Annotated in this window: 52 protein-coding genes and 1 riboswitch (2 of these 53 running past the window's edge); of the genes, 40 read left to right on the top strand and 12 right to left on the bottom strand. The window is 72.7% G+C overall.

All coding sequences use genetic code 11. The features are described 5' to 3' along the window. From ACFZP7_RS06930 to ACFZP7_RS06880, 11 genes are all read left to right on the top strand, one after another. On the top strand, positions 1-532 hold the 3' portion of the coding sequence (locus tag ACFZP7_RS06930; RefSeq protein ID WP_031016507.1) for a hypothetical protein. 44 nt of this gene lie to the left of the window's left edge; only the last 532 of its 576 coding nucleotides appear in the window; the start codon falls outside the window, past its left edge; the stop codon is at positions 530-532. After that, on the top strand, positions 529-1,671 hold the full coding sequence (gene carA, locus ACFZP7_RS06925) for a glutamine-hydrolyzing carbamoyl-phosphate synthase small subunit (RefSeq protein ID WP_030973170.1): 1,143 nt from the start codon (positions 529-531) through the stop codon (positions 1,669-1,671). The genes ACFZP7_RS06930 and carA overlap by 4 nt, the downstream gene beginning before the upstream one ends. Beyond that, the gene (carB, locus tag ACFZP7_RS06920) at positions 1,664-4,972 is read left to right on the top strand and encodes a carbamoyl-phosphate synthase large subunit (protein WP_062138340.1); all 3,309 of its coding nucleotides are present in this window, start codon (positions 1,664-1,666) and stop codon (positions 4,970-4,972) included. The genes carA and carB overlap by 8 nt, the downstream gene beginning before the upstream one ends. Before the next feature lie 62 nt (positions 4,973-5,034). After that, a complete protein-coding gene (locus ACFZP7_RS06915) occupies positions 5,035-6,141 on the top strand; it encodes a quinone-dependent dihydroorotate dehydrogenase (protein WP_031016503.1) in 1,107 nt (368 codons plus the stop codon). Continuing rightward, entirely contained in the window at positions 6,138-6,986 is an 849-nt protein-coding gene (gene pyrF / locus ACFZP7_RS06910) for an orotidine-5'-phosphate decarboxylase (protein WP_385634082.1), read from the top strand. Before ACFZP7_RS06915 ends, pyrF begins: the two co-directional genes overlap by 4 nt. Positions 6,987-7,217: 231 nt before the next feature. Next, positions 7,218-7,541, top strand: a complete 324-nt coding sequence (locus ACFZP7_RS06905) for an integration host factor (protein WP_003977346.1) — start codon at positions 7,218-7,220, stop codon at positions 7,539-7,541. Between the two features lie 49 nt (positions 7,542-7,590). Continuing rightward, the gene (gene gmk / locus ACFZP7_RS06900) at positions 7,591-8,184 is read left to right on the top strand and encodes a guanylate kinase (protein WP_030973164.1); all 594 of its coding nucleotides are present in this window, start codon (positions 7,591-7,593) and stop codon (positions 8,182-8,184) included. 92 nt (positions 8,185-8,276) lie between these two features. After that, entirely contained in the window at positions 8,277-8,549 is a 273-nt protein-coding gene (gene rpoZ, locus ACFZP7_RS06895; RefSeq protein ID WP_003977348.1) for a DNA-directed RNA polymerase subunit omega, read from the top strand. 136 nt (positions 8,550-8,685) lie between these two features. Continuing rightward, on the top strand, positions 8,686-9,888 hold the full coding sequence (gene coaBC / locus ACFZP7_RS06890; RefSeq protein WP_385634081.1) for a bifunctional phosphopantothenoylcysteine decarboxylase/phosphopantothenate--cysteine ligase CoaBC: 1,203 nt from the start codon (positions 8,686-8,688) through the stop codon (positions 9,886-9,888). A gap of 240 nt (positions 9,889-10,128) precedes the next feature. Further along, on the top strand, positions 10,129-11,337 hold the full coding sequence (gene metK, locus ACFZP7_RS06885; RefSeq protein ID WP_019325062.1) for a methionine adenosyltransferase: 1,209 nt from the start codon (positions 10,129-10,131) through the stop codon (positions 11,335-11,337). A 216-nt stretch (positions 11,338-11,553) separates the two neighbouring features. After that, positions 11,554-13,704 carry a primosomal protein N' gene (locus ACFZP7_RS06880; protein ID WP_270890471.1) on the top strand — a complete coding sequence of 717 codons (2,151 nt, stop codon included), beginning with the start codon at positions 11,554-11,556 and terminating at the stop codon, positions 13,702-13,704. Between the two features lie 170 nt (positions 13,705-13,874). On the opposite strand, the gene ACFZP7_RS06875 is transcribed toward ACFZP7_RS06880, so the two are convergent. Then, the gene (locus tag ACFZP7_RS06875) at positions 13,875-14,426 is read right to left on the bottom strand and encodes a hypothetical protein (RefSeq protein ID WP_031016495.1); all 552 of its coding nucleotides are present in this window, start codon (positions 14,424-14,426) and stop codon (positions 13,875-13,877) included. A 330-nt stretch (positions 14,427-14,756) separates the two neighbouring features. Between ACFZP7_RS06875 and fmt the strand changes: the two genes are divergently transcribed. The 9 genes from fmt to ACFZP7_RS06830 all read left to right on the top strand — a co-directional run bounded on the left by fmt (position 14,757) and on the right by ACFZP7_RS06830 (position 24,879). After that, positions 14,757-15,689: a methionyl-tRNA formyltransferase gene (fmt, locus tag ACFZP7_RS06870; RefSeq protein ID WP_019325059.1), complete on the top strand. Its 933-nt coding sequence runs from the start codon at positions 14,757-14,759 to the stop codon at positions 15,687-15,689. 80 nt (positions 15,690-15,769) lie between these two features. Continuing rightward, a complete protein-coding gene (locus ACFZP7_RS06865; protein ID WP_019325058.1) occupies positions 15,770-17,188 on the top strand; it encodes an RsmB/NOP family class I SAM-dependent RNA methyltransferase in 1,419 nt (472 codons plus the stop codon). 194 nt (positions 17,189-17,382) lie between these two features. Further along, positions 17,383-18,069: a ribulose-phosphate 3-epimerase gene (gene rpe / locus ACFZP7_RS06860; RefSeq protein ID WP_019325057.1), complete on the top strand. Its 687-nt coding sequence runs from the start codon at positions 17,383-17,385 to the stop codon at positions 18,067-18,069. A gap of 77 nt (positions 18,070-18,146) precedes the next feature. Continuing rightward, positions 18,147-19,190, top strand: coding sequence for a sugar-binding transcriptional regulator (locus ACFZP7_RS06855; protein WP_029393156.1), 1,044 nt, complete (start codon positions 18,147-18,149; stop codon positions 19,188-19,190). Between the two features lie 48 nt (positions 19,191-19,238). Next, a complete protein-coding gene (locus tag ACFZP7_RS06850) occupies positions 19,239-19,559 on the top strand; it encodes a barstar family protein (RefSeq protein ID WP_031016490.1) in 321 nt (106 codons plus the stop codon). A gap of 141 nt (positions 19,560-19,700) precedes the next feature. Beyond that, positions 19,701-21,143, top strand: a complete 1,443-nt coding sequence (locus ACFZP7_RS06845; RefSeq protein ID WP_029393154.1) for a GuaB1 family IMP dehydrogenase-related protein — start codon at positions 19,701-19,703, stop codon at positions 21,141-21,143. Between the two features lie 437 nt (positions 21,144-21,580). Next, the gene (locus ACFZP7_RS06840; protein ID WP_137960757.1) at positions 21,581-23,065 is read left to right on the top strand and encodes an amino acid permease; all 1,485 of its coding nucleotides are present in this window, start codon (positions 21,581-21,583) and stop codon (positions 23,063-23,065) included. A 10-nt stretch (positions 23,066-23,075) separates the two neighbouring features. Continuing rightward, positions 23,076-23,528, top strand: a complete 453-nt coding sequence (locus ACFZP7_RS06835) for an Lrp/AsnC family transcriptional regulator (protein WP_019325052.1) — start codon at positions 23,076-23,078, stop codon at positions 23,526-23,528. A 139-nt stretch (positions 23,529-23,667) separates the two neighbouring features. After that, the gene (locus ACFZP7_RS06830; RefSeq protein WP_210954125.1) at positions 23,668-24,879 is read left to right on the top strand and encodes an MFS transporter; all 1,212 of its coding nucleotides are present in this window, start codon (positions 23,668-23,670) and stop codon (positions 24,877-24,879) included. Here the strand turns inward: ACFZP7_RS06830 and ACFZP7_RS06825 are convergent. Further along, positions 24,848-25,393, bottom strand: coding sequence for a hypothetical protein (locus ACFZP7_RS06825; RefSeq protein WP_019325050.1), 546 nt, complete (start codon positions 25,391-25,393; stop codon positions 24,848-24,850). The two genes, ACFZP7_RS06830 and ACFZP7_RS06825, sit on opposite strands and share 32 nt — an antisense overlap. Before the next feature lie 294 nt (positions 25,394-25,687). Between ACFZP7_RS06825 and ACFZP7_RS06820 the strand changes: the two genes are divergently transcribed. Together ACFZP7_RS06820 and ACFZP7_RS06815 are read left to right on the top strand one after the other, a co-directional pair. Continuing rightward, complete coding sequence (locus ACFZP7_RS06820; RefSeq protein WP_030973144.1) at positions 25,688-26,476, top strand: carbon-nitrogen hydrolase family protein; 789 nt, start codon at positions 25,688-25,690, stop codon at positions 26,474-26,476. 50 nt (positions 26,477-26,526) lie between these two features. Further along, entirely contained in the window at positions 26,527-28,224 is a 1,698-nt protein-coding gene (locus ACFZP7_RS06815; protein ID WP_031016486.1) for an NAD(P)/FAD-dependent oxidoreductase, read from the top strand. Between the two features lie 89 nt (positions 28,225-28,313). Here the strand turns inward: ACFZP7_RS06815 and ACFZP7_RS06810 are convergent, their stop codons facing one another. Beyond that, positions 28,314-29,243, bottom strand: a complete 930-nt coding sequence (locus ACFZP7_RS06810; protein ID WP_210902713.1) for an LLM class F420-dependent oxidoreductase — start codon at positions 29,241-29,243, stop codon at positions 28,314-28,316. Positions 29,244-29,343: 100 nt separating this feature from the next. Next, positions 29,344-30,039 carry a DUF5995 family protein gene (locus ACFZP7_RS06805; RefSeq protein WP_220671058.1) on the bottom strand — a complete coding sequence of 232 codons (696 nt, stop codon included), beginning with the start codon at positions 30,037-30,039 and terminating at the stop codon, positions 29,344-29,346. Positions 30,040-30,213: 174 nt separating this feature from the next. Between ACFZP7_RS06805 and ACFZP7_RS06800 the strand changes: the two genes are divergently transcribed. Beyond that, positions 30,214-31,347 carry a glycoside hydrolase family 6 protein gene (locus tag ACFZP7_RS06800; protein WP_385638366.1) on the top strand — a complete coding sequence of 378 codons (1,134 nt, stop codon included), beginning with the start codon at positions 30,214-30,216 and terminating at the stop codon, positions 31,345-31,347. Here ACFZP7_RS06800 and ACFZP7_RS06795 read toward each other — a convergent pair. Then, positions 31,329-32,762 (bottom strand): uracil-xanthine permease family protein, encoded by a 1,434-nt coding sequence (locus ACFZP7_RS06795; protein WP_030973139.1) that lies wholly within the window; start codon positions 32,760-32,762, stop codon positions 31,329-31,331. The two genes, ACFZP7_RS06800 and ACFZP7_RS06795, sit on opposite strands and share 19 nt — an antisense overlap. Before the next feature lie 188 nt (positions 32,763-32,950). Here ACFZP7_RS06795 and ACFZP7_RS06790 point away from each other — a divergent pair, with 188 nt between their 5' ends. Next, positions 32,951-33,409, top strand: coding sequence for an acyl-CoA thioesterase (locus tag ACFZP7_RS06790; protein WP_385634080.1), 459 nt, complete (start codon positions 32,951-32,953; stop codon positions 33,407-33,409). On the opposite strand, the gene ACFZP7_RS06785 is transcribed toward ACFZP7_RS06790, so the two are convergent. Continuing rightward, on the bottom strand, positions 33,369-34,580 hold the full coding sequence (locus tag ACFZP7_RS06785; protein WP_062138346.1) for an MFS transporter: 1,212 nt from the start codon (positions 34,578-34,580) through the stop codon (positions 33,369-33,371). The genes ACFZP7_RS06790 and ACFZP7_RS06785 overlap by 41 nt on opposite strands. 147 nt (positions 34,581-34,727) lie before the next feature. On the opposite strand from ACFZP7_RS06785, the gene ACFZP7_RS06780 reads away from it, so the two are divergent. Then, a complete protein-coding gene (locus ACFZP7_RS06780; RefSeq protein ID WP_385634079.1) occupies positions 34,728-35,921 on the top strand; it encodes an ROK family transcriptional regulator in 1,194 nt (397 codons plus the stop codon). A 197-nt stretch (positions 35,922-36,118) separates the two neighbouring features. Here the strand turns inward: ACFZP7_RS06780 and ACFZP7_RS06775 are convergent, their stop codons facing one another. Beyond that, on the bottom strand, positions 36,119-38,485 hold the full coding sequence (locus tag ACFZP7_RS06775) for a chitinase C-terminal domain-containing protein (protein ID WP_062138318.1): 2,367 nt from the start codon (positions 38,483-38,485) through the stop codon (positions 36,119-36,121). Between the two features lie 225 nt (positions 38,486-38,710). Then, a riboswitch (FMN riboswitch) is annotated at positions 38,711-38,841 on the top strand. Between the two features lie 155 nt (positions 38,842-38,996). Between ACFZP7_RS06775 and ACFZP7_RS06770 the strand changes: the two genes are divergently transcribed. From ACFZP7_RS06770 to ACFZP7_RS06730, 9 genes are all read left to right on the top strand, one after another. Next, a complete protein-coding gene (locus ACFZP7_RS06770) occupies positions 38,997-39,599 on the top strand; it encodes a riboflavin synthase (protein WP_019325038.1) in 603 nt (200 codons plus the stop codon). After that, the gene (locus ACFZP7_RS06765; RefSeq protein ID WP_030973123.1) at positions 39,596-40,240 is read left to right on the top strand and encodes a nicotinamide mononucleotide transporter family protein; all 645 of its coding nucleotides are present in this window, start codon (positions 39,596-39,598) and stop codon (positions 40,238-40,240) included. Before ACFZP7_RS06770 ends, ACFZP7_RS06765 begins: the two co-directional genes overlap by 4 nt. Further along, positions 40,237-41,526 (top strand): bifunctional 3,4-dihydroxy-2-butanone-4-phosphate synthase/GTP cyclohydrolase II, encoded by a 1,290-nt coding sequence (locus ACFZP7_RS06760; protein WP_019325036.1) that lies wholly within the window; start codon positions 40,237-40,239, stop codon positions 41,524-41,526. The genes ACFZP7_RS06765 and ACFZP7_RS06760 overlap by 4 nt, the downstream gene beginning before the upstream one ends. Before the next feature lie 21 nt (positions 41,527-41,547). Further along, the gene (gene ribH, locus ACFZP7_RS06755; RefSeq protein WP_046248690.1) at positions 41,548-42,033 is read left to right on the top strand and encodes a 6,7-dimethyl-8-ribityllumazine synthase; all 486 of its coding nucleotides are present in this window, start codon (positions 41,548-41,550) and stop codon (positions 42,031-42,033) included. 34 nt (positions 42,034-42,067) lie between these two features. After that, positions 42,068-42,340 (top strand): phosphoribosyl-ATP diphosphatase, encoded by a 273-nt coding sequence (locus ACFZP7_RS06750; RefSeq protein ID WP_011027788.1) that lies wholly within the window; start codon positions 42,068-42,070, stop codon positions 42,338-42,340. Between the two features lie 48 nt (positions 42,341-42,388). Continuing rightward, positions 42,389-43,237 carry an ATP phosphoribosyltransferase gene (gene hisG, locus ACFZP7_RS06745; protein WP_019325034.1) on the top strand — a complete coding sequence of 283 codons (849 nt, stop codon included), beginning with the start codon at positions 42,389-42,391 and terminating at the stop codon, positions 43,235-43,237. 20 nt (positions 43,238-43,257) lie between these two features. Next, on the top strand, positions 43,258-43,725 hold the full coding sequence (locus ACFZP7_RS06740) for a PH domain-containing protein (RefSeq protein WP_019325033.1): 468 nt from the start codon (positions 43,258-43,260) through the stop codon (positions 43,723-43,725). 204 nt (positions 43,726-43,929) lie between these two features. Continuing rightward, positions 43,930-45,261, top strand: coding sequence for a hemolysin family protein (locus tag ACFZP7_RS06735; RefSeq protein WP_031016470.1), 1,332 nt, complete (start codon positions 43,930-43,932; stop codon positions 45,259-45,261). Then, positions 45,258-46,295: a hemolysin family protein gene (locus ACFZP7_RS06730; protein ID WP_270890461.1), complete on the top strand. Its 1,038-nt coding sequence runs from the start codon at positions 45,258-45,260 to the stop codon at positions 46,293-46,295. The genes ACFZP7_RS06735 and ACFZP7_RS06730 overlap by 4 nt, the downstream gene beginning before the upstream one ends. Positions 46,296-46,336: 41 nt before the next feature. Here the strand turns inward: ACFZP7_RS06730 and ACFZP7_RS06725 are convergent, their stop codons facing one another. Both ACFZP7_RS06725 and ACFZP7_RS06720 read right to left on the bottom strand, forming a co-directional pair. Then, the gene (locus tag ACFZP7_RS06725; RefSeq protein WP_019325030.1) at positions 46,337-48,202 is read right to left on the bottom strand and encodes an AAA family ATPase; all 1,866 of its coding nucleotides are present in this window, start codon (positions 48,200-48,202) and stop codon (positions 46,337-46,339) included. A 430-nt stretch (positions 48,203-48,632) separates the two neighbouring features. Beyond that, the gene (locus ACFZP7_RS06720) at positions 48,633-49,253 is read right to left on the bottom strand and encodes a uridine kinase (protein WP_030973105.1); all 621 of its coding nucleotides are present in this window, start codon (positions 49,251-49,253) and stop codon (positions 48,633-48,635) included. A gap of 237 nt (positions 49,254-49,490) precedes the next feature. Here ACFZP7_RS06720 and ACFZP7_RS06715 point away from each other — a divergent pair, with 237 nt between their 5' ends. The 3 genes from ACFZP7_RS06715 to ACFZP7_RS06705 all read left to right on the top strand — a co-directional run bounded on the left by ACFZP7_RS06715 (position 49,491) and on the right by ACFZP7_RS06705 (position 51,889). Further along, positions 49,491-50,870 carry a peptidase C39 family protein gene (locus tag ACFZP7_RS06715; RefSeq protein ID WP_371848645.1) on the top strand — a complete coding sequence of 460 codons (1,380 nt, stop codon included), beginning with the start codon at positions 49,491-49,493 and terminating at the stop codon, positions 50,868-50,870. Between the two features lie 139 nt (positions 50,871-51,009). Continuing rightward, positions 51,010-51,150: an SCO1431 family membrane protein gene (locus ACFZP7_RS06710; RefSeq protein WP_019325027.1), complete on the top strand. Its 141-nt coding sequence runs from the start codon at positions 51,010-51,012 to the stop codon at positions 51,148-51,150. An 82-nt stretch (positions 51,151-51,232) separates the two neighbouring features. Beyond that, a complete protein-coding gene (locus ACFZP7_RS06705) occupies positions 51,233-51,889 on the top strand; it encodes a TetR/AcrR family transcriptional regulator (protein ID WP_385634078.1) in 657 nt (218 codons plus the stop codon). Positions 51,890-52,022: 133 nt separating this feature from the next. Here ACFZP7_RS06705 and ACFZP7_RS06700 read toward each other — a convergent pair whose 3' ends face one another. Further along, positions 52,023-53,282, bottom strand: coding sequence for a glycoside hydrolase family 18 protein (locus ACFZP7_RS06700; RefSeq protein WP_385634077.1), 1,260 nt, complete (start codon positions 53,280-53,282; stop codon positions 52,023-52,025). 357 nt (positions 53,283-53,639) lie between these two features. Between ACFZP7_RS06700 and ACFZP7_RS06695 the strand changes: the two genes are divergently transcribed. Beyond that, positions 53,640-54,812, top strand: coding sequence for an acyl-CoA dehydrogenase family protein (locus ACFZP7_RS06695; protein WP_046248697.1), 1,173 nt, complete (start codon positions 53,640-53,642; stop codon positions 54,810-54,812). Here ACFZP7_RS06695 and ACFZP7_RS06690 read toward each other — a convergent pair. Then, positions 54,775-54,978, bottom strand: a complete 204-nt coding sequence (locus tag ACFZP7_RS06690; protein WP_223779788.1) for a hypothetical protein — start codon at positions 54,976-54,978, stop codon at positions 54,775-54,777. The two genes, ACFZP7_RS06695 and ACFZP7_RS06690, sit on opposite strands and share 38 nt — an antisense overlap. 341 nt (positions 54,979-55,319) lie before the next feature. Continuing rightward, positions 55,320-55,757, bottom strand: coding sequence for a hypothetical protein (locus ACFZP7_RS06685; protein ID WP_019325022.1), 438 nt, complete (start codon positions 55,755-55,757; stop codon positions 55,320-55,322). Between the two features lie 262 nt (positions 55,758-56,019). On the opposite strand from ACFZP7_RS06685, the gene ACFZP7_RS06680 reads away from it, so the two are divergent. Both ACFZP7_RS06680 and ACFZP7_RS06675 read left to right on the top strand, forming a co-directional pair. Then, positions 56,020-56,460: an Lrp/AsnC family transcriptional regulator gene (locus tag ACFZP7_RS06680; RefSeq protein WP_385634076.1), complete on the top strand. Its 441-nt coding sequence runs from the start codon at positions 56,020-56,022 to the stop codon at positions 56,458-56,460. 100 nt (positions 56,461-56,560) lie between these two features. Next, positions 56,561-56,674, top strand: partial view of an amidohydrolase gene (locus ACFZP7_RS06675; protein WP_019325020.1) — the 5' portion only. Its footprint extends 1,500 nt past the window's final position; 114 of the gene's 1,614 nt are visible here — the first part of the coding sequence; its start codon is at positions 56,561-56,563; its stop codon lies beyond the right edge, outside the window.

Here is a 56,674-nt window from a genome sequence, read left to right as displayed (position 1 = left end):
ATCGGCGGAAGTGACCGACTGGGCCGCCCGCATCGGCTGGGTCGTCGGCCTCGGCCTGTTCGTCGCGCTCGTCTACTGGCTGATGCGCGAGGGCTGGAAGTGGCGCGGCACCCTCCAGGGCGACCTGCCCGAGCTGCCCGGCGCGCCGGACGCCCCCGGCCCGGCGAGACTGAGCATGAGCGGCCGCTACCACGGCTCGACCACCGCCGGGCAGTGGCTGGACCGCATCGTGGCGCACGGCCTGGGCACCCGCAGCCGGGTCGAGCTCACCCTGACGGACGCGGGACTGGACGTCGTACGCCCCGGCGCGAACGACTTCTTCGTCCCCGTCGCCGCGCTGCGCGAGGCCCGGCTCGACAAGGGCATCGCCGGCAAGGTGCTCACCGAGGGCGGCCTGCTGGTCGTCACCTGGGAGCACGGCGACAAGCTGATCGACTCCGGCTTCCGCTCCGACCACGCGGCCGAGCACAACGAGTGGGTCGAAACCCTGAACGACATGATCAACAAGACGGAAACGGAAGGCGCACGATGACGACCTCCACCCGGGGAGCCGGCAAGGCTCCCGCCGTACTCGTCCTGGAGGACGGCCGGATCTTCCGCGGCCGCGCCTACGGGGCCGTGGGGGCCACGTTCGGCGAAGCCGTGTTCTCCACCGGCATGACCGGCTACCAGGAGACCCTCACCGACCCGTCGTACCACCGCCAGGTGGTCGTGATGACCGCCCCGCACATCGGGAACACCGGCATCAACGACGAGGACATGGAGTCCAAGAAGATCTGGGTCTCCGGATACGTCGTGCGCGACCCCGCGCGCGTGCCCTCCAGCTGGCGCTCCCGCCGCACGCTGGACGACGAGCTGGACGCCCAGGGCGTCGTCGGCATCTCCGGCATCGACACCCGCGCCCTCACCCGCCACCTGCGCGAGCGCGGCGCCATGCGCGTCGGCATCTTCAGCGGCGACGCCGTCCAGGACGACGCCGCGCTGCTGGCCCGCGTCCAGGAGGCCCCCGAGATGAAGGGCGCCGACCTCTCCGCCGAGGTCGCCACCACCGAGCCGTACGTGGTCCCGGCGATCGGCGAGAAGAAGTTCACCGTCGCCGCCGTCGACCTCGGCATCAAGGGCATGACCCCGCACCGCATGGCCGAGCGCGGCATCGAGGTGCACGTCCTGCCCGCCACCGCGACCGTCGAGGACGTCTACGCGGTCGACCCGGACGGCGTCTTCTTCTCCAACGGCCCGGGCGACCCGGCCACCGCCGACCACCCGGTCTCCGTCATGCGCGGCGTCCTGGAGCGCGGCACCCCGCTCTTCGGCATCTGCTTCGGCAACCAGATCCTGGGCCGCGCCCTCGGCTTCGGCACCTTCAAGCTGAAGTACGGCCACCGCGGCATCAACCAGCCCGTGCAGGACCGTACGACCGGCAAGGTCGAGGTCACCGCGCACAACCACGGATTCGCCGTCGACGCCCCGCTCGACAAGGTCTCCGACACCCCCTACGGCCGCGCCGAGGTCTCCCACGTCTGCCTCAACGACAACGTGGTGGAGGGCCTCCGGCTCCTCGACAAGCCGGCCTTCAGCGTCCAGTACCACCCCGAAGCGGCAGCCGGCCCGCACGACGCCGCCTACCTGTTCGACCGCTTCGTTTCCCTGATGGAGGGCCAGCGTGCCTAAGCGCACCGATATCCAGTCCGTCCTGGTCATCGGCTCCGGCCCGATCGTCATCGGCCAGGCCGCCGAGTTCGACTACTCCGGCACCCAGGCGTGCCGGGTCCTGAAGTCCGAGGGCCTCAGGGTCGTCCTCGTGAACTCCAACCCGGCGACGATCATGACCGACCCGGAGATCGCCGACGCCACCTACGTCGAGCCGATCACCCCCGAGTTCGTCGAGAAGATCATCGCCAAGGAGCAGCCCGACGCCCTGCTGCCCACCCTGGGCGGCCAGACGGCGCTCAACACCGCCATCTCGCTGCACGAGAACGGCGTCCTGGAGAAGTACGGCGTCGAGCTGATCGGCGCCAACGTCCAGGCGATCCACAAGGGCGAGGACCGCGACCTGTTCAAGGAGGTCGTCGAGGAGGTCCGCAAGAAGATCGGCCACGGCGAGTCCGCCCGGTCCTACATCTGCCACTCCATGGACGACGTCCTCAAGGGCGTCGAGGAGCTGGGCGGCTACCCGGTCGTCGTCCGCCCGTCCTTCACCATGGGCGGCGCCGGCTCCGGCTTCGCGCACGACGAGGAGGAGCTGCGCCGCATCGCCGGCCAGGGCCTCACCCTCTCGCCGACCACCGAGGTCCTCCTGGAGGAGTCCATCCTCGGCTGGAAGGAGTACGAGCTGGAGCTGATGCGCGACAAGAACGACAACGTCGTGGTCGTCTGCTCCATCGAGAACTTCGACCCCATGGGCGTGCACACCGGCGACTCGATCACCGTCGCGCCCGCGATGACGCTCACCGACCGCGAGTACCAGGTGCTGCGCGACGTCGGCATCGCGATCATCCGCGAGGTCGGCGTCGACACCGGCGGCTGCAACATCCAGTTCGCGGTGAACCCGGTCGACGGCCGCGTCATCGTCATCGAGATGAACCCGCGCGTGTCGCGTTCCTCGGCGCTCGCCTCCAAGGCGACCGGCTTCCCGATCGCCAAGATCGCCGCGAAGCTCGCCGTCGGCTACACGCTGGACGAGATCCCGAACGACATCACGCAGGAGACCCCGGCCTCCTTCGAGCCCACGCTCGACTACGTGGTCGTCAAGGCCCCGCGCTTCGCCTTCGAGAAGTTCCCGAGCGCCGACTCCACCCTCACGACCACCATGAAGTCGGTCGGCGAGGCCATGGCCATCGGCCGCAACTTCACCGAGGCGTTCCAGAAGGCGCTGCGCTCGCTGGAGAAGAAGGGCAGCCAGTTCACCTTCGTCGGCGAGCCGGGCGACAAGAAGGCGCTGCTGGAGGAGGCCGTCCGGCCCACCGACGGCCGCATCAACGCCGTCATGCAGGCCATCCGCGCGGGCGCCACGCCCGAGGAGGTCTTCGCGTACACGAAGATCGACCCCTGGTTCGTCGACCAGCTCTTCCTGATCAAGGAGACCGCCGACGAGCTGGCCGCCGCGCCCGAGCTGACCGCCGACCTGCTCGCCGAGGCCAAGCGGCACGGCTTCTCCGACCAGCAGATCGGCGAGATCCGCGGCCTGCGCGAGGACGTCGTCCGCGAGGTGCGGCACGCGCTCGGCATCCGGCCGGTCTACAAGACGGTCGACACCTGCGCCGCCGAGTTCGCCGCGAAGACGCCGTACTTCTACTCCTCCTACGACGAGGAGACCGAGGTCGCGCCCCGCGAGAAGCCGGCCGTCATCATCCTGGGCTCCGGCCCCAACCGCATCGGCCAGGGCATCGAGTTCGACTACTCCTGCGTCCACGCCTCCTTCGCGCTGAGCGACGCCGGGTACGAGACCGTGATGGTCAACTGCAACCCGGAGACCGTCTCCACCGACTACGACACCTCCGACCGGCTGTACTTCGAGCCGCTCACGCTGGAGGACGTCCTGGAGATCGTCCACGCCGAGCAGCAGGCCGGACCGGTCGCGGGCGTCGTCGTCCAGCTCGGCGGCCAGACCCCGCTGGGCCTGTCCCAGGCGCTCAAGGACAACGGCGTGCCGATCGTCGGCACCTCGCCCGAGGCCATCCACGCCGCCGAGGACCGCGGCGCCTTCGGCCAGGTCCTCAAGGAGGCGGGCCTGCCCGCCCCCAAGCACGGCACCGCCACCACCTTCGCCGAAGCCAAGGCCATCGCCGACGAGATCGGCTACCCGGTCCTCGTCCGCCCCTCCTACGTCCTGGGCGGACGCGGCATGGAGATCGTCTACGACGAGACCCGGCTGGAGGCGTACATCGCCGAGTCGACCGAGATCAGCCCGTCCCGGCCGGTCCTGGTCGACCGCTTCCTGGACGACGCCATCGAGATCGACGTCGACGCCCTGTACGACGGCGAGGAGCTGTACCTCGGCGGCGTCATGGAGCACATCGAGGAGGCCGGCATCCACTCCGGCGACTCGGCGTGCGCCCTGCCCCCGATCACGCTCGGCGGCTTCGACATCAAGCGGCTGCGCGCCTCCACCGAGGGCATCGCGGCCGGCGTCGGCGTGCGCGGCCTGATCAACATCCAGTTCGCGCTGGCCGGGGACATCCTCTACGTCCTGGAGGCCAACCCTCGCGCCTCGCGCACCGTGCCCTTCACCTCGAAGGCGACCGCGGTGCCGCTCGCGAAGGCCGCCGCCCGCATCTCGCTGGGCGCGACCATCGCCGAGCTGCGTGCGGAGGGCCTGCTCCCGGCCAACGGCGACGGCGGCACGCTCCCGATGGACGCGCCGATCTCCGTCAAGGAGGCCGTGATGCCGTGGTCCCGCTTCCGGGACATCCACGGCCGCGGCGTCGACACGGTCCTCGGCCCGGAGATGCGCTCCACCGGCGAGGTCATGGGCATCGACTCCGTCTTCGGCACGGCGTACGCCAAGTCGCAGGCGGGTGCGTACGGCCCGCTGCCGACCAAGGGACGGGCGTTCATCTCGGTCGCCAACCGCGACAAGCGTTCGATGATCTTCCCGGCCCGCGAGCTGGTCGCCCACGGCTTCGAGCTGCTCGCCACCTCTGGCACCGCCGAGGTCCTCAAGCGCAACGGCATCAACGCCACGGTCGTGCGCAAGCAGTCCGAGGGCACCGGCCCGAACGGCGAGAAGACCATCGTCCAGCTCATCCACGACGGCGAGGTCGACCTCATCGTCAACACCCCGTACGGCACCGGCGGCCGCCTCGACGGCTACGACATCCGTACGGCGGCCGTGGCCCGCTCCGTGCCGTGTCTGACGACCGTCCAGGCGCTGGCGGCGGCGGTCCAGGGCATCGACGCCCTCAACCACGGCGACGTGGGAGTGCGCTCGCTCCAGGAACACGCGGAATTCCTGACCGCGGCCCGCGACTAGCAGCCCCGAGGGGGACACCGGAAACGGTGTCCCCCTCTTCATGAGGCTTCATGAGGACACCCATGTACAGAACCTTCTTCTCGCTCGTCTTCAAGCGGATGGACCCGGAGCGGGCGCACCACCTCGCCTTCCGCTGGATCCGCCTCGCCGTGCGCGTGCCCGTCCTGCGCACCTTCGTCGCGGCCGTGCTCGCCCCCCGCCACAAGGAGCTGCGCACCGAGGCGTTCGGCCTGCGCATGCACGGCCCCTTCGGACTGGCCGCCGGCTTCGACAAGAACGCCGTCGCCATCGACGGCATGGCCATGCTCGGCTTCGACCACGTCGAGATCGGGACCGTGACGGGGGAGCCGCAGCCCGGCAACCCCAAGAAGCGGCTGTTCCGGCTGGTGAGCGACCGCGCGCTGATCAACCGCATGGGCTTCAACAACGACGGCTCCCTGGCCGTCGCCGCCCGCCTGGCCTCCCGCACGCCCGTGTTCAAGACGGTCGTCGGCGTCAACATCGGCAAGACCAAGGTCGTCCCGGAGGAGGAGGCCGTCGGCGACTACGTGAAGTCCGCCGAGCGCCTCGCCCCGCACGCCGACTACCTCGTGGTCAACGTCTCCTCCCCGAACACGCCCGGCCTGCGCAACCTCCAGGCGACCGAGGCGCTGCGCCCGCTGCTGACCGCCGTGCGCGAGGCCGCCGACCGCGCGGTCACCGCGCGGCGCGTCCCGCTCCTGGTCAAGATCGCCCCGGACCTCGCCGACGAGGACGTCGACGCGGTCGCCGACCTGGCCGTGGAGCTGGGCCTGGACGGCATCATCGCCACCAACACCACCATCGCCCGCGAAGGACTCGGCCTGACGTCCTCGCCGGCCCTGGTCCAGGAGACCGGCGGTCTGTCCGGCGCCCCCCTCAAGGAGCGCTCCCTGGAGGTGCTGCGCCGCCTCTACGCCCGCGTGGGCGACCGGATCACCCTGGTGGGCGTCGGCGGCGTCGAGACCGCCGAGGACGCCTGGCAGCGCATCCTGGCCGGGGCCACGCTGGTCCAGGGCTACAGCGCGTTCATCTACGAGGGGCCCTTCTGGGGACGGGCCGTCCACAAGGGGCTCGCCGCGCGTCTGCGGCAGAGCCCGTACGCCACCCTCGCCGACGCGGTCGGCGCCGACGTGAGGAAGCCCCGATGACCGGTACGACCGAGCCGTTCGGCGCGCGACTGCGCCGTGCCATGGACGAACGCGGGCCGCTGTGCGTGGGCATCGACCCGCACGCCTCCCTGCTCGCCGAGTGGGGTCTGGACGACGACGTGGCGGGCCTGGAGCGCTTCAGCCGCACCGTCGTGGAGGCCGTGGCCGACCGGGTGGCCGTCCTCAAGCCGCAGAGCGCCTTCTTCGAGCGCTTCGGCTCGCGCGGTGTCGCGGTCCTGGAGAAGTCGGTCGAGGAGGCGCGGGCGGCGGGCGCGCTGGTCGTCATGGACGCCAAGCGCGGTGACATCGGCTCCACCATGGCCGCGTACGCCGAGTCCTTCCTGCGCGCGGACGCGCCGCTGTTCTCGGACGCGCTGACCGTCTCCCCGTACCTCGGCTACGGCTCGCTGAAGCCGGCCGTCGACCTGGCGCGCGAGAGCGGCGCCGGCCTGTTCGTGCTGGCGCTCACCTCCAACCCGGAGGGCGGCGAGGTCCAGCACGCGGTGCGGACGGACGGACGGAGCGTCGGGGCGACGATGCTGGCCCACCTGGCCGCGGAGAACGCGGGGGAGACCCCCCTGGGCTCCTTCGGCGCGGTCGTCGGCGCCACCCTCGGCGACCTCTCGTCGTACGACCTCGACGTCAACGGGCCGCTCCTGGCGCCCGGCATCGGCGCCCAGGGCGCGACGCCGGCGGACCTGCCGGCGGTCTTCGGAGCGGCGGTGCGCAACGTCGTGCCGAACGTCAGCCGAGGTGTTCTTCGTCACGGTCCGGACGTGACCGCCCTGCGGAACGCGGCGGACCGCTTCGCCGACGAGGTCAGGACCGCGGTGGCGGCTGCCTAGGCTTCCAGAGCCTGGATACATCCTCAAATCGGAGGCAATATGTCCGTAATGCCCGCCATGACGGAGGCTGACCAGGACTTTTCCGCTGTTCTCGCTGACTCTGGCGGCCTTGACCGCTAGTCTCCGTCGAGAGTCGCAGGCAAGCGTGTTGCTCGTGGCTCCCCAGGTGTGGGGCGACTAGGTTCCTCACCGGTCCGTATCCGACAGTTCGACATCCGAGGTGACGTAGGCGTGGCTCTTCCGCCCCTTACCCCTGAACAGCGCGCAGCCGCGCTCGAAAAGGCCGCCGCGGCTCGCCGGGAGCGGGCCGAGGTCAAGAATCGACTCAAGCACTCCGGCGCCTCCCTCCACGAGGTCATCAAGCAGGGCCAGGAGAACGACGTCATCGGCAAGATGAAGGTCTCCGCCCTGCTCGAGTCCCTGCCGGGCGTGGGCAAGGTCCGCGCCAAGCAGATCATGGAGCGGCTCGGCATCTCCGAGAGCCGCCGCGTGCGCGGCCTCGGGTCCAACCAGATCGCCTCCCTGGAGCGCGAGTTCGGCAGCACCGGCAGCTGAGTCAGAAGCTGAGTCCGGACCACTGCGGAACAACTGGAATAATCGCCGCATGGCTGCAACATCCCGGGGGACGACCCCCGTACCCCCGGAATCACGTCCGCGGCTGACCGTGCTCTCCGGCCCCTCGGGGGTCGGCAAGAGCACGGTCGTCGCCCATATGCGCAAGGAACACCCCGAGGTCTGGCTCTCGGTGTCGGCGACGACCCGCAAGCCCCGTCCCGGTGAGCAGCACGGCGTCCACTACTTCTTCGTCACCGACGAGGAGATGGACAAGCTGATCGCCAACGGCGAGCTGCTGGAGTGGGCCGAGTTCGCCGGCAACCGCTACGGCACGCCGCGAGCCGCCGTGCTGGAGCGCCTGGAGGCGGGCGAGCCGGTCCTGCTGGAGATCGATCTCCAGGGCGCGCGCCAGGTGCGCGGGTCCATGCCGGAGGCCCAGCTGGTGTTCCTGGCTCCGCCCTCCTGGGACGAGCTGGTGCGCAGGCTCACCGGCCGGGGCACCGAGCCTCCGGAGGTCATCGAGCGCCGGCTCGCCGCCGCCCGGGTCGAGCTGGCCGCCGAGCCGGAGTTCGACCGGACCCTGGTGAACACCTCGGTCGAGGACGTGGCGCGTGAGCTGCTAGCCTTGACGAACGTCGTGTGATCGCTACTGGTCACCCTGCGATCATCGTGACCGCGATCATCGTGAGTGCGATCATCGTGACTGAATCTTTCCCATCCATCGGAAGGTAGAGCGTGTCCTCTTCCATCTCCGCGCCCGAGGGCATCATCAACCCGCCGATCGACGAGCTCCTCGAGGCCACGGACTCGAAGTACAGCCTCGTGATCTACGCGGCCAAGCGGGCCCGCCAGATCAACGCGTACTACTCGCAGCTCGGCGAGGGCCTCCTCGAGTACGTCGGTCCGCTCGTCGACACCCACGTCCACGAGAAGCCGCTCTCGATCGCCCTGCGCGAGATCAACGCGGGTCTGCTGACCTCCGAGGCCATCGAGGGCCCGGCCCAGTGACACCGGCGGTAGTATTTTCAGCCTGAAGCTGACTTTTCCACAGGCCCGGCAGCGCGACTGCCGGGCCTGTGGTGTGTGATGGGTCGTACGCGGCAGCGATTGCCGAGTCGAGTCGGGGAGAGGTCGGGGAGAGACGGTGGACAAGCCCAAGGTCGTCCTGGGGGTCAGCGGCGGCATCGCCGCCTACAAGGCCTGTGAGCTGCTGCGCAGGTTCACGGAGTCGGGACACGAGGTCCGGGTCGTCCCCACCGCCTCCGCCCTGCACTTCGTCGGCGCCGCCACCTGGTCCGCCCTCTCCGGCAACCCGGTCTCGACCGAGGTGTGGGACGACGTCCACCAGGTCCCGCACGTGCGCATCGGCCAGCACGCCGACCTGGTCGTCGTCGCCCCGGCCACGGCGGACATGCTCGCCAAGGCCGCCCACGGCCTCGCCGACGACCTCCTCACCAACACCCTGCTCACCGCCCGCTGTCCCGTCGTCTTCGCCCCCGCCATGCACACCGAGATGTGGGAGCACCCGGCCACCCAGGAGAACGTGGCGACGCTCCGCCGCCGCGGCGCCGTCGTCGTCGAACCGGCCGTCGGCCGCCTCACCGGCGTCGACACCGGCAAGGGCCGGCTGCCCGACCCGGGCGAGATCTTCGAGGTCTGCCGCCGGGTCCTCGCCCGCGGGGTGCGCGAGCCGGACCTCGCCGGACGGCACGTCGTGGTCAGCGCCGGCGGCACCCGCGAGCCCCTCGACCCGGTCCGCTTCCTCGGCAACCGCTCCTCCGGCAAGCAGGGCTACGCCCTGGCCCGCAGCGCCGCCGCGCGGGGCGCCAGGGTCACCCTCGTCTCGGCGAACGCGTCGCTGCCCGACCCGGCCGGTGTGGACGTCGTCCCGGTGGGCACGGCCGTGGAGCTGCGCGAAGCCGTCCTGCGCGCCGCGGCGGACGCCGACGCCGTCGTCATGGCCGCGGCGGTCGCCGACTTCCGCCCGGCCGTGTACGCCGCCGGGAAGATCAAGAAGAAGGACGACCAGGAGCCCGCCCCCATCACCCTGGTGCGCAATCCGGACGTCCTCGCCGAGATCGCGGGCGACCGGGCGCGCCCCGGCCAGGTGATCGTCGGCTTCGCCGCCGAGACCGACGACGTCCTGGCCAACGGCCGGGCCAAGCTGAAGCGCAAGGGCTGCGACCTGCTCGTGGTGAACGAGGTGGGGGAGCACAAGACCTTCGGCGCCGAGGAGAACGAGGCCGTCGTGCTGGGCGCCGACGGCAGCGAGACCCCGGTGCCGCACGGTCCCAAGGAAGCACTGGCCGAAACCGTGTGGGACCTCGTGGCGGAACGGCTCGGCTGAATGACTCATTCACTCCACGGCCCTCGCGAACCCCGCGCATTCGAGCGTGGCGACCCTGGCCAAGGGCGCTCCGTTCTGGGCAGAATGCCCGTGCCGCAGGTCACAGCCCTTCCGCCAACCGAGACGGGTGGGCCCGTGGCGGAGCGCGACCGATAAACTGTTCTCGGACGTCGCCGGGTGCAGCTCCCCGTGCCGTCCACCAATGATCAGCCAGCAGCCGCTGCAACCCCAGGGAGCGTTGTGTCCCGTCGCCTGTTCACCTCGGAGTCCGTGACCGAAGGTCACCCCGACAAGATCGCTGACCAGATCAGCGACACCATTCTCGACGCGCTCCTGCGCGAGGACCCGACCTCCCGGGTCGCCGTCGAAACCCTGATCACCACCGGTCTGGTGCACGTGGCCGGCGAGGTCACCACCAAGGCCTACGCGGACATCGCCACCCTGGTCCGCGGCAAGATCCTGGAGATCGGCTACGACTCCTCGAAGAAGGGCTTCGACGGCGCCTCCTGCGGTGTCTCCGTCTCGATCGGCGCGCAGTCCCCGGACATCGCGCAGGGCGTCGACACCGCCTACGAGAACCGGGTCGAGGGCGACGAGGACGAGCTGGACCGGCAGGGGGCCGGCGACCAGGGCCTGATGTTCGGCTACGCGTCCGACGAGACGCCCACGCTGATGCCGCTCCCGGTCTTCCTGGCGCACCGCCTGTCCAAGCGCCTGTCCGAGGTCCGCAAGAACGGGACCATCCCCTACCTGCGCCCGGACGGCAAGACCCAGGTCACCATCGAGTACGACGGCGACAAGGCCGTCCGCCTCGACACGGTCGTCGTCTCCTCCCAGCACGCCAGCGACATCGACCTGGAGTCGCTGCTCGCGCCCGACATCAAGGAATTCGTCGTGGAGCCCGAGCTGAAGGCCCTGCTGGACGACGGCATCAAGCTCGACACGGAGAACTACCGCCTCCTGGTCAACCCGACCGGCCGCTTCGAGATCGGCGGCCCGATGGGCGACGCCGGTCTGACCGGCCGGAAGATCATCATCGACACCTACGGCGGCATGGCCCGCCACGGTGGCGGCGCCTTCTCCGGCAAGGACCCGTCCAAGGTCGACCGCTCCGCCGCGTACGCGATGCGCTGGGTCGCCAAGAACGTCGTCGCCGCGGGTCTGGCCGCCCGCTGCGAGGTTCAGGTCGCGTACGCGATCGGCAAGGCCGAGCCGGTCGGTCTCTTCGTGGAGACCTTCGGCACGGCCAAGATCGACGCCGAGAAGATCGAGAAGGCGATCGACGAGGTCTTCGACCTGCGTCCGGCCGCCATCATCCGCGACCTCGACCTGCTCCGCCCGATCTACGCCCAGACCGCGGCCTACGGCCACTTCGGCCGTGAGCTGCCCGACTTCACCTGGGAGCGCACGGACCGCGTGGAGGCGCTGCGGCAGGCGGCGGGGCTCTGACCGCCCCCGGGACACCGCCGCCGTCCCCGCCGGACGGCATGTGACGAGGCCCGGCGCTCCCCGGTGGGGACGCCGGGCCTCGGCGCGCCCGGCGTCGCGCGTGATCCGTGTCCGGTGCCGCGCGTGATCCGCGTCCGGTGCGCCGCTGCGCCGCGGTGAGCAGCGGTGTGACTCGGGCGCCGTCGGTTGTCAGTGGTCTTTGGTAAGAATGCAGGCGTGAGCAGCGAGAACGAGGCGACGGGCGGCGGCGCGGGGGACGCGCCGCCCGAGCAGCTCGCGCTCATCCGGGAGAGCGTGCGCCGGGCGAAGACGCCCCGGGCCAAGCCGCGCACCTGGCGCGGAGCGGCCCTCGCCAGGGAGCTGCCCGTCGCCCGGGTCCTCGTCGACAAGGGCGTGCTCCATCTGGACCGCTACTTCGACTACGCCGTCCCCGAGGAGCTGGACGCCGACGCCCAGCCCGGGGTCCGGGTGCGGGTCCGCTTCGGGGCCGGACGGCACCGGGTGCGGGACGGGCGGCGCGAGGGCGGGGGACTGGTCGACGGGTTCCTGATCGAGCGCCGCGCCGACTCCGACTACGCCGGCCCCCTCGCCGCGCTGGCCCAGGTCGTCTCGCCCGAGCGGGTCCTCGACGAGGAGCTGCTGGGACTCGCACGGTCGGTCGCGGACCGCTACGCCGGCAGCCTCGCCGACGTACTGCAGCTCGCCGTACCACCACGCAGCGCCCGGGCCGAGAAACGGACGTCCGCGGACCCGCTGCCGCCGCCGCCCGCGCCCGAGCCGGGATCCTGGAGCCGGTACGAGCAGGGGGCGGCCTTCGTTGCGGCCCTCGCCTCGGGAGGCGCGCCGCGCGCGGTGTGGAACGCGCTGCCCGGCCCCGAGTGGGCCGAGGAGCTGGCGCGGGCCGTGACGGCGACGCTGTCCTGCGGACGGGGCGCGCTGGTCGTGCTTCCCGACGGACGGGCGGTCGCCCGCGTGGACGCCGCGCTGACCGCCCTGCTGGGCGAGGGGCGGCACGCCGTGCTCACGGCCGACGCCGGCCCCGAGAAGCGGTACGCGCAGTGGCTCGCGGTGCGCCGGGGGTCGGTGCGGGCCGTGATCGGGACCCGGGCCGCCATGTTCGCGCCGGTGCGGGACCTGGGGCTGGTCGCCCTCTGGGACGACGGCGACGACAGCCACAGCGAGCCGCACGCCCCGCAGCCGCACGCCCGCGAGGTGCTGCTGCTGCGCGCGGCCCAGGACCGGTGCGCCTTCCTGCTGGGCGGCTGGGCCTGCACCGTGGAGGCCGCACAGCTCGTGGAGACCGGCTGGGCGCGGCCGCTGGTCGCCGCGCGGGAGCAGGTGCGGGCCGCCGCGCCGCTGGTGCGGACCGTGGGGGACCAGGATCTGGCCCGGGACGAGGCCGCGCGCGCCGCGCGTCTGCCGACCCTGGCCTGGCAGGCCGTCCGGGACGGGCTGCGCCGGGGACCGGTGCTCGTGCAGGTGCCCCGGCGGGGCTATGTGCCGCGGATGGCGTGCGCCTCGTGCCGGACGCCGGCGCGGTGCCGGCAGTGCGCGGGGCCGTTGGAGGGCCAGGAGGGCGGGTCCGCTCTGCGGTGCGGCTGGTGCGGGCGCGAGGAGGGCGCCTGGCACTGCCCGGAGTGCGGTGCCTTCCGTCTGCGCGCGCAGGTCGTGGGGGCACGGCGCACCGCCGAGGAACTGGGCCGTGCCTTTCCGGCCGTGCCGGTGCGCACCTCGGGACGCGAGCACGTGCTGGACACCGTTCCGGCGGCGCCCGCACTGGTCGTGAGCACCCCGGGCGCCGAACCGGTCGCCGAGGGCGGTTACGCGGCGGCCCTGCTGCTCGACGGCTGGGCGATGCTCGGCCGGCCCGACCTGCGCGCCGGGGAGGACGCGCTGCGGCGCTGGCTGGCCGCCGCCGCGCTGGTGCGTCCGCAGAGCGCGGGGGGCACCGTGGTCGCGGTCGCCGAGCCGACCCTCAGGCCGGTGCAGGCGCTGGTGCGCTGGGACCCCGTCGGCCACGCGCTGCGGGAGCTGTCCGAGCGGGCCGAGCTGGGCTTTCCGCCGGTGTCGCGGATGGCGGCGGTCGCCGGACCGGCGGAGGCGGTGGCCGCTTTCCTGCGCGCCGTGGAACTGCCGGGCGAGGCCGAGGTGCTCGGTCCCGTGCCGCTGCCGGTCACGGCCGCGGGGCGTCCGCGCCGGCTGGGCGCACCGCCGCCGGGCGAGCACTGGGAGCGGGCGCTGATCAGGGTGCCGCCGGGGCGGGGGGCCGCGCTGGCCGGTGCGTTGAAGGCCGCGCAGGCGGCCCGGACGGCACGGGGGAGCGACGCGCCGGTGTGGGTGCGGATCGACCCGCCCGACATCGGTTGAGGTCCGTACCCGGTCCGGCCCTCCGCCTGCCCGGGAAGGCGGGAGACGGAGGGCCGGTGAGCGGTCGCCGTGGCGGCCGGTGCGGACTCGGCCGCCGCGACCGGTGCGGGGTGACGGGATGCGGCCCGGGCGGCGCGTGCGGGGCGGCCCGTGCGGACCGGGGCGGGGACTCAGCCGTTGCGCGGGCCGGGGAAGGCCGTCGGACGGACGTCCTCGCGCAGGGCGGGACTGCCCGCCGTCGGCTGGGTCGGCATCGAACGCGCCGCCGGGACGGTGGGCACGGCGGGCAGGCCGGAGCCCACGTTGACCGGACGGGGGCCCGTCGGCTCCGGGGCGTGCTCGGCGGTCTCGGCGGGGGGTGCCGTCTGGGCGGCGGCACGGCGCGAGCCGTAGCGGCGGTGCACGGCCTGCTTGGTGACGCCGAGCGCGGAGCCCACCGCGTCCCACGAGAAGCCGAGCGAGCGGTCGAAGTCCACGGCTGCCGTGACCAGGGTCTCGACACTGTCCCGCAGCTCCTGGGCGAGACGGACCGTCGGGGCGGGGGCCCGTCCGTAGACGACGAAGCCCGTGGAGGGACCGGAGCGGCGCGGGCGGTAGACATTGCCCAGCTGGGCGGTGAGGGTGCGCAGTGCGTCCACCTGCCGGCGGACCCGCTCGATGTCCCGCACCAGCAAGTGCAGGCTGGCCCGAGCCTGGGCGTCGTGGGTTGCGTGGTCGGCCATGAACAAGCCTCTCGAACCGGCGTTGAAAGGAATCGGGCCGCGCGGGCGGCCCGGTGGTCAACTCTTTCTTGACCAACGCGTGGGCGCTCCGCTGGTCACGGGCTGGGGGCGTGGCGGCATATGCGTGCGCCTGGTCCCGGGGGGGTGTGCGCCTCGGCCTTCGGCCTTCGGCGGGTACTCTCCTGCCCGCGCACCACCCGTTTCCGGCCGGTCGAGAGGCCGGGGCCCGCCGCGGGGGTGCCTCGCCGTCGGCGGCTGCCCGTGTTCTCCGGGCTCGTAGACTGGTGCGTCGCCCGCCGTCCGCCCCTGCCCGAGAGGCCCGTCCCACCCATGAAGCTCGTCTTCGCCGGTACCCCCGAGGTCGCCGTCCCCGCCCTGGACGCCCTGATCGCCTCCGAGCGCCACGAGGTGGCCGCCGTCGTCACGCGGCCCGACGCTCCGGCCGGGCGCGGGCGCCGGCTGGTCGCCTCCCCCGTGGCCGAGCGGGCCGAGGAGGCCGGGATCGAGGTGCTCAAGCCCGCCAAGCCGCGCGACCCGGAGTTCCTGGAGCGGCTGCGCGAGATCGCGCCCGACTGCTGTCCGGTCGTGGCCTACGGGGCGCTGCTGCCCCGCGTCGCCCTCGACGTGCCCGCCCGCGGCTGGGTCAACCTGCACTTCTCGCTGCTGCCCGCCTGGCGCGGTGCCGCCCCCGTGCAGCACGCGCTGATGGCCGGCGACGAGATCACCGGAGCCTCCACCTTCCTGATCGAGGAGGGCCTGGACTCCGGCCCCGTCTACGGGACGGTCACCGAGACCGTCCGCCCCACCGACACCAGCGGCGACCTGCTCACCCGGCTCGCCTTCGCCGGCGCCGGCCTCCTCGCGGCCACCATGGACGGCATCGAGGACGGCAGCCTGAAGGCCGTGCCGCAGCCGGAGGAGGGCGTCACCCTCGCCCCGAAGATCACCGTCGAGGACGCCCGGGTCGACTGGGCCGCCCCGGCGCTGCGCGTGGACCGGGTGGTGCGCGGCTGCACCCCGGCGCCCGGCGCCTGGACCACCTTCCGGGGCGAGCGGCTCAAGCTCGTCCAGGCCGTGCCGGTGCCCGACCGCACGGACCTCGCCCCCGGACAGCTCGCCGCCGGGAAGAACAACGTGTACGTCGGCACCGGTTCCTACGCCGTCGAGCTGCTCTGGGTGCAGCCGCAGGGCAAGAAGCCGATGCGGGCCGCGGACTGGGCGCGCGGCGTGCGGATCGCCGAGGGCGAGCTGCTCGGCGGCTGACCGGCGCCCGGGCAACAACGCCCACCGGCGCGGCGTACGCTGGTGAGCGCCCTTCACCCCACACCCGGAGCACCTTTTTCGTGAGCGAGCAGTCCCGCCGTCCCCGCAAGCCCGGCAAGCCGTACCGCAGGCCCCAGAAGGATCCCGTCCGCATCCTCGCCTTCGAGGCGCTCCGGGCCGTGGACGAGCGGGACGCGTACGCCAACCTGGTGCTGCCGCCGCTGCTGCGCAAGGCCCGGGAGAAGGGCGACTTCGACGCGCGGGACGCGGCGCTCGCGACGGAGCTGGTGTACGGGACGCTGCGCCGGCAGGGGACGTACGACGCGATCATCGCCGAGTGCGTCGACCGGCCGCTGCGGGAGGTGGACCCGCCGGTGCTGGACGTGCTCAGCCTGGGCGCCCACCAGCTGCTGGGGACGCGCATCCCGAGCCACGCCGCCGTGTCCGCCTCGGTGGAGCTGGCGCGGGTCGTGCTCGGCGACGGACGGGCCAAGTTCGTCAACGCGGTGCTGCGCAAGATCGCCGTGGACGACCTCGACGGGTGGCTGGCGCGGGTCGCGCCGCCGTACGACGAGGACCCCGAGGACCACCTCGCCGTCGTGCACGCGCACCCCCGCTGGGTCGTCTCGGCGCTGTGGGACTCGCTCGGCGGCGGCCGGGCCGGCATGGAGGAGCTGCTGGCCGCGGACAACGAGCGCCCCGAGGTCACCCTGGTCGCCCGCCCCGGCCGGGCCACCCGCGACGAGCTGCTCGCCGAGGAGGCCGCCGTGCCGGGCCGCTGGTCCCCGTACGCGGTACGCCTGAGCGAGGGCGGCGAGCCGGGAGCCGTGGACGCCGTACGGGAGAACCGGGCCGGCGTCCAGGACGAGGGCAGCCAGCTCGTCGCCCTGGCCCTGGCCAACGCGCCCCTCGAAGGCCCGGACCGGCGCTGGCTGGACGGCTGCGCGGGCCCCGGCGGGAAGGCGGCGCTGCTCGGCGCCCTGGCCGCCGAACGCGGTGCCTTCCTCCTCGCCTCCGAGAAGCAGCCGCACCGCGCCGGTCTGGTGGCCAAGGCCCTGGACGGCAACCCCGGGCCGTACCAGGTGATCACCGCCGACGGCACCCGTCCGGCCTGGCGTCCGGGCAGCTTCGACCGTGTCCTGGTCGACGTGCCCTGCACCGGCCTCGGCGCCCTGCGCCGCCGTCCCGAGGCGCGCTGGCGGCGCCGCCCCGAGGACCTGGACGGCTTCGCCCCGCTCCAGCGCGGGCTGCTGCGCAGTGCCCTGGAGGCCGTGCGGGTCGGCGGCGTCGTCGGCTACGCGACCTGCTCGCCCCACCTCGCCGAGACCCGCGCGGTCGTCGCCGACGTACTCAAGCAGTTCCCCGGCACCGAGGCCATCGACGCCCGCCCCCTCCTCCCCGGCGTCCCCGACCTGGGCGAGGGCCCCGACATCCAGCTCTGGCCCCACCTCCACGGCACCGACGCGATGTACCTGTCCCTGATCCGCCGCACCGCGTAGTCGCGGGCCCGCGCGGGGGCCGGTAGGGCGCGGGGACCGCGCGCCCCCAGCCCTCACCCGCCCGCACCCGCGGGACCGGGCCCCCGCCCGCCCCCCGGGGACCGATGCCGCTCACCCCCCCCCGGGGCCGATGCCGTTCCCCCCCCCCGGGACCGATGCCGCCCACCCCCGGAGGGCATGGCAGGCTTGGGGACATGGCCGCGCAGATCAACCCCAGCATCCTGTCCGCCGACTTCGCCCGCCTCGCGGACGAGGCCAAGGCGGTGGAGGGAGCCGACTGGCTCCACGTCGACGTCATGGACAACCACTTCGTCCCCAACCTGACCCTCGGTGTCCCGATCGTGGAGTCGCTGGCCCGGGCGACGGACACCCCGCTGGACTGCCACCTCATGATCGAGGCCCCCGACCGCTGGGCCCCCCAGTACGTGGAGGCCGGCGCCGGCTCCGTCACCTTCCACGTGGAGGCGGCCACCGCCCCCGTGCGGCTCGCCCGCGAGATCCGGGCCAAGGGCGCCCGCGCCTCCATGGCCCTGCGCCCCGCGACGCCGATCGAGCCGTACGAGGACCTGCTCCCCGAGCTGGACATGCTGCTGATCATGACGGTTGAACCGGGCTTCGGAGGGCAGGCGTTCCTGGACATCATGCTGCCGAAGATCCGCCGTACCCGTGAGCTGATCAAGAAGCACGGTCTGGAGCTGTGGCTCCAGGTCGACGGCGGAGTGTCGGCATCGACGATCGAGCAGTGCGCCGACGCCGGCGCGGACGTCTTCGTCGCGGGTTCCGCCGTGTACGGGGCGTCCGACCCGGCCGAGGCGGTACGTGCACTGCGCACGCAGGCCGACTCGGCGACCGCCAAGGCGTCCTGGGCGTGCGACCACTGAGGAACAGAACGTGAACGGCTCCCATCAGGGCTGATCAAGCGCGCCGAATCTGCAAGGATGAACGGCGAATCCAGAGTGTGAACAGCAGTGAGGAGAACGCCGTGTCGGGTATGTCGGCGGGCCGTTCAGCCATGCGGATGGGACCCGCTGAGCTGGTCCAGGCGGCGGCCATGGCCCGCCGCTTCTACCTCGAGGGCAAGTCCAAGATCCAGATCGCGGAGGAGTTCGGCGTCAGCCGCTTCAAGGTGGCCAGGGTTCTCGAGACCGCCCTCGAGAGAGACCTAGTACGAATTGAGATCCGGGTGCCGGCCGAGCTGGACGCCGAACGCTCGGACGCCCTGCGGGCCCGCTACGGGCTCAGGCACGCCGTGGTCGTGGAGTCCCCGGCCGACGCCGAGGAGACCCCCGACCCGGAGAACCTGGGCGAGGTGGCCGCCGACCTGCTCGGCGAGCTGGTCAACGAGGGCGATGTGCTGGGCCTGGCCTGGGGCCGGTCCACGATCCACATGGCGGCGGCGCTCGACCGGCTGCCGCCGTGCACCGTGGTGCAGCTGACGGGCGTGTACGACGCCGGGACCGCCGAGCGCGGCTCGGTCGAGGCCGTGCGCCGCGCCGCCCAGGTGTCGGGCGGCGACGCCCACCCCATCTACGCGCCGATGCTGCTCCCGGACGCGGCCACCGCCGAGGCGCTGCGCCACCAGACCGGGATCGCCCGGGCCTTCGAGTACTTCGACAAGGTCACGGTCGCCTGCGTCTCCATCGGCTCCTGGGAGCCGGGCATCTCGACGGTGCACGACATGCTCAGCGACGAGGAGCGCGCGCACTACGCCTCGCTCGGTGTCGCCGCCGAGATGTCCGCGCACCTCTTCGACGCCGAGGGGCGCCGGGTCGGGCGGGACCTGGGGGAGCGGTGCATCACGGTCAAGGCCGACCAGCTCCGCCGTATCCCGGAGGTCGTGGCCATCGCGGGCGGCCAGCGCAAGGCGGCGGCGATCGACGCGGTGCTGCGTTCCGGGCTGGTCACCAGCCTGGTGACGGACACGTCGGCCGCGGACTACCTGATGACGGCGGGATCGACGCCGAAGTCGACGCTCAACCGGGCGGACCCGGACGGTGCCTGACAGGCGGTCGGGAAAGCGGGAGACGGCAGGCGAGAGAGGGGCAGGACGATGACCGAGGACCCCGCCGGGCGGCTGGTGGTCACCCTGGACCTCGACGGGGTCACGGACAAGGCGGGCCTGATGGACCGCTGCGCCCGTGACCTCGCCCTGCCCGACTGGTTCGGCCGGAACTGGGACGCGCTCGCCGACTCCCTCTCCGACCCCTCCCTCTGGCCCGAGGGCGCACGGGACCGGGGGGTGGTCCTGGTCGTACGGGGCTGGCGGGCGTACGCCGAGGAACGGCCGGACGAGTGGACGGTCGCCGAGGAGGTCTTCGCCGAAGCCACGGACCGGGGGCCGGGGCTCTTCGTGACCCTGGGCCCTGGATGAACCTCCAAGGGGGCCGCTGACCAGCCTGGATGATCTGCCCGGGGATTATCGGCCACCCGTCATGGGAGAATGAAGTACGTGCTCTTTCCCCCTGGCTGACCTGTCCGGGGGCCACCTCTGATCGACTGGGATGTGCAGCACGTGCGTTTCCTCAATGACATCCAGCCCTCGTACGACCTGACGTACGACGACGTCTTCATGGTGCCGAGCCGCAGCGCCGTCGGCTCCCGGCAGGGCGTGGACCTCGGTTCCCCGGACGGCACGGGCACCACCATCCCGCTGGTCGTCGCCAACATGACCGCCATCGCCGGGCGCCGCATGGCCGAGACGGTGGCCCGGCGCGGCGGGCTCGTCGTCATCCCGCAGGACATCCCGATCGAGGTCGTCACCGACGTCGTCTCCTGGGTGAAGAGCCGCCACCTCGTCCTGGACACCCCCATCGTGCTGGCCCCGCACCAGACCGTCGCCGACGCGCTGTCCCTGCTGCCCAAGCGGGCCCACAACGCCGGTGTCGTCGTCGACGACGACCACAAGCCGGTCGGCGTGGTCACCGACACCGACCTGACCGGTGTGGACCGCTTCACCCAGCTCGAAGAGGTCATGTCCAAGGACCTGCTCCTCATCGACGCGGACATGGACCCGCGCGAGGCCTTCAACACCCTCGACGCCGCCAACCGCCGCTACGCGCCCGCCGTGGACGCGGACGGCCGCCTCGCCGGCATCCTCACCCGCAAGGGCGCCCTGCGCGCCACCCTCTACACCCCGGCCGTCGACGCCGAGGGCAAGCTGCGCATCGCCGCCGCCGTCGGCATCAACGGCGACGTCGCGGGCAAGGCGAAGCAGCTGCTGGACGCGGGTGTGGACACCCTCGTCATCGACACCGCACACGGTCACCAGGAGTCGATGATCAACGCGGTCAAGCTGGTGCGCGACCTCGACCCGCGGGTCCCGATCGTCGCGGGCAACATCGTCTCCGCCGAGGGCGTGCGCGACCTGATCGAGGCCGGCGCCGACATCATCAAGGTCGGTGTCGGACCGGGCGCGATGTGCACGACCCGGATGATGACCGGCGTGGGCCGGCCGCAGTTCTCCGCCGTCCTGGAGTGCGCCGCCGAGGCGAAGAAGTACGGCAAGCACGTGTGGGCCGACGGCGGCATCCGCCACCCGCGCGACGTGGCCATGGCCCTCGCGGCCGGCGCCTCCAACGTGATGGTCGGCTCCTGGTTCGCCGGGACCTACGAGTCCCCGGGCGACCTCCAGCACGACGCCAACGGCCGTGCCTACAAGGAGTCCTTCGGCATGGCCTCCGCCCGCGCCGTGCGCAACCGCACCTCCGAGGAGTCGGCCTACGACCGGGCCCGCAAGGCCCTGTTCGAGGAGGGCATCTCCACCTCGCGGATGTTCCTGGACCCGGCCCGCCCCGGCGTCGAGGACCTGATCGACTCGATCATCGCGGGCGTCCGCTCCTCCTGCACCTACGCCGGTGCCGCCTCCCTGGAGGAGTTCGCCGAGAAGGCCATCGTCGGCATCCAGAGCGCCGCCGGCTACGCCGAGGGCAAGCCGCTGCACGCCAGCTGGAGCTGACCGGCACACCGCGCCGCACGGCCCCCGCTCCTCCCGCCGCCGGGAAGGAACGGGGGCCGCTCCCTTTCCGGTGACTGGACCGGCCGGGCGGACCGGCCCGACCGGCCCGGCGGACCGGCCCGGCGGACCGGCTGTGACCAGGCCCGATCCGTCGACGGCCGGGCCCGTGCGCAACGCCGTGCACCCTCCGCGCAACGAACGCACGCCCCGCGCCGGGCAACGCAACGATCGTGCTCCGATGCGCAAGGTTGCTGCATTACCGGCGCGGCGCCCCCCTCGTAGTGTTCTGCGCTGTACGTGGCGTGGCGGGGACCCCGCTCGGTGGGTCTCCGTGCTTCTTCACGGGTGCCCGCCGCGTCCCCGCCGCTCCAGAGCCCGCCGCGAGCCCGTCCGCTCACACCGACGGGCCCGAACGGCAGCGACAAAGGAGTCAACGCGTGCTCGACCAAGGCGCACCCCCGCACCACGACACACCGGCCGGCCCCGCGTCCCCGGGCCTGGCCGCGCGCCTCATGCGCCGCAAGCCCGTGGAAACGCTGGTCGCCGAGGGCGGCCGGGGCGAGGGCGGCACCCTGCGCCGCTCCCTCGGCCTGTGGCAGCTCACGATGATCAGCATCGGCGCCACCCTCGGCACCGGCATCTTCGTCGTCCTCGGCGAGGCCGTCCCCAAGGCCGGCCCGGCCGTCACGCTCTCCTTCGTCATCGCCGGACTCACCGCGCTCTTCTCGGCCCTGTCCTACGCCGAACTGGCCGGCACCATCCCGGTCTCCGGCTCCTCCTACTCGTACGCCTACGCCACGATGGGCGAGCTGGTCGCCTGGATCTGCGGCTGGTGCCTGGTCCTGGAGTACGGCGTCTCCGTCGCCGCCGTCGCCGTCGGCTGGGGCGAGTACCTCAACGAACTCCTCGACGGCACGATCGGCGTCACCATCCCGGCCGCCCTGTCCGCCCCGCCCGGCGACGGCGGCGTCTTCAACCTGCCCGCGCTGATCGTCGTGCTGCTCGCCATGACCTTCCTGCTGGGCGGCGCCCGCGAGTCCGCCCGCGCCAACACGATCATGGTGGTCGTCAAGATCGCCGCGCTGGTGCTGTTCTGCGCGATCGGCGTGCAGGGCTTCCGCTCCGGCAACTACGAGAACTTCATGCCGCTCGGCATGGCCGGCGTCAGCGCGGCCGGCGCGACGCTCTTCTTCTCGTACATCGGCTTCGACGCCGCCTCCACCGCCGGCGAGGAGGCCAAGAACGCGCAGCGCGACCTGCCCCGCGCGATCATGCTGTCCCTGGTCATCGTCACGGTGCTGTACGTCCTGGTCGCGGCCGTCGCCGTCGGTGCCCGCCCCTGGCGCACCTTCACCGACTCCGAGGCCTCCCTCGCCCAGATCATGACCGACGTCACCGGCCAGGACTTCTGGGGGACCCTGCTGGCCTTCTGCGCGGTCGTCGCCATCGCCAGCGTCGTCCTGACCGTCCTCTACGGCCAGACCCGCGTGCTGTTCGCCATGTCCCGCGACGGGCTGGTGCCCAAGGTCTTCTCCCGGGTCCACCCGAAGACCGGCGCGCCCCGCGCCAACACGCTGATCGTCTCCCTGTTCTGCGGCGTCCTGGCCGCAGCCATTCCGCTCGGGCAGCTGGCCGACGCCACCAGCATCGGCACCCTCTTCGCCTTCGCCCTGGTCAACGTGGCCGTCGTGGTGCTGCGCCGGACCCGCCCCGACATGCGCCGCACCTTCCGGGTGCCGCTGTCGCCGGTGCTGCCGGCGCTGGGCTTCGCCTTCTGCGTCTGGATGATGGGCAGCCTGTCCACCGTGACCTGGGTCGTGTTCGGTGTCTGGATGGCGGTCGGGCTCGTGTTCTACTTCCTGTACGGCCACCGCCGCTCCCGGCTGGCCGCACCGGACACCGTGACACCAGAAGCGAAGTGAACCACCCGCAGTGCTGAACGATCTCGACGAACGCATCGTGCACGCCCTCGCCGAGGACGCCCGCCGCTCCTACGCGGACATCGGGCAGTCGGTCGGCCTGTCCGCGCCCGCCGTGAAACGGCGCGTGGACCGGCTGCGCGCCACCGGAGCCATCACCGGCTTCACCGTACGGGTGGACCCCGCCGCGCTCGGCTGGGAGACCGAGGGGTTCGTCGAGATCTTCTGCCGCCGCAACACCTCGCCGGAGACGATCCAGCGGGGCCTGGAGCGCTACCAGGAGGTCGTGGCCGCGTCCACCGTCACCGGGGACGCGGACGCGGTCGCCCAGGTCTTCGCCTCCGACATGCGGCACTTCGAACGGGTCCTGGAGCGGATCGCCGGGGAGCCGTTCGTCGAGCGGACCAAGTCGGTACTGGTCCTGTCGCCGCTGCTGCGGCGCTACTCGTCGGGTTCGCCCGCCTGATTCCGGGACTCCCGCCGGGTCGGCCGACTACCATCGGTGTCATGACCTGGCGACATTGATCCACCAGCCGTGCCCGCCCCCGAGGGCCGCCTCGGACGCCGTACCTCCGGTGTCCGATCCGCCCCCTCGGGAAGGCCTCATGACTCTCACACCCGAGCGTGCCCCCAAGACCGCCGGTGTCCGGCGGCTGACGCGCACGCTGTACGCTTCCGCGTTCTGCGACGAGTTCGTCCTGCTCTACCCGGTGTACGCGCTGCTGTTCAGCGACACCGGTCTGTCCGTCTGGCAGATGTCGTCCCTGTTCGCCCTGTGGTCGCTGACCGGCGTGCTGCTGGAGGTGCCCTCCGGCGCCTGGGCCGACGCCGTCTCCCGGCGGCTGCTGCTGGTGCTCGGCCCGCTGCTCACCGCCGCCGGCTTCGCCCTGTGGGTCCTCGTGCCGTCCTACGGCGCCTTCGCGCTCGGCTTCGTGCTGTGGGGCGCGGGCGGGGCGCTCGGCTCGGGGGCGCTGGAGGCACTGGTCTACGACGAGCTGGACCGGGCCGGCGCCGCCGACCGGTACGCCCGGGTCATGGGCCGGGCGCGGGCGATCGGCATCGCCGCCACGATGGCCGCGATGGGACTGGCCGGCCCCGTCTTCGCCTGGGGCGGCTACGACGCGGTGGGCGCGGCGAGCGTGCTGGTCTGCCTGGCCGGGGCGGCCGTCGCCACCCGGTTCCCCGAGCACCGCACACCGTCCGCCGGGGGCGAGCGCTGGACCGCGACCCTGCGGGCCGGGCTCGCCGAGGCCCGCGGCGACCGCTCCGTGCGCGGCGCGCTCCTGCTGGTCCCGGCCGTGACCGCGGTGTGGGGCGCGCTCGACGAGTACACCCCGCTGCTGGCCGAGGACACCGGCGTGGCCCAGGAGACCGTCCCCTGGCTGCTGCTGGTGATCTGGGCCGGCGCCACGGCCGGCAGCCTGCTGGCCGGCCCGGCCGAACGCCTCACCACGACCGGGTTCGCCGTCCTGATCGCCGGTTCCGCGCTCGCCCTCGCGGTGGGCGCCGCGGCGGGCACCCCGGCCGCGCTCCTCCTCGTCGCCCTGGCCTTCGGCGGCTTCCAGCTGGCGACCGTGCTGGCCGACGCCCGCCTCCAGCGGCGCATCGACGACACCGGACGGGCCACGCTGACCTCGGTCGCGGGCCTGGGCACCGAGCTGGGCACCCTCGCCACCTACGGCGCCTACGCGGCCACCGCCTCGGTGACGGGGCACGGCACCGCGTTCGCCTGGGCGACGGTGCCGTACCTGCTCACCGCGCTGCTGCTGGCCGGTGCCGCCCGGACTACAGCCGCGGCTGCCAGGGCACGACCCTGAAGTCGCCGGTCCCCCGCGCGACCTTCTCGAACGGCGCCGAGGACACGCACCGGGGCAGCTCCCCGCCCTGAGCGGGGCTGCCCGTAGCCGCCCAGCTGTAGCCGAGGCGGTCGTGGCGCCCGAGGTCGTGCACCGTGACGCCGACCCGCCTGCCCTCGGCGCCGGGCAGGTCGGAGTCGGTGACGACACCGGTGACGACGGCCACGTCGCCGCCGGTGATCAGGCAGTCGACCTCGGCCTTCGCCCGGGCGCCCTCCCCGTTCAGGTAGTGGCTGAACTCGAAGGTCCCGGTGGCCTCAAGGGGATCGTCGCGGTGCTCGGCGGCCAGGTGGGCGTCGAAGGCGAAGGTGATGTCGTCCCCGGCCGACCGGTACAGCCCGGCCGTGCCGGTCAGCGCGGCGGCCTCCCGCGGGGGTTGTCCCTCGTGGGGGCCGGTGGCGACGGCCGCGCCCGTGGTGACGGCGGTCAGCAGCAGTGCGGCGCAGAGCGCGGCGGTCGTCGTACGGCGTTTCATGGCGGTCTCTCCCCAGGATCGAAGCCGGTGAACCGAACGGTCACCACTGTCCCGGCGACGCGCCCGCGCCACATCGGGCCGAGGGCGGGAGGGGCCTCCGCCGCGCGGCGGGGGAGGACGGATCCGGTCCGGTACCCGAGGACGACGCGAGGCGCGCAACGAATCACCGCGGGTCGCCCCACGCACGCAACGATCCGCTCACCGGCGCGCAACGGCTCCTTCTTGTCCGGCCGAGTCCGCCGCCCGTACCGTTCTTCTGGCCCCCCGACCCCCTGCCTCCGGTGAGGAACACGCATGCGCACAGCCCTGCTCCAGAGCTCCGGCCGGCCCGGCTCGCCCGCCGAGAACCTCAAGGTCCTCGACGAGGCCGCGGGCCGTGCCGCCGCCCGGGGAGCCGGGCTGCTGGTCACCTCGGAGCTGTTCCTGACCGGGTACGCGATCGGCGACGACATCGCCGTCCTCGCCGAGGCCGCCGACGGGGACTCGGCCGACGCCGTCGCCGAGATCGCCGGGCGCCACGGCCTGGCCGTCGGGTACGGCTACCCCGAGCGGGACGGTGAGCGCGTCTTCAACGCCGTCCAGCTGATCGCCGCCGACGGCACCCGCCTGGCGAACTACCGCAAGACCCATCTCTTCGGCTGCTTCGAGCGCGACCACTTCACCCCCGGCGAGCAGCCCGTCGTCCAGGCCGAGCTGAACGGTCTCACCGTCGGCCTGATGATCTGCTACGACGTGGAGTTCCCGGAGAACGTCCGCGCCCACGCCCTGGCCGGCACCGACCTGCTGCTGGTCCCGACCGCGCAGATGCACCCGTTCCAGTTCGTCGCCGAGTCCGTCGTGCCGGTGCGGGCCTTCGAGAACCAGATGTACGTCGCGTACGTCAACCGGGTCGGACCGGAGGGCGAGTTCGAGTTCGTCGGGCTCTCCGTGCTCGCCGGCCCCGACGGGACGTCCCGTGCCCGCGCCGGACGCGGTGAGGAACTGGTCCTCGCCGACGCCGACCCGGCCTTCCTCGCCGCCTCCCGCGAGGCCAACCCGTACCTGAGGGACCGCCTCCCCGGCCTCTACGGGTCCCTCGTCTGAGTCCCGGCCCCGCGCCCCGCCCCGTACCACCTGCAAGGAGTCCGTACCCCATGACGTCCACCGTGCCCAACGCGATCGAGCACGCAGACGAGCAGCAGCCGCCGATCACCATGTTCGGGCCGGACTTCCCGTACGCGTACGACGACTTCCTCGCCCACCCCGCCGGCCTCGGCCAGATACCCGCCACCGAGCACGGCACCGAGGTCGCGGTCATCGGCGGCGGCCTGTCCGGCATCGTCGCCGCCTACGAGCTGATGAAGATGGGGCTCAAGCCCGTCGTCTACGAGGCCGACAAGATCGGCGGCCGGCTGCGCACCGTCGGCTTCGACGGCTGCGACGAGTCGCTGACCGCCGAGATGGGCGCGATGCGCTTCCCGCCCTCCTCGACCGCCCTCCAGCACTACATCGACCTGGTCGGTCTGGAGACCCGCCCCTTCCCCAACCCCCTCGCCGAGGCCACGCCCTCCACCGTCGTCGACCTCAAGGGCGAGACGCACTACGCCGAGACCCTCGACGACCTGCCGCAGGTCTACCGGGACGTCGCCGACGCCTGGGCCAGGTGCCTGGAGGAGGGCGCCGACTTCTCCGACATGAACCGCGCCCTGCGCGAGCGGGACGTGCCGCGCATCCGGGAGATCTGGGCGAAGCTGGTCGAGAAGCTCGACAACCAGACCTTCTACGGCTTCCTCTGCGACTCCGAGGCCTTCAAGTCCTTCCGGCACCGCGAGATCTTCGGGCAGGTCGGCTTCGGCACCGGCGGCTGGGACACCGACTTCCCCAACTCCATCCTGGAGATCCTCCGCGTCGTCTACACCGAGGCCGACGACCACCACCGCGGCATCGTCGGCGGCTCCCAGCAGCTGCCGCTGCGCCTGTGGGAGCGCGAGCCGGAGAAGATCGTCCACTGGCCGTACGGCACCTCGCTCGCGAGCCTGCACGAGGGCGGCGAGCCCCGCCCGGCCGTGACCCGCCTCAACCGCACCGCGGGCAACCACATCACCGTGACGGACGCGAACGGCGACATCCGCACCTACCGGGCCGCGATCTTCACCGCGCAGTCCTGGATGCTGCTGTCCAAGATCGCCTGCGACGACTCGCTGTTCCCGATCGACCACTGGACGGCCATCGAGCGGACCCACTACATGGAGAGCTCCAAGCTCTTCGTGCCGGTCGACCGGCCCTTCTGGCTGGACAAGGACGAGGAGACCGGCCGGGACGTCATGTCGATGACGCTCACCGACCGCATGACCCGCGGCACCTACCTGCTCGACGACGGCCCCGACAAGCCCGCCGTCATCTGCCTCTCCTACACCTGGTGCGACGACAGCCTGAAGTGGCTGCCGCTGTCCGCGAACGAGCGGATGGAGGTCATGCTGAAGTCGCTGGGCGAGATCTACCCGAAGGTCGACATCAGGAAGCACATCATCGGCAACCCGGTGACCGTGTCCTGGGAGAACGAGCCCTACTTCATGGGCGCCTTCAAGGCCAACCTCCCCGGCCACTACCGCTACCAGCGGCGCCTGTTCACCCACTTCATGCAGGAGGAGCTGCCCGAGGACAAGCGGGGCATCTTCCTCGCCGGCGACGACATCTCCTGGACGGCCGGCTGGGCCGAGGGAGCCGTCCAGACCGCGCTCAACGCGGTCTGGGGCGTCATGCACCACTTCGGCGGGCAGACCGACGCGACCAACCCCGGGCCGGGCGACGTGTACGACGAGATCGCGCCGGTCGAACTGCCCGAGGACTGACCGAACGGGACTGACCCAATGGCCTGACCGGACGGCCTGATCGAACGGACTGACCGAGCGGCCTGACCGAAGGGCCTGACCGTCCGGCCCTAGACCCCGGCCGCCCGGGCCTTCTCGTACACCTGGGCGGCCAGGTCCTTCAGCTCCTCGGCGTCCCGCGCCGATCCCTGGAGGTCGATCAGGATCTCGTCGAGGCCGATCTCGGCGTGGGCGACGAGGTCCTCGACGATCTGGTCGACGCTGCCGTGGAAGGGGCGGCGGTCGGCGTCCTCCCGGGCCGACGGGCGGTACCGGGCGTTGACCCGCAGCACCGTGCGGATCGGCTCGGTGCGCCCGCGTTCCTCGGCCAGCTCCCGCAGCTGCCGCCACTGCCCGGCCACGACCTCGGCGCCGAGGCCGTTCGGCAGCCAGCCGTCGGCGTGGTCCACCAGCCGGCGCCGGGCCTTGCCGCTGCCCGCCGCCAGCAGCACCGGGATGGGACGGGCGGGCTTGGGGCCCACCACGGCGGAGGCGATCTTCGTGAGGTGCCCGTCGTACACCACCGGGTCCGGGCCCCAGACCGCGCGGCACACCTCGATCAGCTCGTCCAGGGCCTGCCCGCGCTCGGCGAACGGACGCACCGACGCCGCCGCGTACTCGTCGTGCGACCAGCCGGTGCCGAAACCGGCGACCACCCGGCCGCCGCTCGCCGCGTCCAGCGAGGCCAGCGCCTTGGCCAGCTGGAACGGCACGTGCAGCGGGGCGACCAGCACGCTGCTGCCCAGCTCCGCCCGCTCGGTGGCCGCGGCGGCCAGGGTCAGGGTGACCAGTGGGTCCGCCACGTTGCGGTACTCGTCCGGCCAGGGCAGGCCCTCGATGCCGTACAGCCCCTGGACGGCCGGTTCGGGGAACAGGGCGCGCTCGAAGACCCACAGGCTCTCGTAGCCCATCCCCTCCGCCGCGCGGGCCACGTCGGGGACGTCCTTGCCGAGGTCGTACTGGCGCATCTGGGGGAGTCCGAGTCCGAGCCGGGTCGCCATGTCGGGGTGCTCCTTCGCCGTCGGGACGCGATGTTGCCCAAGGGGGCAACGTACCGCGACGGCACGGATGTCTCGCGGTGTGCGCCGCGAAACGGCCGGATCAGTCCGGCAGCGGGGTGAGCAGCATGCGGCCCGCGAAGCCCACCGCCGCGTCCAGCCGGTCGGCGAACTCGCCCGCGACGTCCGGCAGTCGGCGCAGCGCCCAGAGCGCGCGGGCCGCCGCCCAGGTGGCGTCGCGGGCGCGGTCCAGGCTCCAGGAGCCGAGCAGGTGGGTGAGCGGGTCGGCGATCTGGAGGAGGTCGGGACCCGGCATCAGCTCCTCGCGCACCCGCTCCTCCAGCGTCACGAGGAGATCGCCCACCCGGTCGAACTCGTCCTCCAGGTCGACGGGTTCGCAGCCGAGCGTACGACAGGTGTCCACCACGGCCAGCGCGAGATCGTGCCCGATGTGCGCGTTGATGCCCGCCAGCGCGAACTGCAGCGGACGTACGCCGGGGTGGCGGCGGAACTGGAACAGGGGCCGCCAGCAGGCGGGCGGGCGGCGGCCGTCCTCCAGCGCGTCGACGGCCGACAGATAGCGCTGCGCGAACCGCACGTCCAGCGCGATCGCCGATCCGGCGTCCGGGAAGCGGCCGCCGTCGATGTGCCGGTCGACCGCCTCCGTGACGGTCAGGTAGACGCGGTTGAAGACGGCCACCCCGTCCCGGGCGGGCAGCGTCGCGTCCAGCACGCGCATCCGGGCGAGGACCGTGTCCACCGTCCGGACGGCCGCCGGGACTTGTTCGCAGTGCGCCATGGCGGCAGGGTCGCAGCTTTAGGCTGACGGGAGTGCCGGCGGGCCCGACACTTCCCCAGAACGGGGGAACGCGCCCGCCGTGCGGGGGAGGGGGAACCGTACGTGTCAGGCCTTCGTGCCCGGCGCCTGGCCGCTCGCAGGGCCGAGCGCAGGCGTGCAGCCCGCCGCAGCGCGATGGTCGCCGCGGCGTCCGTCGTCGTCGCGGTCGGCACCGCGACCGGCATGCTGACCGCGCTCGGCGACGACGGCGGCGGCACCGACGAGGCCCGGCCGCGGGTGACGCGTTCGCCGAGGCTGCACTCCCTGCCCGTCGTACCGTCCCCGTCCCCGTCGGCGAAGCCGTCGGCCTCCGCCTTGCCGTCCGCCTCCGCCTCGGCCAAGAAGGCGAGCCCCGGCCCCTCACGGAAGACGGCACCGGAGACGAGGCCCCGGACGACCCCGGCGGCCACCCGGCTCTACCGGCATCCCGAGTCACAGGTCCTGTCCTGGGTCCGGGCTCATCCCGACGACCCGCGCCGGGACGTCATCCGTTCGCGGATAGCGGACCACCCGGCCGCGGTGTGGTTCGCCGACCACACGCCCTCGACCATCACCTCCCGGGTCCGGGCCGTGACGTCGGGGGGTGCCGCCGAGGGCCGGGTGCCCGTGGTGGTGCCCTACGCGATACCCGACCGGGACTGCGGCGGCCACTCCGAGGGCGGCGCGCCGGACCTCGACGCCTACGACGACTGGATCGACCTCTTCGCCGCCGGGCTCGGCTCCGGCGAGGTCGTGGTCGTCCTGGAGCCCGACTCGGTGTCCCAGGCCGAGTGCCTGCCGGCCGGGGAGCGCGCCGACCGGTTCGCCTCCCTGGCCCGCGCCGGCCGCGTCCTCAAGGAGGCGAACCCGAGGGCGCGCGTGTACTACGACGCGGGGCACTCCGGCTGGCACGCGCCCGCCAAGCAGGCGGGCTGGCTGCGGCAGGCCGGTGCCGCCTCGGCCGCCTCCTCCGACGGCGTCTTCAGCAACGTCTCCAACTTCCACGCCACCGCCGACGAGGTCGCCTACGACCGCGCGGTCCTCGACGCCCTCGGCGGCCCGTCGAGCCTCGGCGCCGTCATCGACACCAGCCGCAACGGCAACGGCGCCCCGCCCGACGGCCAGTGGTGCGACCCGGCCGGCCGCAAGATCGGCCGCACCCCGACCCTCAGCACCGGCCTGGGCCGCATCGACGCCTACCTGTGGGTCAAGCTGCCGGGGGAGTCGGACGGCTGCAAGGGCGAGCCGGGCACCTTCACCCCGTCCTACGCCTACGACTTGGCGCGCTGAGGTCCGGAGCCGGTCCCGTCGCCGCCGTCCCTGCCGTCCCCGGCGGCCTCGTCGTACGACGACGTGCCCTCGTCCAGCAGCGGCTGCTGGGTCTTGAGGTGGGCCGGGGCGAAGGCGCGCAGCGCGTGGTAGCCGGTGATGACGACGAGCGTGCCGAGCGCGATGCCGCTGAGCGAGAAGTTGTCGGTGAACTCCATGCTGACGTTGCCGACGCCGATGATGATGCCCGCGGCTGCCGGCACCAGGTTCAGCGGGTTGCGCAGGTCCACTCCGGCGTTGATCCAGATCTGCGCGCCGAGCAGGCCGATCATGCCGTACAGGATGACGGTGATGCCGCCCAGCACTCCGCCGGGGATCGCGGCGACCACCGCGCCGAACTTCGGGCAGACGCCGAAGAGGAGCGCGAAGCAGGCGGCGGCCCAGTAGGCGGCCGTCGAGTAGACCCGGGTCGCCGCCATCACGCCGATGTTCTCGGAGTACGTGGTGTTGGGCGGGCCGCCGACCGCGGTGGACAGCATCGAGCCGACGCCGTCCGCGGAGATCGCGGTGCCCAGCTTGTCGTCGAGCGGGTCGCCGGTCATCTCGCCGACCGCCTTGACGTGCCCGGCGTTCTCCGCGACCAGCGCGATGACGACCGGCAGGGCGACCAGGATCGCCGACCACTCGAAGCTCGGCCCGTGGAAGGACGGCAGCCCGATCCAGTCGGCCTGCCCCACGGCGGAGAAGTCGAGGCGCCAGTGGTCGGTGACCTTGCCGCTGCCGTCCACCGAGTGGATCCTGCCGAAGATCCGGTCCAGGGCCCAGGAGAGCACGTATCCGAAGACCAGCCCCAGGAAGATCGCGATCCGGGACCAGAAGCCGCGCAGGCAGACCACGGCCAGACCGGTGAACAGCATCACCAGCAGGGCCGTCCACTGGTCCTGCGGCCAGTAGGTGGAGGCGGTGACCGGGGCCAGGTTGAAACCGATCAGCATCACCACCGCGCCGGTGACGATCGGCGGCATCGCGGCGTGGATGATCCGCGCCCCGAACCGCTGCACGGCGAGCCCCACCAGGAACAGCGCGGCGCCGACGACCAGCACGGCGCCGGTCACCGTGGCACTCGTGCCGCCCTGGGCCCGGATCACCGCGGCGACGCCGACGAAGGACAGGGAGCAGCCGAGGTAGCTGGGGACCCGGCCGCGCGTGGCGAGCAGGAAGATGGCGGTCGCCACGCCCGACATCATGATCGCGAGGTTGGGGTCCAGGCCCATCAGGACCGGAGCCACGAAGGACGCCCCGAACATGGCCACCACGTGCTGGGCGCCGAGCCCGAACGTGCGGGGCCACGAGAGCCGTTCGTCGGGGCGGACCACCGCTCCGGGGGCGGGGACCTTCCCGTCCCCGTGCAGCTTCCAGCGCACGCCGAGGTCCATGGTGAGGTTTCGCTTTCTCTGTACGTGAGGTCTGTCCGGACCATTGTCGGGGGTGCCGGGCCGTGCGGCTGACCTGCACCCTTCCCCGCCGGGTGCGCTGAGCGTCCGCTTAGGATGGCGCTGATCGCCCGTACACCCGTACGCCCGCACGCACCGCGTACCACCCCGCACCACCCAGGAGCCCCACCGTGACCGCCGAAGCCCCCGCCGCCCCCGCCGTGTCGTACGGCCGCCTCGTCCCCGTCACCGTCCACTTCGACGACCTCGACGCGCTCGGCCTGCTGCACAACGCCCGCTACCCGGTGATGGTCGAGCGCGCCTGGGCCGAGCTGTGGACGGAGTACGGCTTCCGCTTCGAGGGCGACTGGGCGGCGGCCGGCGACGCCTGCAACGCGGTCAGGGAGCTGACCATCACCTACGACGCGCCGGTCACCCGTCCCGGCGCCTACGCCGTCCACCTCTGGCTGGACCGGCTCGGCACGACCGGGCTGACCTACGGCTTCCGCTTCTGCTCGGCGGACGGCGCCACCACGTACGCCCGCGGCACCCGGGCGCTGGTCCGGCTGGACTCGCGGACCCTGCGCCCGGCGCCGTGGAGCGAGACCTTCAGGACCGCCGGTCGGGCACTGCTGCGCTCGGCGGACTGATCTTCGGCCGGTCCCGGTCCCCGGCGCGCAGCACCCTCGCGAACACCACCAGGCAGCAGGCCAGCGCCGTCACCAGGCCGAACGACACCACCAGGCTGGTCGCCTCGGCCAGGCCGCCGATCGCGCTCGGGGCGACCAGGCCGGAGGTGTACGTGATGGTGGCGACGCCCGCGATGGCCAGGCTCGGGTTGGAGCCGGCCCGGCCCGCCGCCGCGAAGCACAGCGGGACGACCACGGCGATCCCGAGCCCCATCAGGGCGAAGCCGGTCATCGCCACGGCCGGATGGCCGCCGACGACGACGAGCAGACCGCCGAGGGAGGCCAGCACCCCGCTCACCCGCACCGTGCGCACCGCGCCGAAGCGGTCCACCACCTTGTCGCCGGCCAGGCGGGCCACGGCCATCGTGAGCGTGAAGCCCGTGGTGCACGCCGCCGCCAGACCGGCCGAGCTGTCCAACTCGTCCCGCAGGTAGACGGCCGACCAGTCCAGGCTGGCGCCCTCCGCGAACACCGCGCAGAAGCCGACGGCGCCGATCAGCACCGCCGACCGGGGCGGCAGCGCGAAGCGCGGCGGCGGGTCCTCGTCCTCGGCGGGCTGGAGGTCCAGCACCCAGGTGCAGGCGACCAGGCCCGCCACGGTCAGCACCGACGCCGCCAGCCCGTGGTGCAGCCGGGCGTCCGCCCCCAGGTGGGCCGCGAGGGTGCCGGCCGCCGAGCCGACCAGTGCGCCCGCGCTCCACATGCCGTGCAGGCCGGACATGATCGATTTGTCGAGCCGGTTCTCGATCTCGACGCCGAGCGCGTTCATCGCCACGTCCGACATGCCCGCCGTGGCGCCGTAGACGAACAGGGCCAGGCACAGGGTGAGCAGGTTCGGGGCCAGCGCGGGCAGCACCAGCGCCAGCGTCCACAGGGCCAGCAGCGCGCGCAGGGCGGTCCGGGCGCCGAAGCGGTGGCTCACGCTGCCGGCCAGCGGCATGGCGAGCGAGGCGCCGAGCGCGGGGAAGGCGAGCGCCAGGCCGAGCTGACCGGCGCTCACCCCGGCGTGGTCCTGGATCCACGGCACCCGGGTCGCGAACGAACCGGTCACGGCGCCGTGCACGGCGAACACGGCCGCGACGGCGTACCGCGCGCGCCTGACCTCGCGTTGCTCGTAGACCACTGTGCTCATCCTCGGCCCCTCCGCCTTCCGCACCGGCTCGTCTGCCCGGGCGCCGCTCACCGCCGCACCGCGCCGCGTAAACTATCAGGGACCCTTCCTGATGGATAGGGATTTCCGGCGTGGGCCGCCGCGCCGCCGATCTGGAAGGATCCCGGCATGCCCGCATCACCGAGCACCGCCCGGGCCATCAACGACCGGCTCGCCCTGCGCCTGCTCCAGCAGGAGGGCCCGTTGACGGCGGGGCAGCTGAAGAAGCTGACCGGCCTGTCCCGGCCCACCGTCGCCGACCTCGTCGAACGCCTCACCGCCTCCGGACTGGTGGAGGTGGCGGGGGAGTCGGGCGAGCAGCGCCGCGGCCCGAACGCCAAGCTGTACGGCATCGTCGCCGACCGCGCGCACCTCGCCGCCCTCGACGTGCGCACCGGGGGCGTCACCGTCCTGGTGTCCGACCTGGTCGGCCGGGTGCTCGCGGAGGCGTCCGCGCCGATCGGCGACGAGGCGGGGACGGGGCCCGCGGTGGAACAGGCGGTGAGCCTGGTCGAGCGCGCGGCGAAGGAGGCCGGTGCCGATCGGCTGCACACCGTCGGCATCGGCGCGCCCGGCCTGATCGACCCGGCCAGCGGCGAACTGCGCGACTCCACCGGGCTGCCCGAGTGGCACCGCCGGCTGATGGCCGCGCTGCAGGAGAGGTTCCCCGAGGCGCGGGTCGGCGTGGAGAACGAGACGAACCTCGCCGCCCTGGCCGAGCAGCGCGACGGAGCGGCCCGGGACCGGGAGACCTTCGTGCTGCTCTGGCTCGGTCTCGGCATCGGTGCCGCGGTCGTCCTGGACGGCACGCTGCGGCGGGGCGTGTCCGGCGGTGCGGGAGAGATCGGCTTCATGCCGGTGCCGGGCACCGCGGGGCTGCCGTCGGCCACCGACTGCGAGGGCGGGTTCCACTCCGTGGCCGGGGCGGCGGCGGTGAGCGCGCTGGCGGCGGAACACGGTGTGACGGCCGTGCCCGAGGGGCCCGAGCCGCACGCCGCGGCACTGGTGAGGGAGGCGGTGCGCCGGTCGGCCACCGCCCCGGAGGCCGCACGCTTCCTGGACGCCCTCGCCGACCGGGTCGCGCTCGGGGCCGCCGCCCTGGTCTCCGTCCTCGACCCCGGCTGTCTGGTCCTGGCCGGGGAGATCGGCCGGGCGGGCGCCGACGCCCTCGCCGACCGGGTCCAGCACCGCCTCGCCCGTATGTCACCGCTGGCCACCGAGGTACGGGCCACCGCGCTGGGCGGCGGCGCCGTCCTGCGGGGGGCGCTGCTGACGGCCCGGGACCGGGCTCAGGACGAACTGTTCGCGCCGCGGGACCGCTGACCCGCGGCGCTCGCGGGCCCGGTGGGACGGCCGGGCGCCGGAACCGCCGGTCGCGCCACCGCCCTCACCGAACCCGGGTGCCCGGCGGCGAACGGCCGGCAGGGCGCCCCGGTACGGGACGCCCTGCCGTCGGATGGTGAGACCCGGCGGCGGGCAAGGGCCGTCGTCACCGCCGCCGGGCCGGTCTCACGGGGGGCTCAGCAGGCGCCGAGGTCCTGCCAGACACCCCACTCGCCGGTGGAGCCGGGCTCCTCGCCCTTCGTCCACCACTTGGACTTCCACGAGTGCCCCTTGTGGGACACGGTCGAACCACCCCCGTACGCGGAGGCCGCGCTCCACGCCGGCGGCGCGCACGCGCCGGGCGTCGGGGTGGGGCCGGTCGGATCGGGTGTGGGACCGGTCGGGCCGGGCGTGGGGCCGGTGCCCGAGCCGGGCTCCACCACCGTCGTGCCGCGTGCCAGGTTCCCGGCGAGCGCGTACGTCGTCCCGGCGATGTCCACCGTCCAGTTCCACGGCGTGGACACCGGCAGGTAGTAGTTGAACGACAGCTCCACGGAGGCGCCGGGCGCCAGCGTCTGCCAGGCGGGCAGCTTCAGCGAGACCCGGTGGAAGTCGCCCTTCAGGCCGCCCACGTTGGAGCCCGTGTGGTCGCTGCTGATCACCTTGGTGCCGAAGCCCGACTGGTCGGAGGCGTTGCCGGGGGCCGCCGTGGAGTAGTCGAAGCGGAACTCCGTGCCGCCCGGCAGTGCCGTCTTCGTGTTGTTGGTGATCTTCACCTTCGGCGTGATCGGGTAGTTGGAGTCGCCGAGCTTGAACTCCCCGAACTCCACGCCGATGTCCACCGCCTTGTCCGGCAGCGGCGCGTTCGAGACCTTCGCCCCGTACGGGGAGGCCGACTTGAACTTCCCGTACATCAGCGAAGTGAGGGTGTCGCCGGTCTCGTACTGGCCCTTGGCCGCGTTCCAGCCGTAGTCGCCCGCCAGCTCCCACACCATCGTGCCGCCGATGCCGCGGTCCACGACGTAGTCGGCCTTGGCGGCCACGGACTGCTCGTCCTCGGTGGACAGGAAGACCTTCTTCTCCGCGTTCCACAGCCACGGCGCGACCAGGGTGGAGTCGTACTTGCGGGCGTAGGTCCCGGTCAGCCTGGTGTCGGCGGGGAAGCCGTACCGCGTCACGTAGTCCCCGACGATGCCCTTCTCCAGGTTCTTGGCGTGCCACATCGGGTTGGAACCGGCCGGGGACTCCTTGCCGTTGTCGTCCTTGTCGTGCCACAGGTTGTCGATGCCGACGGCCCCGTCACCGCACTTGGTCAGCCCGGAACCGGCCGGGCAGGTGCTCGCGGCGGCCTTGCCCCACAGGCCGTCCGTGCCGCCCTGCACGTTCTTGTGCCCGCGTGTGTAGTAGGGCAGGCCGATGTTGATGCGTCCGGCCGGCATCGAGCCGCGGAAGTAGTGGTAGGCCCAGTCGGTGTTGAGGTAGCCGATGCCGCCGTACTGCTGGCTGCCGTAGACGTTCGCCGCCGCCAACTCCGCGTCCTTGCCGTCGTCGAAGAGCGAGGCGTTCGGGCCGACGTACTCGTTCCAGGCGCCGTGCAGGTCGTACGACATGATGTTGACGTAGTCCAGGTACTTCTGGACCTGGAAGGTCTCCATGCCCCGCAGCAGATACCCGGAGGACGGCGCGGCGACGGAGAGGAGGTAGTGCTTCCCGTCCGCGGCGCCCGCGCGGTCGAGCTTCTCGCGCAGCGTCTTCATGAGCGCCGCGTAACCCTTGACCAGCCCGGCCCGGCGGCCGTTGGCGAAGGACCAGTCGAGCGGGTTGCCCGCGTCCTTCATCGTCGTCGGGTACTCGTAGTCGATGTCGACGCCGTTGAAGCCGTACGTGCGGACGAAGTCGACCGCCGAGTCGGCGAAGGTGTCGATGCCGGCCTGGTTGACCGAGCCGTCGGCGTTGGTCGCCATCGAGTAGAAGCCGCCCGAGTCCACCCGGGTGCCGTCGTCCGCGAAGTAGCCGCCGGTCTCCGCCCAGCCGCCCACCGAGATCATCGTCTTGACGTCCGGGTGCTGCTTCTTGAACTTGTTGAGCAGGTTGAAGTGCCCCTTGTAGGGCAGGCCCGGGTCCATCTCGGCGCCCTCGACCCCGGGCCACGTCATCCCGGTCGCCGGGTTGGCCGCGGTGTCCGAGCCGACGGAGAGCTTGTGGGCGCCGTCCACGTGCGCGAAGGCGTAGTTGATGTGGGTGACCTTGTCCCAGGGGATGTCCGAGGCCAGGTACGCCGGCTTGCCGTCCTTGCCGGTGCGCCAGCCCGTGAAGTAGCCGATCACCCGGCGCGGGTGGTCGGCGCCCATCTTCTCCCGGCCGTCGGCGTCGTAGACGGAGCAGTAGGGGACGTCGACGCCGGGCGTCCGGTAGAGCCCGTCGGGGCGACAGGACTCCTGGTCGGCGGCCTGTGAAGCGGTCGCCGGGAGTCCGGCGAGCACCAGGCCCGCGACGGCCGCGGCCGCGGCGAACAGCGCCGGTCCGGCTCTGCGGCCGGCTCTGGAGCGTGAGGGGGAAGGCACAGTCGGTTCCTCTCCACCGAAGTTGGGCAGACCCTAGAGAGGACTAGACCAGTGAGTCAATAGGTACGGACCAACCTCAAGATGCCTGGTCGGGGGTGGAGTTGGAGTGCCGTGGAGCGCCGTGGCACGCCGCGCGCCGCCCGGCGGGGCACCCTGTGAGCCACTCCACACACTCCGTCCGCATGGACCGTCGCCGGTCGTGGCACACTGGCCCTGTACCAGAAGCAGCGCACTCCGGGGTCGGTGAAAGTCCGAACCGGCGGTTACAGTCCGCGACCCGGTCGCCTCCAGCGACCGGTTGACCAGGTGAAATTCCTGGACCGACGGTTAAAGTCCGGATGGGAGGCAGTGCGCGGCGGGCGAGCACACGTGCGCGCCGCCGATCTCTGGGGCACGTCCGTCACGGGCGGGCCCCGTCCGGCGTCGTCGCTCCCGGTGTTCCCGCCCGTCCCTTCTGTCGTTCGTCGACAGCCCCGGAGTCCGTGCCCGAAGAGGCAGGAGGACCCGGGAAGTGTTCACCGGAATCGTCGAAGAGCTGGGCGAGATCACCGCCGTCGAGACCCTCGACGACGCCTGTCGCTTCCGCCTGCGCGGCCCCGTGGTCACCGAGGGGGCACGGCACGGCGACTCCATCGCCGTCAACGGCGTCTGCCTCACCGTCGTCGACCACGAGGGCGACGAGTTCACCGCCGACGTGATGGCGGAGACCCTGAACCGCTCCAGCCTGGGCGCCCTCACCACCGGCTCCCGCGTCAACCTGGAACGCCCCACCGCCGTCGGCGCCCGCCTCGGCGGGCACATCGTGCAGGGCCACGTCGACGGCACCGGCGAGATCCTGGAGCGCAAGCCCTCCGAGCACTGGGAGATCGTCAAGATCTCGCTGCCCGCCGACCTCGCCCGCTACGTCGTGGAGAAGGGCTCCATCACCGTCGACGGCATCAGTCTCACCGTCGTCGACGCCGGCCCCGACTTCTTCACCGTCAGCCTCATCCCCACCACCCTCGCCCTGACCACGCTCGGCATCAAGCAGCCCGGCGACCCGGTCAACCTCGAGGTGGACGTCATCGCCAAGTACGTCGAGCGGCTGCTCGGCACCCAGGGGGGCACCCGGTGAACTGGCTCAACTCCGAGGCGTTCACGCTCTTCGACCAGCACATCAAGTGGTCGGACATGATCGGCAACGTGATCGGTCTGCTCGGCCTCGCCCTCGGCTGGCGGCGCTCGCTGTGGACCTGGCCCGTGCAGTTCGTCTCCGGGCTCATCCTCTTCACGGCCTTCGCCACCGCCCACCTCTCCGGCAGCGCGGGCAAGCAGGTCGTCGTCATGGTCGTCGCCGCCTGGGGCCTGTGGCAGTGGAACCGCGGCCGGCAGCAGACCCAGGACGGCTCCATCGCCGTCCGGTTCGCCACCTGGCGCGAGCGCGGCGCCCTCCTCGCCGCGGCCGCCGTCGGCACCCTCGCGGTCGGCGGCCTGTTCACCGCCTTCCCGACCCTGTCCTGGGACCCCTGGCCGGACGCGTACATCTTCGTCGGCACCGTCGTCGCCATGTACGCCCAGGCGCGCGGCATGGTCGAGTTCTGGTTCGCCTGGCTGCTGGTCGACCTGGTCGGCGTCCCGCTGAACTTCGCCAACGGCTTCGCCTTCTCCGGCTTCGTCTACGTCATCTACGGCGCGCTCGTCCTGTGGGGCCTGCGCGACTGGTGGCTGCGCTCCCGCACCGCGGCGCGGCCCGTCCCGGAAGGAGCGCCCGCATGAGCACGGCACCCATCCTCTACAGCCCCGACGGACCCGAGGACCTGCTCCTCGACCCCGTCGAGCAGGCCGTCGCCGACATCGCCGCCGGCCGCCCGGTCGTCGTCGTCGACGACGAGAACCGCGAGAACGAGGGCGACCTCGTCATCGCCGCCGAGAAGGCGACCGAGGAGATCGTCGCCTTCATGATGAGCGAGTGCCGCGGCCTGATCTGCGCCCCCATGGAGGGCGAGGAACTGGACCGGCTGCGCCTGCCGCAGATGGTGGACGACAACACCGAGTCGATGAAGACCGCCTTCACCGTCTCCGTGGACGCCACCGCCGCGCACGGGGTCAGCACCGGCATCTCCGCCTCCGACCGCGCCACCACCCTCCAGCTCCTGGCGAGCGGCACCGCCGAGCCCGACGACCTCGTCCGCCCCGGCCACATCTTCCCGCTGCGCGCCCGCTCCGGCGGCGTCCTGGTGCGCAACGGCCACACCGAGGCCGCCGTCGACCTCGCCCGCCTGGCGGGCCTGCGCCCGGCCGGCGCCATCGTGGAGATCGCCGGCGAGGACGGGCGCATGCTGCGCCTGCCCGAGCTGATCCCGTTCGCCCGCAAGCACGGCCTGACGATCATCTCCATCGAGGACCTGATCGCCTACCGCCGCGGCGCCGAGCCCACCGTCCGCCGCGAGGCCGAGGTCCACCTGCCCACCCGGCACGGCGAGTTCACCGCGTACGGCTACCGCTCCACCGTCGACGGCGTCGAGCACGTCGCCCTGGTGCACGGCGAGATCGGCGACGGGAAGGACGTCCTCGTCCGCGTCCACTCCGAATGCCTCACCGGCGACGTCTTCGGCTCCCAGCGCTGCGACTGCGGGCCCCAGCTCGACGCCTCCCTGGACCGCATCCAGGCCGAGGGCAGGGGAGTGGTCGTCTACCTGCGCGGCCACGAGGGACGCGGCATCGGCCTGATGTCCAAGCTGCGCGCCTACGAACTCCAGGAGCGCGGCCGGGACACCCTCGACGCCAACCTGGAGCTCGGCCTGCCCGCCGACGCCCGCGACTACGGGGCCGGCGCCCAGATCCTGACCGACCTCGGCGTGCGCGCCGTCCGCCTGATGACCAACAACCCCGACAAGTCCGCCGCCCTCGAACGGCACGGCATCCAGGTCACCGGCCGCGAACCGATGCCCGTCCAGGCCGGCGAACACAACCTCCGCTACCTGCGCACCAAGCGGGACCGGATGGGCCACGATCTGCCCTGGCTGGACACGACGCCCGTGTCCACCTGCGGCAACCAGTAAGCAAGCGACACGAGGAGAGACGTGAGCGGCAAGGGTGCACCGGACCTGTCCGTACGCAACGTGGGGGACCTGCGGGTCGCCGTCGTGGCGGCACAGTGGCACGACAAGGTGATGGACGGACTGGTGGACGGCGCGCTGCGCGCCCTGCACGAGCTGGGCATCGACGAGCCGACCCTGCTCAGGGTCCCCGGCAGCTTCGAGCTGCCGGTGGTGGCCAAGGTGCTCGCCGGACGCGGCTACGACGCGATCGTCGCCCTCGGCGTCGTCATCCGCGGCGGCACCCCCCACTTCGACTACGTGTGCCAGGGCGTCACCCAGGGCCTCGTCCAGGTCTCCGTCGACACCGGCGTCCCCGTCGGCTTCGGCGTCCTCACCTGCGACACCGAGGAGCAGGCCCTCGACCGGGCCGGCATCGAGGGCTCCAGCGAGGACAAGGGGCACGAGGCGGTGACCGCGGCCGTCGCCACGGCGGCCACGCTCCGCTCAGTATCCGAACCGTGGCGCTAGGCCGCCCGGCACTACGCGTAAAGTGGGCGCCACCATGTCCAAGAAGACTTTCGAGGAGCTCTTCACCGAGCTCCAGCACAAGGCCGCCAACGGCGACCCCGCCACCTCCCGCACCGCCGAGCTGGTGGACAAGGGGGTCCACGCCATCGGCAAGAAGGTCGTCGAGGAGGCCGCCGAGGTCTGGATGGCCGCCGAGTACGAGGGCAAGGACGCGGCCGCCGAGGAGATCTCCCAGCTGCTGTACCACGTCCAGGTGATGATGGTCGCCCGCGGCATCTCCCTGGACGACGTCTACGCCCACCTGTAAGCCGGACCCCCTCTTTCTCCACCCCTTCACACAAAGGAAGCCGACCTCATGCTGCGCATCGCCGTCCCCAACAAGGGTTCCCTGTCAGGCCCCGCGGGGGAGATGCTGCATGAGGCCGGCTACCAGCAGCGCCGCGAGTCCAAGGAACTGCGCATCGTCGACCCGACCAACGAGGTCGAGTTCTTCTACCTGCGCCCCCGCGACATCGCGATCTACGTCTCCTCCGGCAGGCTCGACATCGGCATCACCGGCCGCGACCTGCTGATCGACTCCGGCGCGGACGCCGAGGAGATCCTGCCGCTCGGCTTCGCCCGCTCCACCTTCCGCTTCGCCGGCAAGCCGGGCACCGCGAACGCCGTCACCGACCTCAAGGGCCGCACCGTCGCCACCTCCTACGAGGGCATCGTCGCCGCCCACCTGGCCGAGCAGGGCGTCGACGCCTCCGTCGTCCACCTCGACGGCGCCGTCGAGACCGCCATCGAGCTGGGTGTCGCCGAGGTCATCGCGGACGTCGTCGAGACCGGGACCTCGCTGCGCAACGCGGGCCTGGAGGTCTTCGGCGAGCCCATCATGAAGTCGGAGGCCGTCGTCATCCGCCGCTCCGGCGCGGACGCCGACGAGCCCAAGGTCCAGCAGTTCCTGCGCCGGCTCCAGGGCGTCCTGGTGGCCCGGACGTACGTGATGATGGACTACGACTGCCGGGTCGAGCAGCTGGAGAAGGCCGTCGCCCTCACCCCCGGTCTGGAGTCCCCGACCGTCTCCCCGCTGCACAACGAGGGCTGGGTCGCCGTCCGTGCCATGGTCCCCGCCAAGGAGGCCCAGCGGATCATGGACGACCTCTACGAGATCGGCGCCCGCGCCATCCTGACCACGGCCATCCACGCCTGCCGTCTCTGAGCGGGACCCGGAGCGAGCCCATGCCCGACACCACGCCGGACCTGCCGGCCCTGCCCGTCACCTTCCGGCCGGGCCGCACCCGCGCCGTCCTGACCGTCCTCGCCGTCCTCACCTTCGCGGCGATCACGGCGGTCGGCATGCTGCTGGACGGCCTCGGCACCGGAGAGCGCCTCAGCTTCGCGCTGACCGCGCTCCTCCTCGCCGGGGTCCTGTTCCTGCTGGCCCGCCCCCGTGTCACCGCCGACGAGACGGGCGTCACCGTGGTCAACCTCACCACCAAGCGGCGCCTGGCCTGGGCCGAGATCATCCGGGTCAACCTCCGCCAGGGCGACCCCTGGGCCTTCCTCGACCTCAGCGACGGGACCAGCCTGCCCGCGCTCGGCATCCAGCCGGGCATCGCCAAGCAGCGCGCCATCCAGGACGCGCGCGCCCTGCGCGCCCTGGTGGAGGCGCGCTCGGCCGCCGCCGACGAGACACCACGCGGCTGACGCGGGGGCGCCGACCCTGCCGCGGGCGCCCTTTTCGTGATTAATCTGGGAACGAGGACGCGGCCGTCGCGTCCTCGCCCCTGTCGCTCCGCCCGGTGCGTGGGGGTTCCTGCTACCCGAGGAGTGACTCCCTCCGGCGATGGACGGATCGTCCTGCAGTACCTGCGCCGCCCCCTGCTGTGAAGTCCCACAGGCGGCGGCATCATGACCACCCCCCTGCTGCTCCTGGCAGCCGCCTTCGTGCTGATCCTCGCCAACGGCTTCTTCGTCGCCGCCGAGTTCGGCCTGGTGACCGTGGAACGGCCCGACGCCGAACAGGCCGCCGCCGACGGCGACCGGCGCGCCCGCCGCGTCGTCGAGTCCCTGAAGGAGCTGTCCTTCCAGCTCTCCGGCACCCAACTCGGCATCACCCTCACCTCCCTGGTCGTCGGCATGCTCGCCGAACCGGCGCTCGCCCGGCTCCTGGACGGCCCGTTCACGGCCGTCGGCATCCCGGGCGGAGCCGTCCCCGGTGTCGCGGTCGTCGTCGGCATGCTGCTGGCCTCGGCGGTCCAGATGGTGATCGGCGAGCTGGTGCCCAAGAACTGGGCGGTGTCCAGGCCGCTGCAGGTGGCGCGCTTCGTCGCGGGCCCGCAGCACGCCTTCGCCCGGGCCTTCCACCCGGTGATCGCGGCACTGAACGCCGTGGCCAACCGCCTGGTCCGCGCGTTCGGCGTCGAGCCCGCCGAAGAGCTGGCCTCCGCCCGCACACCCGGCGAACTGGTCTCCCTGGCCCGGCACTCCGCCCGGGCCGGTGCCCTGGAACAGGACACCGCCGACCTGTTCGTCCGCACCCTGTCGCTCGGCGAACTGACCGCGCAGCACGTCATGACCCCGCGCGTGAAGGTCAGCGCCCTGCACTCCTCGGCCACCGCCGAGGACGTGGTCAACCTGACCCGCGCCACCGGCCTGTCCCGCTTCCCCGTCTACCGGGAGAAGATCGACGAGATCGTCGGCATGGTCCACCTCAAGGACGCCCTCGCCGTCCGCGTGCCCGACCGCCTGCGCACCCCCGTCGGACGCATCGCGCGCCCGGCGCTGTTGGTCCCCGAGACCCTGCCCGTCCGGCCCCTCCTGACCCGCCTGCGCAGCGAGCAGCCCATCGCGGTCGTCGTCGACGAGTACGGCGGCACCGCCGGTGTCGTCACCCTGGAGGACATCGTCGAGGAGCTCGTCGGCGAGGTCCGCGACGAGCACGACGGCCTGGACGCCCCGGAACTCGCCGCCGCCCCGCCCGAGGACGGCCGGCCCGCCTGGGACGTCGACGGCAGCTGCCGCGTCGACACCCTGCGCCGCATCGGCCTCGACGCCCCCGAGGGGCCGTACGAGACCGTGGCCGGCCTGGTCGCCGACCTGCTCGGCCGCATCCCGGCCGTCGGCGACCGGGCGGAACTGCCCGGCTGGCGCCTCTCCGTGCGCCGGGTCGGCCACTACCGCGCCGAACGGATACGGCTGGTGCGGACGGCACCCGCGGCCGTGCCGGAGGCCGCCCGATGAGCGTCCTGCAACTCCTCTTCGCCGCGCTGCTCGTCCTCGCCAACGGCTTCTTCGTCGGCGCCGAGTTCGCGCTGGTCTCGGTCCGCCGCAGTCAGATCGAACCGCTCGGCACCGCCCGCGCCCGCCAGGTCCTCCACGGACTGGAGCGGCTGCCGCAGATGATGGCCGCCGCCCAGTTCGGCATCACCGTCTGCTCGCTGACGCTCGGCGCGGTCGCGGAACCGACCGTCGCCCACCTGCTGGAGCCGGTCTTCACCTGGATGCACCTGCCGCACGGCGTCATCCACCCGCTCGGCTACGTCATCGCCCTGGCCGCCGTGGTCTTCTGCCATCTCGTCATCGGCGAGATGGTCCCGAAGAACCTCGCGATGGCCGCCCCCGAGAAGACCGCGCTGTGGCTGAGCCCCGGGCTGGTCGCCTTCGCCCGCCTGTGCAAGCCGATCACCTTCGCCCTGGGCGCCTGCTCCCGGGGCATCCTGCGGCTCTTCCGCGTCGAGCCCAAGGACGAGGTCGAGGCCGTCTTCACCAGTGAGCAGCTCAACCGGCTGGTCGAGGACGCCGGCCAGGCGGGTCTGCTCGACCCCGAGGAGCAGGAACGCCTGGAGGACGCCCTGGAGCTGGGTTCCCGGCCGGTGACGGATGTGCTGCTCGGCCGGGAGTCCCTGGTGACGGTCGGCCCGTCCGTCACCCCGGGCGAGATCGTCCGGCTCACCGCCCGCACCGGCTACTCCCGCTTCCCGATCGCGGCGGAGCAGGGCGCCTTCATGGGCTACCTCCACGTCAAGGACGTCCTCGACGCCGAGGACTCCGACCGGGCCGTCCCGCAGCACCTGTGGCGCCCGATGACGACCCTCCGCCCCGATCTCCCGCTCGACGACGCCCTCACCGTGATGCGCCGCGCGGCCACCCACCTGGCCCAGGTGACGGACGCGTCGGGGAAGGTCCTCGGCCTGGTCGCCCTGGAGGACGTACTGGAACTCCTGGTCGGTGAGGTGCGCGACCCGGCCCACCGGGAGGTGACCCTGGCGACGTAGCCGGAGGCGGGGGAGGCGGGGGAGGGGTCGCGAGGGGGGCCTCACATGGCCGACGGGTCCTGCGGCCCCCTCCCCGACAGCACTTCCCCGTACGCCTGCATCAGATCGGGCAGCCGCAGGGTCGCCAGGTCGTCCCGGCCGAGTTCGCCCGGACACACCGACAACCGCAGATCCCGGTAGGCACAGCTCTTCTCGTAGAGGGTGCGCAGGAACCGCCCGTTGCCCAACTCGTCGATCCACCCCTGGTCCACCACGTGCCCGGCGATCGACCGCAGCTCGTCGAGCGCCTCCTCGTCCCACACGTCCCCGTTCTCGGCCGCGAGCACCTTCCCGATCGAGGTCAGCTCCAGCGGCCGGTAGGAGGGGAAGTCGACCCGGGTCGTGAAGCGGGAGGAGAGCCCGGGGTTGGCGCTCAGCAGCCGGTCCATGCCCTCCGGGTAGCCGGCCAGGATCACCACCAGGTGGTCGCGGTTGTCCTCGGCCCGCTTGAGCAGCACCTGCAGCGCCTCGTCGCCGTACGCGTCGCCCTTGCCGTACCCGGAGTTGGACAGGGAGTACGCCTCGTCCACGAAGAGCACGCCGCCGAGCGCGGAGTCGATCAGCTCGTTGGCCTTCACGGCGGTCTGGCCCAGGTACTCGCCGACCAGATCGGCCCGCTGCGCCTCCACGAGGTGGTCCCCGCCCAGCAGGCCGAGCGCGTAGAACACGCGGCCCAGGATGCGGGCCACGGTGGTCTTGCCGGTGCCGGAGGGGCCGGAGAAGACGAAGTGACGTTTGGGCGGCTGGACGGGCAGGCCCTGCCCGGCCCGCAGCCGCGCCATGTTCAGCTGTGCGGACAGGGCCTTGACCTGCCGCTTCACCGGCTCCAGGCCCACCATGCGCTCCAGCTCGGCGAGTGCCTCCTCCAGTAAGGCGGGGTCGGTGGGGCCGGTGGGCAGGGAGGGGTCCGGCCCGTCGGTCCGCTCGCGCACCGGCGGTCCGGACAGCGAGGGCAGCGGGGCGGCCGGCCCCGGCTCCGGGACGGACAGCTTCAGATCGCGTTCCTCGGTGCCGGAGAGCGGGTCGAGCCCGTCGGGGCCGTCCAGGCCGTCCGGCCCCAGGCCGGACTGGACCAGTCCCGCGAGGTCGCCGGCGTCGTCGTAGCCGTCACCCTCGGCGATCGCGGCCAGCCGGGCCGAGGTGTCCATGAAGGCCGGGTCGACGCGGTGCACGGCCCGGTACAGCGGCAGCGCGGCGGCGCTGCGGCCGGTGCCCTCGTGGGCCCGCGCCAGCCAGTACCGCAGCTCCTTGCGTTGCGGCTGCTCGCTGCGGCACCGCATCAGGGCCGCCGACAGCAGCGGTTCGGCCTGCCCGTACATCTCCAGCCGGACCCGGGCCATACCGCTGAACAGGCCGGCCTCGATGCCCAGCAGGGGGTCGCCGAGCAGGGGGTCGGTGTGCCGGACGAGCTGTTCCCAGTCCTTGACCAGATAGGCACGGCAGGCGTGCAGGAAGCGGACCTGGGGATCGCTGTCCACGGGCGGCAGCCCGGCCAGGGCCCGGTCCAGCTCCGGGACGTGGCGGCCGTCGAGCCAGTGGGAGGCGTGCGCGAGCAGCAGATCGCGGGGGCTCTCCAGCACCGGCTGCACCCACCAGCCCAGCCAGTACCAGGAGTTGAGGGGGCGGCGGTGGCGGGCGCGCTGCTCGCCGAAGCGCTCCCGGTGGCGGTACATCCTGAGCAGCGCGTTGGTGGTGTCGACGCGCAGCGCGTGCAGTCCGAGCCAGCCGTCGGCCATCGCGGGATCGAGGCGCACCGCGGCCCGGAACTCCTCCTCGGCCTGCGGATAGGCGCCCATGGTGTAGGCGTCCACGCCGCGCAGCCAGGCCAGGTCGGCCGGGGCCTGCGGGCTCTGCGCGCCGAAGTCCATCCCGTCCCCCACGTACCGTGCCCCCGTCGGTATGCCGCCGGACTCGCGCCCGTCGGCCGCCTGGGCCAACGGCTCTGCCGCGGGCCGGAGTTGCAAGGTGCGCGCGCAACTGCGGCGTAGGTCGCACCGAGGGCATCGTACCCGCGGCGGTCTGTCCTCCGAAGGGCGCCGGGGAGGCCCGTTCCACGAGGTGGGAGGCGGTCCTGAAGGAGGCGGGGCATCACTGAGGGTGATCGGATCGCCTCGCGGAGCAGCCACGGAACGGGCTCAGGGCAGAACGAAGCCCCCGATCACGGGGGAACAACCGGGGGCTTCGCGTCTGCGGGCGGTCTCGATCGACCGCACATTCAGAACGTAAGACCTGTACGGGCCCCGGGTCAAGCGGAGTTGGGGCACTCCGGCGCGTTGCCCGCCGGCGATCTTCACGAGTTCACCACATTGCGGATGGTCCGTCACGGTGAGTGAGGAACCAGGGAGGGGAGGCGCATCCCGCAGGCCCCGGCAGCACCTCGTACCCCTCCTCGCTCTGACGCACCAGAAGGTGCGCGAAGGGGCGCGACGGGTCGGCGGCGAAGTGCCGGCGCTCCGCCGGAATCCACCCGTCCCAGAACGTCCGCTGCTCCGCTCCGTCGCGCGCCCGTCCGCGCTCCCACGCCTGGGCCGGGGGCAACTCCATCCACAGCAGCCCGGCCAGATACGGGCGGAGCGCCTCGCGCCCCGCTCCCACGCCCTCGATCAGGACCACCGGGGCGGGCGGCAGGGGGCGGGGCGCCGAGAAGTCGCGGGCCCGCCAGTCGTAGGGGGTGTAGTGCGCGGTGTCCCCGCGCCGCAGCGGCTCGATCACCTGGGTGAGCAGTCGTCCGGTCCAGTCGAAGAGCGCGTCGTGGCTGGCGATGTCGTCGAGGTGCAGCACCGGCGCGCCGCCCAGCGCGGCGGCCAGTCGCCCGGCGAACGTGGACTTCCCCGAACCGGCGTGCCCGTCCACGCCGATCAGGCGCACGGGACCGCAGGAGGGCGGGAGCCGGCGGAGCTGGGCTGCGAGGTCGTGGATGGCGGGTCCCGGGCGGCGCGAGGGGGCGGACGGCGTTCGCCCCGCACTCTAACCGCGTCCGGCGAGGCGGCCGCGTCCTGGCCGGCCGCCGCCGGCCCGCCCGCGCCACTGGTCGACACCAATGTTCATGGCGTGGCGTGTGCAGAAGTGCTGGCAGGAGTGCGCGCCTACGGCCATAGTTGGCGCACGACCGTGCATCGGACCCGCCCGAATCGGACACCTGGGGGTCTTCCGCCCATGAGCAGAGCCGAACAGCCGTCGCGCAGAACCGTCCTGGCCGCCGCGGTCGCCGCCGCCGTGACCGGCGCTGCGATCCCGGCCACCGCCGAAGCCGCGCCCGGTACGGAGGCGGGCCGGGCCGACCCCGACGGCGCCCCCGCCGCCCAGGTCGACTACCGCGCCTGGACCACCTTCCGCGACTGGCGGTCCGGGACCGCGCGGGGCACCCGTCCCGTGGCCGGGGCCCGGCCCGGTGTGGTGATCGGCGCCCCGGCGGGCCGCACCGACTACACCGACCCGCACACCGGCCGGACCGCCGCCTGGGAGTACGCCACCTGGACCTCGCCCGTCCACCGGCTCTCCGTGCCCGCGACCGAGGTCATCGCCTCCTGGAACGCGCACACCCCGTCCGGCACCTGGATCCAGATCGAGCTGAAGGGCACCTACTCCGACGGCACGGACACGCCCTGGTACGTGATGGGCCGCTGGACGGCCGGCGACGGCGACCAGGACATCCGGCGCACCTCGGTCGACGACCAGGGCGACGGCCGGAGCAGCGTCTGGACCGACACCTTCGCGATCGACGACGCCTCCACGGGGCTGCGCCTGACCTCCTACCGTCTCCGGCTCACCCTGCACCGCAGGCCCGGCACGAGGACCACGCCCACCGTGTGGCGGCTCGGCGCGATGGGCTCCGACGTGCCGGACCGCTTCACGGTCCCCGCCTCCACCCCCGGCCTCGCCCAGGAACTGCGCGTGCCCCGCTACTCGCAGGAGATCCACAAGGGGCAGTACCCGGAGTACGACAACGGCGGCGAGGCGTGGTGCAGCCCCACCTCCTCACAGATGATCATCGAGTACTGGGGCGGCCGGCTCACCGAGGACCAACTCGCCTGGGTCGACCCCTCCTACGCCGACCCGCAGGTCTGCCACGCGGCCCGGTACACCTACGACTACCAGTACGCCGGCTGCGGCAACTGGCCCTTCAACGCCGCCTACGCGGCCACCTTCGACGGGCTCCAGGGCGTGGTCACCCGCCTCGGCTCCCTCACCGACCTGGAGACGCTGATCGCGGCCGGCATCCCGGCCATCACGTCCCAGTCGTTCCTCGCGGAGGAGCTGACCGGGGCCGGTTACGGCACCTCAGGGCATCTGATGACCGTGATCGGCTTCACGGCCGACGGCGACGTGATCGCCAACGACCCCGCCTCGGACGACAACGAGGCGGTGCGCCGGGTCTACAAGCGGCGCGAGTGGGAGAACATCTGGCTAAGGACCAAGCGGTACAACGCCAGTGGCAAGGTCGTCTCCGGCACCGGCGGCGTCTGCTACCTGTACTTCCCGGCGCACCCCAGCCCGCGCCAGCGCAGGGCCCTGGCGGCGGTGGGGGTGCGCTGACGGCATCCCGACGACGGCCCCCGGCCTCATGGCCGGGGGCTCGCCTGTGACCAACGTCTCCGCCGCGCAGGCCGTTCGCGATGGCAAGGTGGACAGGGTTCCGGGGGGCCCACCGAACGCCGGAGAGCAGCGAGACGTCATGACCGCACACACCGCCACCGCCGCCCGTGTCCGTACCGGCGGACCCAAGGACGACGGCCCGAAGATCCTCGAGCACGTCATGGGCTGGACCCTCGTCGTGGTGCTCGCGATGCTCGTGGTGCAGCTGGGCCTGCTGTGACGTGACCCTCATGTGACCTGCCCCACGTCCCGACCTGCCATACTGCGGGTGTCCCGCCCCCCGTAGGAGACCAGGGTCGAAATTGAATATCAGTCAACAGCGCGCCGACGCCCGTCCCCGGGCGCGCGGTACCGAGCGCTCGCTGGCACGCCGCGCCGAACTCATCGCCATCGGGCGGAGGTTGTTCGCCGACACGTCCTACGACGCGCTGTCGATGGACGACATCGCCCGGCAGGCGCATGTCGCCAAAGGGCTGATCTACTACTACTTCCAGTCCAAGCGGGGTTACTACCTGGCGATCATCCAGGACTCCGTCGCCGATCTGGTCACCACCGCCGCGGGCGGCACCGACCTGCCCCAGGTGGACCGCGTCCACCGCACCATCGACGGCTACCTGCGCTACGCCGAGCACCATCAGGCCGCCTACCGCACCATCGTCAGCGGCGGCGTGGGCTTCGACGCCGAGGTCCATGCCGTCCGGGACGGCGTGCGCGAGGCGATCGTCGCCACCATCGCCGAGGGGGCGTACGGCCGCTCGGACATCGGGCCGCTGGCCCGCATGGGCCTGCTCGCCTGGGTGTGCAGCGTCGAGGGCGCCACCCTGGACTGGATCGGCCGGCCCGAACTGTCCCGGGACACCATGCGCGATCTGCTGGTGAAGTCGCTGGGCGGCACCCTGCGCGCCATCGAGGAGCTGGACCCCTCCTGCCCGGCCCCGCCCGCCGCGCGCCGCGACTGACGCGACTGACGAGGGCCGGCGACCGGGCCGCGGACGCGCGGAGGTCCCTGCCGGAGGCGGGGACCCGAGCCGGAAGGGCGGAGAGCCGAGCCGGCCTCCGCCCTTCCGCCCCCCGTGGTGCGGGCGCGCGCGGTCAGTCGATCGCCTTGATCAGCTCACCGTCCGCGGTGTCGCCGCTCAGCTCCCAGAAGAACGTGCCGCCCAGTCCCTGCTCGTTCTTGTAGGCCATCTTGGTCGCGATGGTCTGCGGAGTGTCGTAGCTCCACCAGTCGCTGCCGCACTTGGCGTAGGCGGTGCCGGCCACCGTGCCGGTCGCCGGGCACGTGCTCTTCAGCACCTTGTAGTCCTCGATGCCGTTCTCGTAGGTGCCCTTCGCCGGGCCGGTCGCGGTGCCGCCCGGCTCCGACCGGGTGACACCGGTCCAGCCGCGGCCGTAGAAGCCGAGTCCGAGCAGGAGCTTGGAGGGCGGAACGCCGAGCCCCTTGAGCTTCGCGATCGTCGCCGAGGTGTGGAAGCCCTCCTTCGGGATGCCGGCGTACGAGGTGAGCGCCGAGTGCGGGGCGGTCGGGCCGGCGGCGTCCCAGGCGCCGAAGAAGTCGTACGTCATCGGGTTGTACCAGTCGACGTACTGCGCCGCCCCCGCGTAGTCGGCCGCGTCGATCTTGCCGCCGGCGGTCGCGTCGGCCGTGATCGCCGCGGTGACCAGGTAGTCCGGGCCGAATTCGGCGCGCAGGGCCTTCATCAGCTCGGGGAAGGCCTCCCGGCCGCTGGTGTCGCAGGTCAGCCCGCAGGCGTTCGGGTACTCCCAGTCGATGTCGATGCCGTCGAAGACGTCGGCCCACCGGGAGTTCTCGACCAGGTCGCGGCAGGACTCGGCGAAGGCGGCCGGGTTCTCGGCGGCCTCGGCGAAACCGCCCGACCAGGTCCAGCCGCCGAAGGACCAGAGGATCTTGAGGTCGGGGTGCTTCTTCTTCAGCTCGAGCAGCTGGTTGAAGTTGCCGCGCAACGGCTGGTCCCAGGTGTCGGCGACCCCGTCGACGGACTCGGCCGCCGTGTACGCCCGGTCGGTGGCCGCGTAGGCGTCGCCCATGGCGCACTTGCCGCCGGTGACGTTGCCGAAGGCGTAGTTGATGTGGGTCAGGCGGGCACCGGAGCCGGACGTCTCGATGTTCTTGACGTAGTACTTCCGGTCGTAGGTGCCCCATTCGGTGAAGTAGCCGACGACCTTCGAGCCCGCCGCGGCCGACGCGGAGTGCGTGGCCCGGGTGTCGGGCGCGGCCGTGGCCGCGGTGGTGCCGGCGCCGGCCAGCAGCCCCGCGCCGAGGGCGGCGGCACACAGCGCGGAGAGGAGCGCCCGCAGGGAGCGGGCGCGGGGGAGGTGCGGGACGTGCATCGGGTGTCTCCTCGTGGGGGGAAGAGGGAACGCGCGCCGATTGGCATGAACGCGGTAAGGCGTTCGGGCCGTCACCGTAGAAGGACTAGACCAGTCGGGTCAATGGTGCGGACCATCTTCGGGCCCACCGACCGGAATTCGGCCCTCCGGGCGTGCTCCGACCCTTTCTTGAAGTAAGCGGTCGTTAACTGGTGACGCCATGCGTCCGATCGGGCATACTCACAGCGCACAGCCGCTGGTCAGCCGCTTCCGCGACCCGGGAGTGCGAGCATCGGCCAGGCCGAACAGAGCCGGCGGAACCGCCTCCACCCAAGGCGCACGTCCGCCGTTGCGCCCGACAGGGAGGAGAGCGTCGCCATGCCCGACCGCGCCCCGCAGCCGGTGGACCGGCAACTGCCCACGGACGAGGCACGGGACCTGATCTCACTCGTCCGCGAGATCGCGCAGCGTGAGATCGCCCCGAGGGCGGCCGAGGAGGAGGACGCCGGGACCTTCCCGCGCGAGGTGTTCGCCCTGCTCTCCGACTCCGGCCTGCTCGGCCTGCCCTACGACGCCGAGCACGGCGGCGGGGAGCAGCCGTACGAGGTGTACCTCCAGGTCCTCGAAGAGCTGGCCGCGGCCCGCCTCACCGTCGGCCTCGGCGTCAGCGTCCACACCCTCGCCTCCTACGCGCTCGCCGCCTACGGCACCAAGGAGCAGCAGGCCGAGCACCTGCCCGCGATGCTCGGCGGCGGCCTGCTCGGCGCCTACTGCCTCTCCGAGCCCTCCTCCGGCTCGGACGCGGCCTCCCTGCGCACCAAGGCGGTGCGGGAGGGCGGCGAGTGGGTGCTCAGCGGCACCAAGGCGTGGATCACGCACGGCGGCATCGCCGACTTCTACACGGTGATGGCCCGCACGGGGGAGGACGGCCCGCGCGGCATCACCGCCTTCCTGGTGCCCGGCGACGCCGAGGGGCTGAGCGCCGCGGTGCCGGAGAAGAAGATGGGGCTCAAGGGCTCACCCACCGCACAGGTCCACTTCGACGGCGTGCGGGTGCCCGACGCGCGGCGGATCGGTGAGGAGGGCCAGGGGTTCGCCATCGCCCTGTCCGCGCTCGACTCCGGGCGGCTCGGCATCGCCGCCTGCGCGATCGGGGTGGCCCAGGCGGCGCTCGACACGGCGGTGGCCTACGCGGCCGAGCGGCGGCAGTTCGGCAAGCCGATCGTCGACTTCCAGGGGCTGCGCTTCATGCTCGCCGACATGGCGACCCAGATCGAGGCCGGCCGCGCGCTCTGTCTGTCGGCGGCACGGCTGCGGGACGCCGGACTGCCCTTCGCCAAGCAGGCGGCGATGGCCAAACTGCACTGCACCGACACGGCGATGCGGGTCACCACCGACGCCGTGCAGATCCTCGGCGGCTACGGCTACACCGCGGACTTCCCGGCCGAACGCTACATGCGCGAGGCCAAGGTGCTGCAGATCGTCGAGGGCACCAACCAGATCCAGCGGATGGTCATCGCCCGTCATCTCGCGGGTCCCGAGGAACGCTGAAGTCGCCGGTGACGCGGAAACTGCCGGTGGCGCCGAAACCGCCGGCGGCACCGAAGTCGCCAGTGGTGAAGAAGTCCCCGAGCCCGCGCGGAGGCGCCGCGAGCCTCACCCACTCGGGGTCGTCGCGCCCCGGCAGGGTGCGGCCGCGATCGGCCCAGGCGCGCATCAGCTCACGGTAGATCGGCGGGTCCGGGAGCTGCGGGGCCGGCGGGACCGGACCGGCGGGCACCGGGACGAACACGCGGCGCCGAGGCCCGGTCGCCGAGTACGTGGGGGTCATACCAGGGCAACGCGGCGAAGTGCGGACAGGTCACCGCTCCGCGGAATCGAGAGTGAGTTCGCGGGCGTCCGGCACCGGTCCGCGTGTGCCGCGGCCGGTCCGCCCCGTCGTCGGCGCGCGCCCCTCCCTGCGGTCCGGCCGTCGGCGCGCCGCCCCCGCCCCCGTGGGCGCCGGGGCGGCGCGCCGACCGCGTCCGTGTGGGTACGGGGCGGCGCGCCGCACGCGTCCTAGGCCGCCTCGCGCCGCATCGTCGGCACCCGCATCGGGCGCGAGCCCGGGCCGCCGACGTGGGAGAAGGGCTGGGTCCGCCAGTCCAGGCCCCGCGGGAGCGTCAACAGCAGCGCGGTGTCCTGCTCGTGCGGCTGGAACGACTCGTCGGCGGGGCGGGCCTCGGCGGCCCGGCGGCCGGTGCCGGCGCAGACCGTGAGCCCGAACGGATTCCACGGCGAGGCGCACAGCGCGTGCTCCGGCAGCACCTCCTCGTCCGCCAGGAGCGCGATGGGCTGCGCGCAGTCCGGGCAGATCACCCGGTACATCTCGAAGGTGTCGTAGGCGTCGAGTTCCTCGTCGTCGTAGGCGTCGGGTTCGACGCCCTCCGATACGGGCTCGACGACCGGCTGCTGCCGCTTGGACGCGGAACGACCAGGGCGCTTAAGACTCTGCATGGGATTCTCCCCCTCGGGCTGGGCCGTGACGGCACTGCGGCCTCGACCACAGCAAGCACTTCCCGTCCCCCCTCCGGGGTAATCACGAGAACATCACGGAGACCGCGCCGGAGGTGTGGTCTTCGTCACATGCCCCTCGCGGGTGCCCGGGGCACCGGGTCCCGCTCCGCCCGCCGGCCGACTCCCCGTCACATCACGAACCGGGTATGACCTGGACCGCTCGGGTATCCGAGGAGATCAACCGCACTGTAGGTTCTCCGCCATGGAGGAGCTGGACCGACAGATCGTGCAGCTGCTCGTCAAGGACGGGCGGATGAGCTACACGGACCTGGGCAAGGCCACGGGCCTGTCCACATCGGCCGTGCACCAGCGGGTGCGGCGGCTGGAGCAGCGCGGGGTCATCCGCGGCTACGCCGCGGTCGTCGATCCGGAGGCCGTCGGACTGCCGATGACCGCCTTCATCTCCGTGAAACCCTTCGACCCCAGCGCGCCCGACGACATCGCGGACCGCCTGGCCGGCGTACCGGAGATCGAGGCGTGCCACAGCGTGGCGGGCGAGGAGAACTACATCCTCAAGGTACGGGTGTCGACCCCGCACGAGCTGGAGGAACTCCTCGCCCGGGTGCGCTCCCTGGCCGGCGTCTCGACCCGGACCACCGTCGTGCTCTCCACGCCGTACGAGGCCAGGCCGCCCCGGGTCTGAGGACCGGCGCGACGGGAGCGTGGCCGTACGGGCCGCCCGTGACCCGTACAGGGGCGACCTGCGTGCCGGGCGCGCCCCGCGAGGGGCGAGACTGGTCTCCATGAGTGAGTCCACCGCCTCGTCCACCGCGTCCACCACCGTCCTGCTGCGCCGCGGCGAGGTGCACAGTCCCGCCGACCCCTTCGCGACGGCGATGGTCGTCGAACGCGGCCAG

Source organism: Streptomyces sp. SudanB5_2050 (assembly GCF_964272335.1).
Lineage (GTDB): Bacteria > Actinomycetota > Actinomycetes > Streptomycetales > Streptomycetaceae > Streptomyces > Streptomyces rochei.
This window is presented reverse-complemented; position numbering and strand designations above follow the sequence as displayed.

Coding starts and splice junctions, on each gene's coding strand:
- ACFZP7_RS06700 (WP_385634077.1), bottom strand. CDS start 53,282: ATGCACGTCCCGCACCTCCCCCGCGCCCGCTCCCTGCGGGCGCTCCTC.
- pyrF (WP_385634082.1), top strand. CDS start 6,138: ATGACCGGTACGACCGAGCCGTTCGGCGCGCGACTGCGCCGTGCCATG.
- ACFZP7_RS06795 (WP_030973139.1), bottom strand. CDS start 32,762: ATGGACCTCGGCGTGCGCTGGAAGCTGCACGGGGACGGGAAGGTCCCC.
- ACFZP7_RS06750 (WP_011027788.1), top strand. CDS start 42,068: ATGTCCAAGAAGACTTTCGAGGAGCTCTTCACCGAGCTCCAGCACAAG.
- ACFZP7_RS06915 (WP_031016503.1), top strand. CDS start 5,035: ATGTACAGAACCTTCTTCTCGCTCGTCTTCAAGCGGATGGACCCGGAG.
- ACFZP7_RS06725 (WP_019325030.1), bottom strand. CDS start 48,202: ATGGACTTCGGCGCGCAGAGCCCGCAGGCCCCGGCCGACCTGGCCTGG.
- ACFZP7_RS06825 (WP_019325050.1), bottom strand. CDS start 25,393: ATGAAACGCCGTACGACGACCGCCGCGCTCTGCGCCGCACTGCTGCTG.
- carA (WP_030973170.1), top strand. CDS start 529: ATGACGACCTCCACCCGGGGAGCCGGCAAGGCTCCCGCCGTACTCGTC.
- ACFZP7_RS06850 (WP_031016490.1), top strand. CDS start 19,239: ATGACCGAGGACCCCGCCGGGCGGCTGGTGGTCACCCTGGACCTCGAC.
- ACFZP7_RS06820 (WP_030973144.1), top strand. CDS start 25,688: ATGCGCACAGCCCTGCTCCAGAGCTCCGGCCGGCCCGGCTCGCCCGCC.
- ACFZP7_RS06810 (WP_210902713.1), bottom strand. CDS start 29,243: ATGGCGACCCGGCTCGGACTCGGACTCCCCCAGATGCGCCAGTACGAC.
- ACFZP7_RS06780 (WP_385634079.1), top strand. CDS start 34,728: ATGCCCGCATCACCGAGCACCGCCCGGGCCATCAACGACCGGCTCGCC.
- ACFZP7_RS06715 (WP_371848645.1), top strand. CDS start 49,491: ATGAGCAGAGCCGAACAGCCGTCGCGCAGAACCGTCCTGGCCGCCGCG.
- ACFZP7_RS06695 (WP_046248697.1), top strand. CDS start 53,640: ATGCCCGACCGCGCCCCGCAGCCGGTGGACCGGCAACTGCCCACGGAC.
- ACFZP7_RS06875 (WP_031016495.1), bottom strand. CDS start 14,426: ATGGCCGACCACGCAACCCACGACGCCCAGGCTCGGGCCAGCCTGCAC.
- ACFZP7_RS06690 (WP_223779788.1), bottom strand. CDS start 54,978: ATGCGCGCCTGGGCCGATCGCGGCCGCACCCTGCCGGGGCGCGACGAC.
- ACFZP7_RS06805 (WP_220671058.1), bottom strand. CDS start 30,039: ATGGCGCACTGCGAACAAGTCCCGGCGGCCGTCCGGACGGTGGACACG.
- ACFZP7_RS06710 (WP_019325027.1), top strand. CDS start 51,010: ATGACCGCACACACCGCCACCGCCGCCCGTGTCCGTACCGGCGGACCC.
- rpe (WP_019325057.1), top strand. CDS start 17,383: ATGGCCGCGCAGATCAACCCCAGCATCCTGTCCGCCGACTTCGCCCGC.
- ACFZP7_RS06785 (WP_062138346.1), bottom strand. CDS start 34,580: ATGAGCACAGTGGTCTACGAGCAACGCGAGGTCAGGCGCGCGCGGTAC.
- ACFZP7_RS06830 (WP_210954125.1), top strand. CDS start 23,668: ATGACTCTCACACCCGAGCGTGCCCCCAAGACCGCCGGTGTCCGGCGG.
- ACFZP7_RS06685 (WP_019325022.1), bottom strand. CDS start 55,757: ATGCAGAGTCTTAAGCGCCCTGGTCGTTCCGCGTCCAAGCGGCAGCAG.
- ACFZP7_RS06680 (WP_385634076.1), top strand. CDS start 56,020: ATGGAGGAGCTGGACCGACAGATCGTGCAGCTGCTCGTCAAGGACGGG.
- ACFZP7_RS06815 (WP_031016486.1), top strand. CDS start 26,527: ATGACGTCCACCGTGCCCAACGCGATCGAGCACGCAGACGAGCAGCAG.
- ACFZP7_RS06800 (WP_385638366.1), top strand. CDS start 30,214: ATGGTCGCCGCGGCGTCCGTCGTCGTCGCGGTCGGCACCGCGACCGGC.
- hisG (WP_019325034.1), top strand. CDS start 42,389: ATGCTGCGCATCGCCGTCCCCAACAAGGGTTCCCTGTCAGGCCCCGCG.
- ACFZP7_RS06760 (WP_019325036.1), top strand. CDS start 40,237: ATGAGCACGGCACCCATCCTCTACAGCCCCGACGGACCCGAGGACCTG.
- gmk (WP_030973164.1), top strand. CDS start 7,591: ATGGCTGCAACATCCCGGGGGACGACCCCCGTACCCCCGGAATCACGT.
- fmt (WP_019325059.1), top strand. CDS start 14,757: ATGAAGCTCGTCTTCGCCGGTACCCCCGAGGTCGCCGTCCCCGCCCTG.
- ACFZP7_RS06740 (WP_019325033.1), top strand. CDS start 43,258: ATGCCCGACACCACGCCGGACCTGCCGGCCCTGCCCGTCACCTTCCGG.
- ACFZP7_RS06735 (WP_031016470.1), top strand. CDS start 43,930: ATGACCACCCCCCTGCTGCTCCTGGCAGCCGCCTTCGTGCTGATCCTC.
- ACFZP7_RS06730 (WP_270890461.1), top strand. CDS start 45,258: ATGAGCGTCCTGCAACTCCTCTTCGCCGCGCTGCTCGTCCTCGCCAAC.